34 protein-coding genes are annotated in these 45,198 nt (G+C 36.8%); 14 read left to right on the forward strand and 20 right to left on the reverse strand.

Annotation, left to right across the window (positions count from 1 at the left end; translation table 11 throughout):
* A partial coding sequence (gene tyrS / locus PLA12_06435; GenBank protein ID HOQ32130.1) for a tyrosine--tRNA ligase occupies window positions 1-1,228 on the reverse strand: 1,228 nt, incomplete at its 3' end.
* 355 nt (window positions 1,229-1,583) lie between these two features.
* Here tyrS and PLA12_06440 point away from each other — a divergent pair.
* A complete protein-coding gene (locus PLA12_06440) occupies window positions 1,584-6,464 on the forward strand; it encodes a PhoPQ-activated protein PqaA family protein (GenBank protein ID HOQ32131.1) in 4,881 nt (1,626 codons plus the stop codon).
* Between the two features lie 135 nt (window positions 6,465-6,599).
* Here PLA12_06440 and PLA12_06445 read toward each other — a convergent pair whose 3' ends face one another.
* Genes PLA12_06445 through PLA12_06465 form a run of 5 tightly spaced genes read right to left on the reverse strand, consistent with a single transcriptional unit; the run spans window position 6,600 to window position 10,567 of the window.
* On the reverse strand, window positions 6,600-6,794 hold the full coding sequence (locus tag PLA12_06445) for a hypothetical protein (protein HOQ32132.1): 195 nt from the start codon (window positions 6,792-6,794) through the stop codon (window positions 6,600-6,602).
* 52 nt (window positions 6,795-6,846) lie between these two features.
* Entirely contained in the window at window positions 6,847-7,617 is a 771-nt protein-coding gene (locus tag PLA12_06450; GenBank protein ID HOQ32133.1) for an NAD-dependent deacylase, read from the reverse strand.
* The gene (serS, locus tag PLA12_06455) at window positions 7,617-8,885 is read right to left on the reverse strand and encodes a serine--tRNA ligase (protein ID HOQ32134.1); all 1,269 of its coding nucleotides are present in this window, start codon (window positions 8,883-8,885) and stop codon (window positions 7,617-7,619) included. The genes PLA12_06450 and serS overlap by 1 nt, the downstream gene beginning before the upstream one ends.
* A 22-nt stretch (window positions 8,886-8,907) precedes the next feature.
* Window positions 8,908-9,816 (reverse strand): ParB/RepB/Spo0J family partition protein, encoded by a 909-nt coding sequence (locus tag PLA12_06460; protein ID HOQ32135.1) that lies wholly within the window; start codon window positions 9,814-9,816, stop codon window positions 8,908-8,910.
* Window positions 9,803-10,567 carry an AAA family ATPase gene (locus PLA12_06465; GenBank protein ID HOQ32136.1) on the reverse strand — a complete coding sequence of 255 codons (765 nt, stop codon included), beginning with the start codon at window positions 10,565-10,567 and terminating at the stop codon, window positions 9,803-9,805. Before PLA12_06465 ends, PLA12_06460 begins: the two co-directional genes overlap by 14 nt.
* 115 nt (window positions 10,568-10,682) lie before the next feature.
* On the opposite strand from PLA12_06465, the gene PLA12_06470 reads away from it, so the two are divergent.
* The 4 genes from PLA12_06470 to PLA12_06485 all read left to right on the forward strand — a co-directional run bounded on the left by PLA12_06470 (window position 10,683) and on the right by PLA12_06485 (window position 15,900).
* The gene (locus PLA12_06470; protein ID HOQ32137.1) at window positions 10,683-11,402 is read left to right on the forward strand and encodes an RNA methyltransferase; all 720 of its coding nucleotides are present in this window, start codon (window positions 10,683-10,685) and stop codon (window positions 11,400-11,402) included.
* 79 nt (window positions 11,403-11,481) lie between these two features.
* Window positions 11,482-12,507 (forward strand): sugar-binding protein, encoded by a 1,026-nt coding sequence (locus tag PLA12_06475; protein HOQ32138.1) that lies wholly within the window; start codon window positions 11,482-11,484, stop codon window positions 12,505-12,507.
* Window positions 12,508-12,529: 22 nt separating this feature from the next.
* Complete coding sequence (locus tag PLA12_06480) at window positions 12,530-13,603, forward strand: ABC transporter permease (GenBank protein HOQ32139.1); 1,074 nt, start codon at window positions 12,530-12,532, stop codon at window positions 13,601-13,603.
* 2 nt (window positions 13,604-13,605) lie between these two features.
* The gene (locus PLA12_06485; protein HOQ32140.1) at window positions 13,606-15,900 is read left to right on the forward strand and encodes a hypothetical protein; all 2,295 of its coding nucleotides are present in this window, start codon (window positions 13,606-13,608) and stop codon (window positions 15,898-15,900) included.
* 23 nt (window positions 15,901-15,923) lie between these two features.
* Here PLA12_06485 and xylB read toward each other — a convergent pair whose 3' ends face one another.
* The 5 genes from xylB to PLA12_06510 form a co-directional block, all read right to left on the reverse strand.
* On the reverse strand, window positions 15,924-17,450 hold the full coding sequence (gene xylB, locus PLA12_06490) for a xylulokinase (GenBank protein ID HOQ32141.1): 1,527 nt from the start codon (window positions 17,448-17,450) through the stop codon (window positions 15,924-15,926).
* A gap of 129 nt (window positions 17,451-17,579) precedes the next feature.
* Window positions 17,580-18,632, reverse strand: a complete 1,053-nt coding sequence (locus tag PLA12_06495) for a glycosyltransferase (protein ID HOQ32142.1) — start codon at window positions 18,630-18,632, stop codon at window positions 17,580-17,582.
* Window positions 18,633-18,674: 42 nt separating this feature from the next.
* The gene (gene sat, locus PLA12_06500) at window positions 18,675-19,826 is read right to left on the reverse strand and encodes a sulfate adenylyltransferase (GenBank protein HOQ32143.1); all 1,152 of its coding nucleotides are present in this window, start codon (window positions 19,824-19,826) and stop codon (window positions 18,675-18,677) included.
* Window positions 19,827-20,069: 243 nt separating this feature from the next.
* Window positions 20,070-21,305 (reverse strand): metallophosphoesterase family protein, encoded by a 1,236-nt coding sequence (locus PLA12_06505; protein ID HOQ32144.1) that lies wholly within the window; start codon window positions 21,303-21,305, stop codon window positions 20,070-20,072.
* 119 nt (window positions 21,306-21,424) lie between these two features.
* Window positions 21,425-23,086: a nitroreductase family protein gene (locus PLA12_06510; GenBank protein ID HOQ32145.1), complete on the reverse strand. Its 1,662-nt coding sequence runs from the start codon at window positions 23,084-23,086 to the stop codon at window positions 21,425-21,427.
* Window positions 23,087-23,165: 79 nt separating this feature from the next.
* On the opposite strand from PLA12_06510, the gene PLA12_06515 reads away from it, so the two are divergent.
* The 3 genes from PLA12_06515 to PLA12_06525 are packed head-to-tail and all read left to right on the forward strand — an operon-like array spanning window position 23,166 to window position 28,088.
* Window positions 23,166-24,539: a glycoside hydrolase family 30 beta sandwich domain-containing protein gene (locus PLA12_06515; protein ID HOQ32146.1), complete on the forward strand. Its 1,374-nt coding sequence runs from the start codon at window positions 23,166-23,168 to the stop codon at window positions 24,537-24,539.
* A 13-nt stretch (window positions 24,540-24,552) separates the two neighbouring features.
* Window positions 24,553-27,237 (forward strand): ankyrin repeat domain-containing protein, encoded by a 2,685-nt coding sequence (locus PLA12_06520; GenBank protein HOQ32147.1) that lies wholly within the window; start codon window positions 24,553-24,555, stop codon window positions 27,235-27,237.
* 26 nt (window positions 27,238-27,263) lie between these two features.
* Window positions 27,264-28,088 carry a sugar phosphate isomerase/epimerase family protein gene (locus PLA12_06525; GenBank protein HOQ32148.1) on the forward strand — a complete coding sequence of 275 codons (825 nt, stop codon included), beginning with the start codon at window positions 27,264-27,266 and terminating at the stop codon, window positions 28,086-28,088.
* Window position 28,089: 1 nt separating this feature from the next.
* Here the strand turns inward: PLA12_06525 and PLA12_06530 are convergent, their stop codons facing one another.
* The 6 genes from PLA12_06530 to PLA12_06555 form a co-directional block, all read right to left on the reverse strand.
* The gene (locus PLA12_06530; protein HOQ32149.1) at window positions 28,090-28,233 is read right to left on the reverse strand and encodes a hypothetical protein; all 144 of its coding nucleotides are present in this window, start codon (window positions 28,231-28,233) and stop codon (window positions 28,090-28,092) included.
* Window positions 28,234-28,322: 89 nt separating this feature from the next.
* Complete coding sequence (locus PLA12_06535) at window positions 28,323-28,451, reverse strand: hypothetical protein (protein ID HOQ32150.1); 129 nt, start codon at window positions 28,449-28,451, stop codon at window positions 28,323-28,325.
* Window positions 28,452-28,543: 92 nt separating this feature from the next.
* Complete coding sequence (gene rlmD, locus PLA12_06540; protein ID HOQ32151.1) at window positions 28,544-29,761, reverse strand: 23S rRNA (uracil(1939)-C(5))-methyltransferase RlmD; 1,218 nt, start codon at window positions 29,759-29,761, stop codon at window positions 28,544-28,546.
* A 7-nt stretch (window positions 29,762-29,768) separates the two neighbouring features.
* Complete coding sequence (locus PLA12_06545) at window positions 29,769-30,524, reverse strand: class I SAM-dependent methyltransferase (protein HOQ32152.1); 756 nt, start codon at window positions 30,522-30,524, stop codon at window positions 29,769-29,771.
* 25 nt (window positions 30,525-30,549) lie between these two features.
* Window positions 30,550-32,364, reverse strand: coding sequence for a threonine--tRNA ligase (thrS, locus tag PLA12_06550; protein ID HOQ32153.1), 1,815 nt, complete (start codon window positions 32,362-32,364; stop codon window positions 30,550-30,552).
* 89 nt (window positions 32,365-32,453) lie between these two features.
* Entirely contained in the window at window positions 32,454-33,281 is an 828-nt protein-coding gene (locus PLA12_06555; GenBank protein ID HOQ32154.1) for a glycosyltransferase family 9 protein, read from the reverse strand.
* A 100-nt stretch (window positions 33,282-33,381) separates the two neighbouring features.
* On the opposite strand from PLA12_06555, the gene PLA12_06560 reads away from it, so the two are divergent.
* Window positions 33,382-33,840 (forward strand): hypothetical protein, encoded by a 459-nt coding sequence (locus tag PLA12_06560; GenBank protein HOQ32155.1) that lies wholly within the window; start codon window positions 33,382-33,384, stop codon window positions 33,838-33,840.
* A 31-nt stretch (window positions 33,841-33,871) separates the two neighbouring features.
* Window positions 33,872-34,453 (forward strand): HD family hydrolase, encoded by a 582-nt coding sequence (locus tag PLA12_06565; protein HOQ32156.1) that lies wholly within the window; start codon window positions 33,872-33,874, stop codon window positions 34,451-34,453.
* Between the two features lie 21 nt (window positions 34,454-34,474).
* On the opposite strand, the gene PLA12_06570 is transcribed toward PLA12_06565, so the two are convergent.
* Together PLA12_06570 and murB are read right to left on the reverse strand one after the other, a co-directional pair.
* A complete protein-coding gene (locus PLA12_06570; GenBank protein HOQ32157.1) occupies window positions 34,475-35,518 on the reverse strand; it encodes a GHMP kinase in 1,044 nt (347 codons plus the stop codon).
* Window positions 35,519-35,523: 5 nt separating this feature from the next.
* Window positions 35,524-36,471, reverse strand: a complete 948-nt coding sequence (gene murB, locus PLA12_06575; GenBank protein HOQ32158.1) for a UDP-N-acetylmuramate dehydrogenase — start codon at window positions 36,469-36,471, stop codon at window positions 35,524-35,526.
* 95 nt (window positions 36,472-36,566) lie between these two features.
* Between murB and PLA12_06580 the strand changes: the two genes are divergently transcribed.
* Complete coding sequence (locus PLA12_06580) at window positions 36,567-37,646, forward strand: TIM barrel protein (protein HOQ32159.1); 1,080 nt, start codon at window positions 36,567-36,569, stop codon at window positions 37,644-37,646.
* 192 nt (window positions 37,647-37,838) lie between these two features.
* A complete protein-coding gene (locus PLA12_06585; protein HOQ32160.1) occupies window positions 37,839-40,328 on the forward strand; it encodes a PAS domain-containing protein in 2,490 nt (829 codons plus the stop codon).
* 1 nt (window position 40,329) lies between these two features.
* On the opposite strand, the gene PLA12_06590 is transcribed toward PLA12_06585, so the two are convergent.
* Complete coding sequence (locus PLA12_06590; GenBank protein HOQ32161.1) at window positions 40,330-40,797, reverse strand: M23 family metallopeptidase; 468 nt, start codon at window positions 40,795-40,797, stop codon at window positions 40,330-40,332.
* A gap of 378 nt (window positions 40,798-41,175) precedes the next feature.
* Between PLA12_06590 and PLA12_06595 the strand changes: the two genes are divergently transcribed.
* Together PLA12_06595 and dnaG are read left to right on the forward strand one after the other, a co-directional pair.
* Complete coding sequence (locus PLA12_06595) at window positions 41,176-43,368, forward strand: right-handed parallel beta-helix repeat-containing protein (protein ID HOQ32162.1); 2,193 nt, start codon at window positions 41,176-41,178, stop codon at window positions 43,366-43,368.
* A gap of 163 nt (window positions 43,369-43,531) precedes the next feature.
* Window positions 43,532-45,198 (forward strand): DNA primase (gene dnaG, locus PLA12_06600; protein HOQ32163.1); only part of this gene is annotated, 1,667 nt, incomplete at its 3' end.

Genomic DNA, 45,198 nt, shown 5'->3' on the forward strand with positions numbered 1-45,198 from the left:
ACGAACCACCAAGAAGATAATTTTCATTTAATCGTAAGGTATCTTCTGTTACTCGTTCATTATTTATATATAGACCTCCGTTTTTAATAAGTCGTTTCCCTTCTCCTTTGCTTTCCAATATCCCTGTATGGATTAGTAAATCCAATAAAAACTGATTTTCTGTTATATAATTTATTGGAGCCTCTGCATGAGGAACATCACTGAAAACATCTTCCAATACCGAAAGTTCTAACTGATGCAAATCACCTCCAAACATTGCTTCACTGGCACGAATAGCACTCTGGAGAGCCGTTTCCCCATGTACCATTCTTGTTATTTCCCGTGCTAAAGCCTTTTGTCCTGCCCTTTTGTGAGGTTCTGTTTGAACCTGTTTTTCCAGTGCCTCTATTTCTTCCGCAGATAGTAATGTGAAATACCGTAGATATTTTGGAGTGTCGGCATCTGCTTGATTAATCCAGAATTGATAAAAGCGATAGGGTGTTGTTTTGTTCGCATCGAGCCAGATATTCCCGGACTCCGTTTTTCCAAATTTTGTGCCGTCTGCTTTTGTAACCAGAGGAAGCGTTAGTCCATAGGTCTCTTTTCCTAACAATCGGCGAGTTAATTCCATACCGGAAACAATGTTGCCCCATTGGTCAGACCCGCCTATTTGAAGTCGGCAATCAAAATTCTTACACAGATGCAGATAGTCATAAGATTGTAAAAGACAATAAGTAAACTCCGTGTAAGAAATTCCATGTTCACGGTCTTCCAATCGTTGCCGTATAGCGTCTTTTGTCAGCATTACATTCACACTAAAATGTTTCCCGATGTCCCTTAAAAAATCCAATAGATGTAATTCACAGAGCCAATCCGCATTATTAACCATGATAGCCGAACTATTCCCTTCAAAGGAGATAAAGTGAGAAAGTTGTTTTTTTATACCTTGAGCATTCTTTTCTATATCCTCTTTACTTTGGAGTTGCCGTTCATCCTTCTTTCCACTGGGGTCGCCTATAAGTCCCGTGCCTCCACCTATAAGGACAATGGGCTTATGTCCCCATCGTTGAAAATGAACCAATCCCATAATAGGTAATAAACTTCCAATATGTAAACTATCTGATGTGGGGTCAAAACCGCAATACAATGTAAACTTTTCTTGATGCAGTTTTTCTGCAAGTTCCGGATGTGTTGTCTGATGTATCATTCCACGCCATTGAAGTTCTTCAAATAAAGTTTTAAATGCCATAACTACTTATCCTTTAATAAATCAAAAAAGAATTGTTAAAGACCGATTATAGTATAATATGAGAAAAGAACCGATGAATGTTAGAAATTATAACAATTTTATATTATAATTTTACATTAGAAAGGTTATTTTTAAAATAACGAGATTTACAAAAATATAAGGAAATGAGACATTTTTCACAGGAAAAATGTTGACAAAAGACATTAAAAAATTATACTATTTTAGTATGTTGTAAAATAAAAAGATTGACGAAAAAACTTGACAAAAAACGAAAAAAATAGTTTTAATAGAACTTTTCATATTCACAATTCAATAACTGTGTTTTATGGAATTAAAGAAGATAGGATTTAAGTTTATGGAAAGAAAAAATATCTCATATCCCGTGGTAGTATTTTTACTATTGGCACTTGTTATAGGGGGAGTGAGTTGTAAAAAGCCTCCTGCAAACAAAGAACCAATTGCACAATTTTCTGCTTCACCTAAAGAAGGAAATGAACCTTTAATAGTCCAGTTTAATGACCTTTCTGTATCGGAAGACTCTCCTATAGTGTCTTGGTATTGGGATTTTGGAGATGGAGAGACCAGTAACCTGCCCAATCCAAGAAAAACTTATTATCACAATCCGAAAGATGGCAATAACCCCAGTCTATATACAGTGCGATTAATTATCTCTACGGGCAGAGGTCTTACAGAACGAAAAGAAGTTAATTATATCCGAGTAAATCCGGGCACAACCTTCTCTGTTATTGACCCACAGCAATCTGTGTATAATGGTGTGGCTTCCGGTTATGGCGTAAATGTCAGAATTCCCCAAGGTGCTCTTACCGCAAAAACTACATTTAGCATCTACGAAACGAAAGAGACCAAACAATTTAGTTTTACAGAACCGATGGAATTGGTATCTTCTTTCTATCGTATTGCTCACAATGCAAAAACAGAAAATCTTTTTGCAAAAAGTAGCGATAATAAAATAGTTTCCACTACATTAGAAATTCCTTTGTTCCCCGGTGAAGAAAGTAGAACTGACCGCCCTGCCAATAGATATTTAATATTGGCTCTTTTAGATGACGGCTCAATAGTTCCTATTTTAGGGGAAAAACAAGGAACTTATGCTATTGCTCGAATAACAGGATTACCCTATCAAGCAACTTATGTTGTAGGTTTTTTCCCCACGGCATCAATTATTGATGTCCCCGTAACAGTTCCTGAAGATGCAAAATTAAATTATCCGTGGAATCTCAAATGGCGTATTTTTGGTTCAATGCCTGTAATTAAACAACTGGTTGCCTTAGAAAAAGGAAGCATGGAAAATCCTAATTCCTTTTATAATGAAAACTTTTCAGATGCGGTAATATCCGATAGCCTGACGAAACTTGCCACTAAAATAGCAGGAGTTTATGTCGAATATATCGCTTCGGGAATGAGAAATCCCATTTTAGTAGACCAGGATGGAGCCTATGGCGTTGTATTCTTTAATATGAATTCCAACTATACATCAGAATATGAGGATTTTAATCAACTTGCAATTGCCAACCGCAAATTTGGAAATATTGTTATTGACCCAAAACAACTTTTAATGGTATCTATTCATAATGCCTTAACTGCCTTAAACGATACTACCAATACCGATATAAAACAAAAATTTACCCCTTATAACATTTTCGCACAATATCTTTTCTATTCTTGTTTTGATAACTATCAATTCCCTGACCTTACAATTCCTGACCCATCGAATATTGATATATATGGAAAACCACAAATGGTCTCATACTTTAAAGGGATTCGTGAGTCCATTGCGATTTATTTAGGTCAACGAGCAGACCGTGTCGTCGAAGAGATTGAAGCAAAATCAACAAAAGCCGATACTGCCCGAACATGGGCTCGTTCTTTTGAAGAAAATGAATATCTTGATTTATCGCAGGCTCTTTTCCAGCCTGTTTCGATGAAAACTAAAAATTATTACAATGCGGGACATGAATTTTGGGTATATCTTGAACGAAAACTTACAGATATCCCAATACTTGCTTTAATTGGTGCTTCAGGTGACCCTTATGGTGGTTTTCTCCAAGAATTAGAAAAAGTATTCAAAGAAAGTGTTAAGCCTCAACAGGTGGTAAATTATGAATTAGCAACTACACTTACTTATGCTACTTTAGACGCTGTAATTCATGCAGCAACAGATGAAAAAGAAAGACTATCGGATTTGTATTGGTATTATGTTCGCGGTAGGTCTGCAGAAAAATTTGAAGAAACTGTGTTGCGTAATTCGGATAATAACAGCAAACCCTTTGTATTTAATGAAAAACGCTTTAATTCCGTTGGTGTTCCTTCTCGGGAAAATCCTGCACCCACAGACAAAGTAACTATCAATGCGTCAACTATTCCTGAACTGGCTTCGGTGCTACCATTTTCATCCCGTGCCGTAAAGGTAAACATAAATCCTCTTGCTGATACGGCTCAGGTTGTATTTAATCCAACCGAATGGACTGCAGATGATAATGGCTACAGTCTGAAATTTGCTGTATATCACCCGTTGAGGAAGAAAGTATTTACTTTAGATGAAAATGGAGAAGATACAAATGGTGATGGAGTGCTTGATACAATAACCATACAAAAATTTATACCTACGGAAGACGAATGTTTTGATTATGTGTATTTGTTAGTGAGTAATGTTAGTTTAAAGACAGTCAGTCCAATCAATGTTGCTTTACAAACAAAAGCCCCCAGTTCGGTTCCTGAAAATCAAATACTGAAAAAATTTGTTCAAATTTGTGACCCCTATTATGATTATGAATTACTACGAACCGCTTCATTCCCTGCTTTTGGTATCTCCTCATATCTGCTTGAAATGACCTCCGGAATGTGGCGTGGGTCTCAAGAATTATACAATGCTCAACCCTGGAAACATTATCTTACTATCATCGAGCCTTCTATTGTTTTACATGACAAAGCCATATTACTGATTACGGGGGGCTCTACAGGCAGTGAACCTGATATTACAGACCAGGCAGAAATGGTCCTGCCATTTGTTTCTGCTACCGGAACAGTAGCTGTTCTCCTGAAAGCCGTTCCCAATCAACCCTTACAATTTATTGACGAAACAAAAAAGAGAGTTGAAGATGGGATTATAGCATACAGTTACGATAAATATATGGACGGATATAAGGCAAGACAAGCAGATATTACCTGGCCTGTTCTTTTGCCTATGGTCCGTTCTGCAGTCCGTGCTATGGATACAGTCCAAAAATTTGTAAAAGAAGAAAAACCGGGACGCCGATATGACATTAATAATTTTGTTGTAACAGGTGCGTCCAAACGCGGTTGGACTACCTGGTTAACCTCTGCTGTTGACCCACGAGTTTGTGCTGCAATGCCTATCGTAATAGATGTGTTAAACATGCCCTCTCAGATTGAGCATCATTATTATTCGTATGGCGAAAAATATTCTCCTGCTTTGATTGATTATGTGTCGTTGGGTATCTTTGACCGATTAGGGACACCAGAAGGCAATTCTTTATGGAAAATTGTTGACCCCATTAATTATCTGGACTCTTTGACCATGCCCAAGTTTATGTTGAATTCAACCGGGGACCAATTTTTCCTACCCGATTCAGCAAAGTTTTATTTTAATATGTTAAAACCTAACATTACCCTTACAAATGGCGTTGTATATCCTGATAATGCTTACTTATATTATGCCCCGAACACAGACCACGGATTGGTATCTTCCAATGCTCTCGACTTAGATGAAAATTCATATAGAGCGTTATTAGCCTTTTACCTTTCCGTAATTAATAATCGGGAGAGACCTAAATTTTTCTGGTGGGTTGAACAGGATACTACGGAGACAGATATAAAGAAAAGGGCTTTCCGCATTCGTTTGGATACAATTACCAAACCAAAAGAAGTTTTATTATGGCAAGCAACAAATAAAAACACAAGAGATTTCCGTTTAAGTACTATAGGACTTGGGTGGTCAAGTAGTAAATTGAAGCCATTCTGCGAAGAATGTGGAGGCGACCCTGGCTTTGACCCAGAAGCAATTATTGATAATACTACCAACAATGAAAAGTCGTATAATACAAGTTTAGAAACAATGAATGGGGCAAAGTCCATTCTCGGTAAACTTCAAAATAGTGATAGTCAAAAAGTTCTTTACTTAGAAGGTACTCCTTATCAAATGGGATACCAATATGGTTCCTTGCTTAAGGATGAAATTACCAAATTGGTTCGAAATGAAAACTACTCTGTTTTTACATCGGAAGATGAAAAGTTAGCGGGACAGTTGCAAAAGGATATGCCTTCTCTTTGGAATGAGATTACGCAAGGTATCGCCGATGGCTCTGGTTTACACTACGAACAATTATTAATGGCTCATATTGTATGGTGGAAATCGAGAGCCATAAACAATGAAATAGATAAAACATCTATTGTTTCAATCAATAGTAGTAAAGAGAATAAAGAATTACTACTAACCTTATGGAAACCAAATAATCAAGATGCGTTTATGACTATAGACCCCATAGGGTTACTTACCATGAACATGGTTATCAAAAACACAGGAGAATCAATCTCTATTGTTAATAACACGGCGGAACCATTAGCAAATAATATCAACAAAATTCAATTTGTTATGGATTGGTTAAATACATCCATTCCTACAACAGTTGTTGAATCGAATAATTCAGAGCTTGATTTATTATATGCTAACAAAGATGCTTTCTATGCAATAGATTTGAGTGGCTCAAAAATAAAATCTGTGAGTATTGCGAATCCCACTATAGCTGAAGATAAGAATTGGATGGCAAAATACACACCATCTACCCAAACAATTTCGCTACCATCGGAATATGGCGACTGCAATTCTCTGACAATGGCATCTCTTGTTGATACTATGGCTAATTTCACCATAGGCAAAGACAATACAATGCCGATAAATCAACAAAATGCTTCCGTTCAAATACTGAAAACGAATATTGTAGATAGTGCCAAATCTTATATCTCTGCCGAAGGAGAGGGGGAAGGAGAAGGTGAACCTCCATGTATTTGTGAGTTTGGAGAAAATGAAATTATCCCGTATGTAGGCACTGTTGAAGTACCCAATCAGGGATGGACAGCATTCTTTATTCAAATTCGATTCCCCGGTCCGGAGCCTTATGTGCCAGAACTTAAAGACTTAGATTATGTGTTTAGCACTCGTGTTGTTGTCGTCCCCGATACATATCCCAAACAATAAAATATAAAGAAAATTAATATAAAAAACACGATACAAGATGGATGATATCGTTTACCATTTGATTAAATAGGGGAAACAAAGCATATCCCTTCGGACATATATAAAGGTAAAGAGAAAGGGGGTATATTTGCGATATTATCGTATATCTGCGTCAAACCATTTCAATACAGCCATAATTCCACGGGCTCTGCGGAGCATTGTGGCTTTCAATCCTTTCTGACGCAGTTTTACTTTTGCTTCCTGGCGATTTTTAGCAATAACAACTCCGCCGATAAATGATTTCTCAAAATCACCTTCTGCCCGTATGGCATGATATTCATAAATCGCCATACTATTTGCTCCTTATATTGGGAGTTTTATTTATTCTTTGATTATAGCACAATTATTCTTTTTTGTCTACTTGTTTTTGCTTATCTATTTCCTCTACCCGTTTTAATATTTCTGGTAGTGTTTGCCCAACAGGTCCTTCGATAAATATGTCCGTTACAGACTCCGTAAATGGTGTTCCATGAACATTAAACTCGATAATTGTTGCACCCCATTGTTTCGCAGTATAGGGAAGAGATGCTGCAGGATAAACCTGAGCCGATGTCCCGACAACTAACATAATTTCACAACTTTTGGCTAATGTTTCGCCCATAAATAATGCTTGAGATGGAATAGGCTCGCCAAATAAAACTACATCAGGCTTCATATATCCCCCACACTCACAACGAGGCGCCCCATGATTCCGATGGGATAAACTCATAGGTCTTTTTCGCCAGCAGGCTGTACAGGAAAGCATCTGAGCATTACCATGATATTCAACTACTGTTTTGCTCCCTGCGGAATAATGTAAATTATCAATGTTTTGTGTGATTACTGCTACCAGATGTCCTAATTCCTCTAACCTTGCAAGGGCAATATGGGCAGGATTCGGTTTTGCCTTTGCAATTGTATCTCCAATTTCATAAAACAACTCCCATACCTTATCCGGATTATCCAGAAATGCTTCGTATGTAGCATATTCCTCCGGTGGAAAACGAGACCAAAGGCCACCTTCGCTTCGAAAATCAGGAATTCCACTTTCTACGGAAATTCCGGCACCTGTTACGGCTACTACATTCTTGGAATTAGCAATTAACTCTGCCGATTTTTCAATAAGTTCATTCATTACGGTTCAATCCTTTCTAAACCATGCATATAAGGTCTTAAAACTTCAGGAATGACAACAGAATGGTCGGGTTGTTGATAGTTTTCCAGGATAGCAACAGCAGTTCGCCCAACAGCAAGACCCGAACCATTGAGAGTATGCACAAATTCTGGCTTTTTATCTCGCTTAAAACGAATATTTGCCCTTCGCGCCTGAAAATCTGTGAAATTCGAGCAGGAACTAATTTCACGATAACAATTTTGTCCCGGTAGCCATACTTCCAAATCATAAGTTTTGGAAGCGGAGAAACCTAAATCTCCCGTGCACAGAGTTACTACTTGATAGGGGAGACCTAATAATTGCAAAATATGTTCCGCATCCTTTGTCAATTTTTCTAATTCGTCCCAGGATTCTTCGGGTCGGGTAAATTTAACAAGTTCCACTTTGTTGAACTGGTGCTGTCTTATCATACCCCGCGTATCTTTTCCATACGAACCCGCCTCACTGCGGAAACATGGAGTATATGCTACATATTTTATGGGGAGCATTTCATCAGATAGTATTTCATCACGATGGATATTTGTTACGGGGACCTCCGCCGTCGGAATAAGCCACAAATCAAAGTTTTCTACGCGAAACAAATCCTCTGCGAATTTAGGTAATTGCCCTGTTCCTTGCATGGTAGCGGAATTTACGAGAAATGGTGGCAAAACTTCCTTATAACCATGTTGCGAAGTGTGTACATCTAACATAAAATTAATTAATGCCCGTTCCAGTAATGCCCCGGCACCTGTCGAAAGAGCGAATCTTGTTTTCGCAATTTTTACAGCACGGTCAAAGTCAATTATTTTTAAATATTCTCCCAACTGAACATGGTCCCACGGTTCAAAATCAAATTTTTTAGGTTCTCCCCATTTTCGCTCTATACGATTGTCCGAAGAATCTTTCCCAATAGGAATACTCTCATGGGGTAGGTTAGGAAGTGTTAATAATATCTGTTCCAGTTGCTCATCATACGATTTTAATTCTTCTTCTAATTGGGCAATATTCTGTTTAATTTGGCTCATAGAATTTAACAGTTCATCTACATTCTCTTTTTGCCTCTTTTTTTGAGCAATAGTTTCACCTGTTCGGTTTTGTTCTGCCCGCAATTGTTCGCATTGATATAATTTTTCCCTGCGGATGCGGTCTATTTCCAATAGTTCTTCCAATCGAATTTCTTTACCTCGTTTACCTAAGGATTCCCTAACCTTGTCTGGGTCAGAACGAATAAGTTTGATGTCTATCATAAACAATCCTTTTTGTTCGTTATTATTCTATATCAATTCCTAAAACTCTTAATATTCTTGAGAATTCTTCATTATTAAAATAAGAAACTTCAATTTTCCCTTTTCCAGAATTCCCATGTTTAATATTAACTTTGGTTCCTAATCGTCGGCATAATTGTTGTTCAATTTCTAAAATCTGTATATTTTTTGTCTTTTTAGATGTAAGCGGTTTCTTCTTAGTATCCTCCTTTAAGCGGTTTACCCATTGTTCTGTCTGACGAACGGATAGCCCCCTTTCTATAACCTGTTGAGCAACTTGAACTATAAGTTCCGAATTGGGCAACCCTAATAATGCCCGTGCATGTCCCATTGTCAATGTTCCCTCGATAACCCTATTTTGCACCGCTACCGGAAGTGATAGAAGTCTTAACGCATTGGATATTGTAGAACGGTCTTTACCTATTGTTTCTGACAATTGCTCCTGAGACCAGTTAAATCGTTTCAAAATGGATTGATAGGCTTCGGCTTCTTCAATAGGATTTAAATCTTCCCGCTGTATATTTTCAATCAATCCTAATAAAATGGATTCATCATCAGATATATTCCGACATATCGCCGGGATTTCTTTCAGTCCAGCCAAAATACATGCCCGTAATCTTCGTTCCCCACAAACCAACTCGTACTTATCTTCCGTCTTACGAACAATTACAGGTTCCTGCAATCCATGTTGTTTTATGGAATCGGCTAATTTCTGTAAAGACTCCTCATTAAAAGTTTTCCGTGTCTGAACCTTACTGGGTATAACCTCAGTAGGATTTAATAGAAGTATTTGTTTGTCGGATATTTTTTCCTGTGAGGAGGCAGGATGACCTTCTACCGTTTCCTCTGTTCGTATCGGACCTAATATTGCATCCAAACCTTTTCCTAATGCTTTCTTTTTATTGGGATTCACGGGATATTATCTCCTTTGTTAATGCAATATATGCCTGAGCACCGATAGATTTTCCATCATAATAAATTACAGGTTTCCCAAAACTGGGTGCTTCACTTAAAGTGACATTTCTTGGGACTATCGTCTGAAAAACCTTATTTCCCAGATATTGTTGCACTTCACTAACAACCTGTCGCGAAAGATTGGTATGCTGAAACATAGTTAACAATATTCCCAAAATTTCTAAATTGGGATTAAAATTTTCTCGAATTCGTTTTACCGTTTGCAATAATTCCCCCAATCCTTCCAGTGCGTAATACTCACATTGTAAAGGAACAATTACCTTTTGAGCGGATACCAATCCATTAATGGTTAATAATCCCAGAGCGGGTGGACAGTCTATAATAATATAATCAAACTCTGAAATTATAGGTGCTATGGTCGTCTTTAATCTATATTCCCTATTATCCATCTCAATTAATTCCACTTCTGCCCCTGCTAAGGCACTATTAGAAGGGATTAAATATACATTCCTATATTCTGTATTTTTTATAGCATTCTGTATAGGTAAATCTAAAAGCAAAGCAGAATAAGTTGTATGTTCTAATGTATGTTTGTTAAAACCAAGTCCCTGTGTTGCGTTGCCTTGAGGGTCAAGGTCAATAAGAAGCGTCTTATAACCTTCATTCCCAAGACAAGCAGATATATTCACAGCGCTTGTCGTTTTTCCTACACCGCCTTTTTGATTGGCAAAAGCAATAATGACACCCATAGCCTTATCTTTATAAAAAGGTAAAATCTCGCATTTATTAGATATAATATCAGTTATGGAAATCCTATGACAAAGAAAAACATTTTATCAAACCTTGATAACGAATAGAAAAAGTATGCTTCATCCCTATTTCCCTTATAGAGAACCGTTAAATTTAGGAGGAATCTCCTGTTTCTCCGAACAGATTACTCAGGCGTTAAAAGTGTGGCTAACACCTGAACGAATAGATAAAATTAATCGTGTATTACAAAATAGAACTTATACCATCTTACCTGTTTTAGATGGTTTGTATGACATTGGGAATATGAATGCTGTTCTAAGGACTTCAGAATCCTTTGGCTTTCAAGCAGTGCATATCATCGAAACCAGTGCAAAATACCGTGAAGCAAATCGGGTTGCTCAGGGTGCCGAAAAATGGCTGGATATCTTTCGCTGGAAAAATCCATTGGATTGTATCTCTTATTTGAAAGAAAAAGGATATAAGATTTGTGTTACTTCGCTAGATTCTCAGAAAACAATTAACGAAGTGGATTTTTTAATACCAACAGCTATTATCTTTGGAAATGAACACGAAGGGGTTTCAAAAGAAATTATCCATCAGGCAGACGAAAGTATTATTATCCCGATGTATGGATTTACTCAGAGTTTCAATATATCCGTAGCTGCTTCCATTGCCCTTTATCATGCTTTCCAGAAACGAACGGAACTATTACAATCCAATGGCGATTTATTTGAAGACGAAAAACGAATATTAAAGGCAATTTTCTACTGGAAATCTCTTTCCCGAGCAAAAGAAATTGTATCCCATGCATTAAAAAAAGATTTTATCAAATAATTAGGGTTGAATATTTAGGCTATAAATACGATAAACTATAAGTTTGAAACATAAAATAAATACTGATGGAGGAAAAAATATGTGCCGTTCTTTACTGAATTTGGTTTGTGTACTGTCCCTTGTCCTTATCCTTACCCTTGTTTCAGGTTGTGGAAGTAAACCACAAGGCCCCTCAAATCCTCCTTCCACTACCTCCCAACAAAAACAAGCAGCATCCCCATCTGCTAAAAAAATTAAAGTGGCTTTTATTACCAACAATGCATCGGATTTCTGGAAGATTGCAGAAGCAGGCACAAAAAAAGCCTCTCAGGATTTTGGTGTAGATGTAATTTTCAGAATTCCTTCCGCTGGAACCGCAGAACAGCAGCAACAAATACTACAAGACCTGATTACCTTAGGTGTCGCAGGTATTGCAATTAGCCCCAAAGACCCCGAAAATCAAACAGAGATGCTAAATGAAGCAGCCCAAAAAACAAATCTTATAACCCAGGATAGCGATGCTCCAAATAGTTTAAGGAAATGTTATATTGGAACGAATAATTTTGATGCAGGAGTTGAAGCAGGAAAACTTATACAGGCATGTACACCGCCAGGCTCCAAAATTATTATTTGTGTAGGCACATTAGATGCTCAAAATGCACGAGACCGATTGGAAGGGTTGAAAAAACAAATTGAATCTACAGGGCAACAGATTATAGATATACGCACGGATGAAACAGACCGAGCCAAAGCGATAGCCAATGTTCAGGACGCTTTAGTGCGTTATCCCGATGTTGCGTGTTTTGTCGGACTATGGAGTTATAATGGCCCTGCCATTTTGAATGGTGTTCGTGATTCAGGCAAATTGGGGCAGGTTAAAATTGTTTGTTTTGATGAAGAAGATGAAACACTACAGGGCGTAAAAGATGGATATATTTATGGCACCGTTGTGCAAAGACCCTTTGAATTCGGATACCAATCTGTCCGTATTTTGAAAGAATTGGCAGAAGGAAATACATCCAGTATACCGGAAAATAAACAAATTTTTATTCCAACCTTGTCCGTTACCAAAGAGAATGTGGATTCGTTCTGGTCCGAACTAAAACAAATTTTAGGTAAATCGTAAATGTAATGCAGGATTAAAAAGAATGAGAAAAGCATTAGGTTTAGTTGGTCTTATTATTGTCTTATGTATATTGGCTTATTCGTGGGAATGGTTTCAGTGGTATCGCCATGGTAAAGAGTTAGGAATTTCTTTTTCCAGTAATTTTTTATCTCTTACAAACTTTAAAAATCTATTACCATGGATAGGGTTGTTCGGAATATTAGCATTGGCTCAATCTATAGTTATCATTACGGGTGGAATAGACCTATCCATTGGAAGTGTCGTATGTTTGGTTTCTGTTATTTCCTGTATCCTGATTGATAAAGGGCAGGGCTGGTCCCCATTCCTGATTTTCCCCTTTGCCTTATTTATTTCTGTCCTTATCGGTATATGGCATGGAACACTCATTTCCTACTTTAATATTCAGCCTTTTGTTGTAACCCTTTGTGGTTTGTTTGCATACCGAAGTTTTGCCCGTTTCTTTGCCGGGGATACAACTCAAGGATTTGGAAATGCCTTGCCCAATTGGAAATGGTTGGGGAAAGGGACACTTTTAGATTGGTTTCCTTCTCTTCAACCTTCTGCGGGTGCTCCTTCCTCTACAGCTGCTTTACTCATGGATTTAATTGCCGCTCCTCTGGTTATCATGATAGTTTTTACTATTATCGTGGGTCTTTTTTTACACCTTTCACCTATGGGCAGACATCTTTTTGCTTTAGGTGCTAACGAAGAATCGGCTCGTTTTAGTGGTATTCAGACCCATCGGTTAAAATTATTGGCGTATGTTATTTGCAGTCTGATTGCAGGTATTGGAGGGCTTTTATTTGCTTTTAAGGTAAATTCCGTTCAGCCTTCTGATTTTGGTAGTTTCTACGAATTATATGCAGTTGCAGGAGCCGTTTTAGGAGGATGTAGCCTTCGCGGTGGAACAGGAAATGTAATCGGTGTTATTTTAGGTATTGCTCTTATTATGGTTCTACGCAATCTCGTGAATATTTTAGGTATCCGCAGCGAATTGGAATATGTCGTTATTGGTGGTGCTATTCTGGCAGGTGTTTGTGCGGATGAATTCTTTATGCGACGGTCACAGAAAAAACGGACTATAGAAGCAAAATGAATATGGAAAAAGAATACTATATCTACAAAGGACTTTTAAACAAAATCAAAGAACCACCAACATTAGAAGAACGCGAAAAATGTTCCAGTATTACATTTTACGCAGAAGATTTAATGAAATGGTCTTTAGAGGATGACCCGGGAGAAGAAGAATGGAAAGGTATTCCTGCTAAAAGGGCGATAGAGGAAATAGATGGGGAAAAAATCTTTAGATGGACCGGTGATTTTAGTGGGCTTCGAAGATTAAATTTTTTAGAGGATATAGAAAGACCCAGCTTTTGGGTTCCGTTAAGCACACGAACAAGCTCCGTTCCTCATTTCCCGATTACTCAAAATAGACATCCCATTGTTGAAATATCCTATCGTATGCAATACGGTAAGTGTCTTCCAGCGTGGACATGGCATTATACGACAGGTCAATTTTTTGAATTCCTGGATATGGATTTTAAGTGGGTTACAGTAGCAAGGGCATGGTGTTTTAATAGTTTCCCTAGAAAAATAGAAAACTTTGCTCTTCGTTTATATTCCTTTACAAGAACAAAAGAGACAATGTATATACGCAGTATCCGCTTTCGGGAACCTACGGAAAAAGAAAAAAATTGGCTCAACAAAAAGGATATCTTACAGTTAGGTAATGAAAAACCTATCCATTATCCTGTATTAGATAACTTTTTCCCGATAGGAGCCTATATTAACGCAAATACAGCAAAAAATATGTCCCATCTTTTAAAAATAGACATGGCTTCTTATCTGGATTTATTATTCGAAGATATGTCTTTGCATTACCACAATGTTGCCTTTGTAGAAAAATTTTATGATTTCCTACCGGGTGACCAGGAAGTGCTGTTTGAGACATCCCGAAAACACAATATAAAATTAATCATTTCTTTAGAAGAAGAAACCTTATTCCTTGAACCTACAAAAATAACATCATTTATTAAAGAAAAAGAACACTCCATTAAGAGATATGCCGCCGAAGAAAATTTGTTCGGATGGGTAATTAAAGAGAATCCCTCCGATGCCGAAGTTGATGCTTATATACAAATCAAAAAGAAAATTGAACAAATAGATGAAAAGCACCCTGTTATTTACCTTACCAGAGAAGCCAATGCCTTCCCCTTATATAGCCAATTTTCTTCAATCGCCGGAATAAGCCATTGGAAATCAAAAAATCCGTGGGAATTGGGACAGGTCTTAAAAACACATATAAAATTTATTAATGGACAACATTTATGGGCCATTGGTCCCGCTTTTGTTTTTGGCTCTGGAGCCCCTAAATGGAATTCTGCGCCGGAAATAAGACTTATGATTAATCTGGCAATATCCAGCGGTGCCCGTGGATGGCTGAGTTATACATACCATAATATACCGTTATGGTCAGGAGGTGAATGTCAGCGTTCTTTAACGGGACCATTCCTGACTTTTAGCGATGTATGGCAGGAGTTAGGAGGTAGGTTAGGACGATTTTATTCCCTTGCTTCTTTGGTTATGTCGGCAAAACCTGCAAATCCACCAGATTTCTCTCCTGATATTCAATCACGAAAACATCCCCGTTCCCGATGTCCCGATAATGTTGATATTTTAATCCATACATGGATGAAGGGAGAAAATTTCTGGCTATTTTATCTTGTAAATCAAGACACATCAGAAGTGACAGGAGTAAATATTACTTTTCGTTCTGCTTTGCCTGAACAATATCGTATTTATGATGCCACTCAATTTGTCCGTTCCTATCAATGGGAAGAATTACCCTTGTCTTTCCATCGGGAAATGTTCCCCGGACAGGGACAAATTATGCTAATAGCTACCCCTGAAGAATGTCAGCATTGGGGAAAAATAATTATGCAGCGAATTTTCGATTATATCGAACAGCAGATTGCCATCAATGTAGAATTGCTGAAACCTTATTTGTCTTCTGTGGAAAAAATATCCGACAAGGTAAGGGAACTCAAAGAAAAACAGTCTATGGATAGCTTGCGAAAAATGGTAGAAATAAAAAATCAAGTAATAAATACCATATATTCGACAGAAGATATATACCAGGTACGAGGGAAACTATTTGAGGTGGGCTCTATTTTATGTGCATGTGATGGCGTTTTGTGTCGTTTGTTGAGTGAAGGGAAAAGCACCGTCGTAGAAAAATATAAAGAGGATGTATTAAAGTTAGCAAGCGAGTTTATAGAATATCGCGTAGGCGTTCGTGAAGGAAAAGGGAAAAAATTCATTCCTTATATCGAAAAAACATCAGGACGGCTCTCCACAATCTTACAGGAATTGCGGCAGAATGTAAGTTCTTAGGGATATAAGGCAACGAAAGTTTGTTACCCCTCTAAGTGTTTCCCAATTCTTCTAAAAGCAGGAGCCATGGATAAATAAGCCGACTTATATTCCTGATACCAGAATTCATATTCCTCACTATTTTGTGGATTAGGTTCTACTCGATGTAACTCTTTGATGATGCTTTCACATGCTTCAGAAAGAGATGTAAACATTCCCGCTGAAATACTCGCTAACAAACCAGCACCAAAGGCAGGGCCTTCATCTACATTAATAACCACCATAGGAACTTTACATATATCTGCCATTATTTGTCTCCACAAACTACTTCGTGCTCCTCCTCCCGATATACGAACCTCATTGATGGGTATGCCCATTCCCTTCATAATTTCAACACTATCCCGCATACCCAAGGAAACCCCTTCCAGTACAGCCCTTGCCATTTCTGCTTTTCCATGCATCAAAGACAACCCTATAAAAGCACCTCTTGCATACGGGTCTTTATGAGGAGTGCGTTCCCCCGTTAAATAGGGAAGAAAAATTAGTCCATTCGAGCCAACAGGAACTTTTTTCGCAGCTTCTGTTATGTATTCATAAGCATCAATGCCCGTTTCTTTCGATTTTTCAATCTCTTCTTTACAAAGTTTGTTTCGGAACCATTGCAAAGAACCTCCCGCACTTAACATTACACCCATCACATGCCACGCACCCGGAACAGAATGGCAGAAAGTATGCACCCGCCCTTCCGGGTCTGTATGAACATGTTCCGCAAATGCAAAAACAACACCACTTGTCCCGAGAGAAGCAGAAACAATTCCTGAACGAACAACACCACAACCTACTCCCCCTGCAGCCTGGTCTCCTCCTCCCGCTACAACCACTACATCCGAAGATAAATGAAGTTGCTCAGCAACAGAAGATTTTATTTTACCTGTGACCTCTGTCCCTTCATAAACTTTTGGCAACCACGCAACGGGGATATCCAATTTGTTTAATAATTCTTCATGCCAGCACCGTTTATTTACATTAAAAAGCAATGTTCCCGAAGCATCTGCTACATCCGAAGCAAATTCCCCGGTAAGTTCATAACGGATGTAATCCTTAGGTAACAGAACATGTTTTACTTTTTTATATACCTCAGGAACTTCATCTCGTAACCACAAAATTTTGGGTGCGGTAAATCCTGTCAAAGCAGGATTGGACACCATTTCAAGAAGTTTCTTTTCTCCAACAATTTCAGTAATCTTTTCACACTGCTTTGCTGTTCGCTGGTCACACCACAAAATCGCAGGATATAAAACCTCCCCCTTTTCATCTAAGAAAACAGAACCGTGCATTTGTCCGGTTAAACCAATCGCACGAACTTCCTGCCCATTAATTTTTTGGCAGATTTCGGAAAGCCCATCAAACACAGCCTTCTTCCAGTCCTGAGGATATTGTTCTGCCCAGCCCGGTTTAGGACTATGCAAATCATAAGTTTTTGTAACAGATGCAACTACTTTTCCCTCTTCGTTAATAGCAACCATCTTTGTTCCACTGGTTCCTACATCAATACCAATTACATAACTCATAATCCAATCCCTTTATGTTTTGACTTTTAATTAAGTCTGACTTATCTGATTTGTTAGACAACCAATATATCTGATTGATAACCTATTTATCATAACCAATTACTAAATTTCATGCAAAAAATGAAGATATTAAATACGCTTTAATGCAGTGATAAGTTTCCATGTTGTTTGTTCCCATGTATATTCCACAACTCTCAATTTCCCCAATCGTATCCGCTCTTTTCGTTCCTCAGAAGGAAGATTTATGATACGATGGAGAACCACATTCAAAGAGGATGGATTTTCTGCATGGTAATAAAATGGCAACTCACCGCACCGTTCTTCCATTACAGGAGTTAAAGGCGTTACAACACAAGTCCCTGCTTGCATGGCTTCTATGGGTCTTAAAGCACTACCATCATGAAGGGCTGGATAAACAAATGCAGTTGCATTCTGAAATAAACCTGATAGCGTGCGGTCTGGACATTCCTCTATTCGAAAAACATTATCTCCCCAGTTTGTAGGTTCTTTTGCATGTTTTTTCCCGAGGAGGACTATTGTGTGAGGAATTTCTTTACAAAAATATTGCAACACCTCCAATGTCTCTGGCAGATGATGAATAGTTGCATCATCTATAACAGAAACCAGATAAGGTGGGGCTATCAAGGAGGGTGCTGATTGAGAAAGTATCGGCTCTACACCGGCAGATAAGGCGACGATTTTGTTCAAAGGGATTTTCCACACATCCAGACAACTTCGCCGTGTATATTCGGATGCAGTTAACCATAAGGGACTTTCATGAAATATCCTTTTTACATCACGCTTGCGGAAAAAATCTTCTTTCAATATTCCCCGATACCAGTTTTCTGTGTGAACAATCAAGGGGATACAGGGTGCACATGTAATAAAATGGGCTGTTTCCAGAGGTGTAATGACAACATCCATTTTAAATTTTCGAATAAGTGGGTCTAATATCGAACCCCGAATTGAAAAGGAAGAAAAAAAACCTTCTTGTTTGCTGGTTTCTGTAATAACAGGCCAACCTGCCCACTTTTCATATCCAAACTCTTTATTAAAAAAAACAAAAAAATCTGTTGTTTCTTGTAATTGTCGGGCATGGGAGAGCGATTTATATAAGAACCGACAAAAGAGGTCATCGGGCTCAAACTCTTCAGAAGCAAATAAATTAATCCCTATTTTCATGAAGTCCCTCTTTTATTTTACCTTGATGTAAAAGAATTCCATTTATCCATTCTGTGCCCATCTCATTAGAACAGAAGCGACCTCTGTTCTTGTAAACTCTTGTGGCAGAATTTCTCCTTTCTTCAACATTTCGCGAACCTTTGTCCCGCTTAATACCACATGATTGCTGGTATCATGCGGGCAGGTCTTGATAGATGCCATATTACCACAAGCCCGACAGTAAAATGTATGGTCGAAAAATAGAGGTGTAATTTTTAACTCTTCAGGATTAAAATTATCAAAAATCTTTTGCGCATCGTAAGTACCGTAATAATTACCAACTCCTGCATGGTCTCTTCCCACAATAAAATGTGTGCAACCATAATTCTTACGGACAATAGCGTGCATAATCGCTTCTTTGGGTCCTGCATATCTCATATTCACAGGCATAATACTCAATAAGATATGGTCTTTGGGATAATAATTCTCAATCAATGCTTTATAACATTCCATTCGGACACTTCCCGGTATGTCATCACTTTTTGTAGTTCCCATTAGAGGATGAATAAGGAGACCATCGCATATTTCCAGGGCACATTTTGTAAGGTATTCATGGGCTCTATGTATAGGATTTCTTGTCTGAAAAGCAACAATTCGTTTCCATCCCCGTTTTTCAAAAATAGCACGCGTTTGTTGAGGAGGTAAGTTATATTCTTCAAATTCATTCACCTTTTTATCAAAAACCTCTACAGGACCTGCAATAAATACATCCCCTAAACTATAAGTCCTTTTCACACCAGGATGTTGTTCGTCTGTAGTACTGTATACTTTTTCCGCGAGATATTTTTTATCCAATTGAAATTTTTCTTGAACTGTTATAGTCCCAACCAATCCATTTTCGGAACTATACAAGCCAACAACTTCACCTATTTCAATAGTTTCTGCTTTATCAGACGGCACATCTAAAAGAATAGGAATAGTCCATGGGATTGTCTTGCGAATATGCATGGTTTCCAAACTCGACAATGCTTCCTCTTCACCCATAAAACCTTCCAGAGGACTAAATATCCCTTTGGCAATACAGTCTAAGTCAAAAGATAAATATTCGTCCAATATTATTTGCTTTAATTTTTTTGCCTCATCTATCTTTTTTTGCTTTTCATCTGCGGGAACAAAACGATTAACTAACTTCCCACCATGTGGTTCAATAGCCATAATAAATCCTTTTTGTTGTGAAAGAAAATTGAGAATTTGCTTGCTAAATTATACTTTAACTATACACAGATTTTCGAAAATATGATTTTAAAACTACAAAATAAAAAAGAAATACAAATACTCTTGCTTGCACAGAAAATAAAGACAAAAAATCAAGATAGGACTTGACTATTATTAAGTTTTTTATGAAAAATATCTTAATTTAAAATAGGTTTTATTCAAAAAATAATTTTGCCTAAAATTTTATTTGCCGGTCTTTCTGGGAAGTATAGTTACTTCATCGAAGAGGTTGCCGTTGTCATCAATAGCCTGTGCTTTCAGTTCGTTTGCATTTATTTCAACATACCAGAAATGCCGTTTACTATCGGCTTTTTCGAGATAGCCCAGCGAAAAGTTTTCTATAGTTCTCGGGTTTACTCCAAAACAACCATCGCCTAAATATACAGTTCCACCTTCGACCACCTGTCCATTTCGCATAGGTTTTGTGCGTTTGAATGTGTGGTCATGATTTTCAAAGCATACATTGACTTTATATTCATCAAAAAGAGGTAGCCAGAGTTTCCTTTCTTCCACAGATACTTCTCCATCAAAAGAACGATGACTGGGATAAAGAGGCACATGGTATACTAGGATTATATAGGGATAATTTATTGAAGACTGTAAAGTAGATTTTAGCCATTCAACCTGTTCAGATATAGGTGTAATATGACTTGAATCTAAAACGATGAGGGAAAGATAGGGACTGAAAGCCCTTGAAAAGAAGGTTTTTCCTCCCTGAGCAAAATAACCAAAATAGAAAGGTGCACGTTCTTCTTGAGGTAATGAAGCGTCTTTTTTGTTTACCTCATGATTCCCAATACCTGCCACCACAGGGATAAGACATCCTTCACTGGTTTCCATATTCTTTTCCCAGTTATTAAACCATATATCCCAAATCCAATCATTTTTAGGGTCTCCATTAGCATAGGCTATATCTCCACCAATAACCAAAAACTGAGGGTCTTTTCTCGCGGCATAGGAAAGGAGGCGAGGTGCAGCTGGAAGTATTCCCATATCCCCTCCAATAACAAACCGAAGCGTTGAGCCATCATTAGGTATTGTACGGAATTTGTATTCTTTCGAGTATTTCCCTTGAAATGTTTTAAGAGTGAAATAATATAAAGCCCCAGGAGTTAAATTCGTTAACTCAAAAGTATGGACATTCCGTTGAGGTTCTACCTCCGGTATCGTTTTAGAGACACCATTTACCTGATATTGATACGATTGTGGATTTTTTGCACAACTTTTGTCTCCGTAAAGCACCTCTACAGGGTAATCTTTGCCTATAGATTGAACATTGATGGTCATTGTAGTATGGGGGTCTCCCTGCCATGTTAAATAAACATGTGTCGAATGAAGAGCACATCCTTCTAAGAAGTAAAATAAAGATATTAGGACTATCGGAAAAACAATAAACTTGACGGATAGAATTCGTTTCATAAAGGTATTTCCTTCTATTGATTGTTTTTTATTTGTAATAAAAATAATTTGATTTATCCCTGTTAGCAATAACAATTTTATAATATAATTTATTTACAGAGAAAATTTGGGTTAGTGATTTATGTTTTTGGATAAGGAGGATATGTTTTAATTCTTTCATCACAAATAGGTTTCCCCATAGTAAAAAAATACAATGGATTTACTAAAACCTTCTCTCTTTGGTTCCCTTCCATTATTCTAATAATTTCATCATCAAAAAAACAACCAATACCTGTTCCTCTTAAATTAAAAATTTCAGATTCAAGATAAAGCCATTGTCCCCAGAAACCTGCTTCCCAATGAAGTGGAGCATAGGGAAACCCATTGTAATTTTTTAGTTCCTCCTCTAAATCTGTAAATATACATGTGCACAATACCCCATCATGGGCTATTTCCTGTCCGCAACAGAGGTGCCCTGCTATCCGACGCATATCCCCTTCCTGACATAAGAAAAGCGGTAAATTATCCTCATTTTCTACCTTACTTACTTCTTTAAAGTATGAAGGAATTAATTTTTCAAAATGTCCTTGGCATAGCGGATATAGGTAAATTCCCGGTGTAAGATGTTCTACATGGTGAACAAAAAATAATAAAGAAGTTCGTGGAGCCAGAGGAATAATTTTTCTCAGTAATTGATGAGAGATATAGTTTATCCCCTTTAATATCTGGAAGAAGTCCTTTTGTTTTAACATAGCATTTATATCCAAAGCATGAGCACTCCTTCTTTGTTTGAACAAATCAAAACTTGGAGGAGAAGGAGTAAAAGTAGATATATGCGGCAAGTATTTATCTTTATATTCAGACAAAGTAGGGGCTTTTATGAAGGATGAATAAAATTCTTCGGAACTTTCTATTATGGCGGAAGAGACTTCTTCGATAATATCCCAATCTGTTGTTTGAGGACTTATCTTTTCAGGAATTCCAAACCATTCATCAAAAAGAATAGGATTTTTTATTGCAAATGATAGTTGCTTTTCCTGTTTTATATTGTTAGGTGAAACCATGAGAAGGATTTGAGGAAATTCTTTTTCTACATGGGTATACTCAGGGCGATTTAATCCAAGGGAGATAGACAGGTTTTGCAGGCTTATTCCTATATAATGGATATTCCATCCAAGGGATAGAGCAGAGAAAGTAAGGCATGCAATGGCATGGCCTGTGTCTAATAGACAATACCGAAAGGCTCGTTCCCCATATTTCCATGCTTCACGCCAGATAATTGAAGTAAGAGCAACAAAAAAACAAGGATACTCCGCAAAAGATGTTAGCCCTTGTTTTTCCCAGTTATTTTGGGTCATTATGGCTCTCTTCTCTAACTTATGTTCTGACGGGTCATAATGTAGAAGAAGAGAGTGGTTGTTATTAAGTAATTGAAGGGGAAAAATAAGGTATGCCTCTGTGGGATGTAGATTTCCACTTGAAGGATTACATCGAACTGCCCAACGAGAATCACGATATTCTTTCCATGCGGATATTCCTAAAGAGTGCAGTAAAAAATGAGATATAGTTTCTATATGAATAGACTGTGGAATAATATGTTCGGATTGAAATAAGGCTTCATGAAAGGGTGGAGAGAATTTTACAGGTAAAATGGGAAGATGAATTGGTTCTGCCCCTTGAAATTTTCGAAAAGGGTTGGGTTCATTATCCCAATCTAAATAACCTAACGAACGAGCATAACGGTAGGGTCTATGTTTCGTTTGCTTGTGGTAATTGTATATAATTTCCTTACTTGATTTCATTGATTTGTCTACCCAATCATTTTTACTTTTTATTATACAATAGGGAGATAAAAATAAATTTAAAAGAAAGAGAAATGATATGAAAAACATTCTAATGATTAGTAGTTGTGTATTACTTGTGTTGGCAAATGCATTTTCTGCCGAAAGAGAAACTGTTCAGGTATGGATGAGCTCTGAAGATGGAAAATATTTATTAACGGAACAGACAGTTCAAACAGAAAAACCTAAAAAGACGAAAGATTTTTTGATTGAGATAAACCCGGAGGAAAGGTATCAAACCGTATTAGGTATGGGAGGCTCATTAGAACATGCTACTTGCTCCAATTTGATGAAATTAGCACCTGATAAAAGAAAAGAAGTTATTACAAAACTGGTTGACCCGGAAAAAGGTATAGGGATGAATCTTATGCGCCTATGTATAGGCACATCAGATTTTGTCGAAGAGCCTTATTATTCCTATAACGATTGCCCCGACGGAGAAACAGACCCGGAACTAATCCGCTTTTCGATTGATAAAGACCGTGCGTATGTAATCCCGATAATAAAAATGGTGCAGGAAAAAAATCCTGATATGCTTTTCTTCGCTTCACCGTGGAGCCCACCAGGATGGATGAAAGATACAAAAACGATGAATGGAGGTATTTTATTAAAAGAATACTATCCTGCTTATGCCAATTATCTTAAAAAATTTATTGAATCTTATACGGCGGAAGGAATTCCTATCTACGCTATTACGGTGCAAAATGAACCACAAATGAATGATAAAGATTATCCGACCTGTCTCTGGACTGCTGAACAGCAAAGGGATTTTATTCGTGATTTCTTAGGTCCTTGTTTTGAAAAGACAGGGATTACAACAAAAATATGGTGTTGGGACCATAATTGGAATTATTTAGATTTCCCTCGTGCTATTTTTACAGATGTTAATGCCTCTAAATATGTAGAGGGAACGGGTTTCCATTTATATGAAGGCAGAGTAGATGCTCAAAGTGTTTTGCATGACGAATTTCCCGATAAACATATTTATTTTACAGAAGGTTCTACATTTTTATCCCGTGGTGCCGTTAAAATCATTGAAATATTCCGAAATTGGTCGCGCTCATATAATTTATGGGTTATATGTTTGGATTGGCAAAGAAAACCCAATCGCGGTCCTCATCATGCCAGCCCCACAATGATTGTATTAAAGGAAGATAATACGATTGAGTACCGATATGATTATTATATGTATGGACAATTTATGAAGTTTGTAAAGCGGGGTGCTTATCGTATTTCTTCTACTTCCGGTGACCGTTATTTTAACAATGTAGCGTTTCTTAATCCAGATGGAAGTATTGTTTTAGTGATAGCCAACGCAGAAACGCAAGAAAAAAAGGTTGCAGTTCGTTGCAAGGATAAATACTTTCGTTTGGAAATTCCATCAAAGACGGTTATTACATGTTTAATAAAATAGGTGAAAGATTTATATGTTAACGGAAAAAACTGTGAAATCACTTTTTGTCGTTATGCTTTTGATAAGTATATTTTTTGTGATTTCGTTTTCGAGGGCACATATACACATTTTGATGGCAGTTCAAAATTTTGTATATGCAGATGAAAAACAAACAAATTCTATCCCGTCAATAGTTCAAAAATGGGGATATGCTTCGCTGGACGAATTGATAAAAGCAGGAGATATTTACGCTCTGTTATATTGTTCTTCAGAGAAAAATGTAATTTCTCCGGAAGAAAAAAATAAATATTATTTAATGTCTGCTGGGTTGGGTTTCCCATATATGTCAGATATCTGGATTTCATGGGGTAGTGATATTTTTACTACCGACGAAAAAGGGAATAGCGCACTTCATCTGGCTTCATCTGCACAAAGTGTATATTTAGTAGAACATCTTATTAATCTTGGGTTGAACCCTAATTCACGGAACAAAGAAAATTACTCACCCTTCCATATTTGTGCAGAATACGGAACTGCAGATGTTGCGCGGATGTTAATCATGAAAGGAGCAAATCCTATTTTACCCTTAGTCCCGGATGGAAGTGTTTATAGTAGCCCTTGTTTGTTAGCAGGAAAGAAGAAAAACTTTGGAGTAATTCGTGTATTGAGAGCCTTTGATGCTCATTACTCATTATCACACGCTATTAGTTTTGGAGATATTGAAACCATAGATGTATATTTGAAAGAACATCCTGAATGGCTCGTTTCTGCCCCAACTCGCTATTCGACCCCTCCTGTAATTGATGCAGTAGCCTCGAATCAAAAAGAGGTATTGCTGTATCTACTCCAACGAGGAGCAAGTTTGGAAGCATCAACAATTGAGGGAATCAAACCTTTAGGTGTCGCAATATTACATAAGAATAAAGATATGATACGGCTTTTGATAGATTTAGGAATAAATGTTAATGGTTTAGGCACTGTCGGGAAAGATACTTATCCTATTGAATATGCAATAGAAAAATCGGATGTGGACATAGTTAAGTTCTTACTGGATTTGGGAGCAGATGTAAACTGTGTAAATGTCATGTGTAATTCCGAGTCGCCCTTACATTTTGCTGTTGAACTAAAAAAGAAAGAAATTGTCCAACTTTTGGTAGAAAGGGGAGCCAATCTTAATTTGCGAAATAAAGATGGAAAATCGCCTCTTTTTATAGCTGTGGAAATAGGCGAAAGGGAAATAGCAGAATATTTGATACAACAAGGGGCTGACCTTGAAATCACAGACCGTTCAAGATATACCCCGTTGTTTATTGCGGTTGAAAAGAAAAATGAAGAAATGGCGAAATGGCTTGTTGAAAAAGGAGCCAATATTCAAGCGCGGAACAAAGATGGTAAGACAGTTTTACATCTTGCTTCATCATTGGGATTAATTCCTTTAATGGAATTATTCCTGATGAAAGGAATGGGTATAAATGAAACAGACCGTTTTGGAAATACTCCTTTATATTCAGCAATAGAAGCAAAGCAGCAGAAAGCTGTGGAATTTCTGGTTCAACAGGGAGCTGATATGAATTTTGTAAATACAGTCGGGAAAACGCCTTTGTTCGTTGCTGTGGAAGTGGATAGTCTTACTATGGCGAAATACCTTGTTGAACATGGAGCCAAAACAGATGTGATTGACCGTGAACAACGAACGCTCATTCATGTTGGAGCATGCTCCGAAAATTCAGAAATGATTCGTTGGCTGGAAGGATTTGGACTGGATTTATTCGCAATAGATAATAAAGGTAATTCTGCCCTTCATTATGCTTGTCAAAGTGGTGCTGTGGATACAGTAATATGGCTCGTGGGTAAAAAATTACCTATGAATGAACTGAATAAAGACGGTTATGCCCCCATTCATCTGGCTTGCCAGAGAGGACACATAATGATAGTAAAAGAGCTAATTGATTTAGGAGTTGATTATAAAAAACTTTCCCAAACAGGACAGTCTGCAATTCATCTTTGCGCTGCCAGAGGGCATTGGGGTCCTGCTCAAATCTTAATTTTAAAAGGCGTTGACCCCAATCTACCAGATAATTCTGGTAATACACCTCTTCATCATGCATGTATGAATGGACAAGAGCGTTTTGTGCAACTTATCCTTACGAAACGAGCAGAAATATGTGTCCGTAATAATTCGGGAAAAACTCCTCTGGATGAAGCCCGAGAACGACTGGATAAAACAGTCCCGATTGCAGGGGCAACGATGTCTCAAATTCGTTTATTTGAAGGATTGCAAGGGGTTGTTCGTTTATTCTATGCGGTTATCTGTGAAGAATATTTGCGAAGAATTGAGCAAAATGATATAGAAGGACTTAAAAAACTTGTTGAATATTATCCCGATTTTAAAGAAGTTTTTTATTTCGGCAAAGCACCAATTCATAGAGCCATAATGAAACATTCCCTCGAAATGGTATCCACTCTGACCCATTGTAAAGTTGACCTGAATGTAAAAGAGTTGGGAATTGATGGCTTTACTCCACTTCATCGTGCCGTTCAAGAAAGACAGATTAACATTGTAGATATTCTACTTAAAGCAGGTGCTGATATGGACGCCAGAGATACTAAGGGTAGAACGCCTCAGGAACTTGCAGAAGCCTTAAATTACCCTGAAATTGCAGAATATATTAAGTCGTATCGCTCAAAATTGGGAGAGAAATCTGAAGAAAAACAGTAACTGTATAAGTTTAGGAAGGTATTTAGATGGTTGAGCGTTTGACAGATTATAGCCGTCTTGCTATTCATACAATGACATTTAAGCCATTAAAACTGTCCCAAATTGTAAAATTATTTCAAAACGAAGGAGTTCCCGGAATAACCGTTTGGCGGGAGCATATTCACGATACGGGATTAAAAGAGAGTAAAGAAATTTTAAAAGATAGCGGATTAAAAATAGTCAGTTTATGCCGCGGAGGTTTTTTCCCGAGTTCCAGTGCTCAAGAACGAGAACGGGCATGTCTGGAGAATATGAAAGCGATAGACGAAGCTCATGAAATAGGTGCCCCATTGGTGGTGTTGGTGTGCGGAGCAGAACCTCGTTTGCCCCTACAAGAAGCCAGACAGCATATTCTGGATGGAATACAAAAAATATTGCCTCATGCAAAATCAGCACAGGTTTGTTTAGGAATAGAACCGCTACATCCTATGTATGCAGATAATCGTTCAGCCATAAATACGATGGAACAAGCAAATAATGCTGTGAGTGCATTACACTCAGAATGGGTCGGTATCGTTCTGGATGTCTATCATATATGGTGGGAAGCCTGTTTACAATCGGAAATTATGCGAGCAGGTCGGAAAATTATGGCATTTCATGTGTCTGATTGGAAAACACCCACTAACCATATATTAACTGACCGTGGATTAATGGGTGAAGGATGTATCAACATTCGGCAAATTCGGGCGTGGGCTGAACAGGCAGGTTTTCGAGGTTTTATTGAGGTGGAAATTTTTTCGGAGCGATATTGGAAAGAAGAGCCAAAACAATATATCCAGCAGATAAAAGATGCTTATTTAAGATATGTTTAAGTTATTCCCACGGTATAATGCGTAAATCGCAACTCAATTTCTCAAATATTTCATTAAAAATAGAAACAAAGCTGTTTACTATAGCGTAGAGCAAATAACCTAAATCTTCAATATATTTCAATGGTATAGGTTGGTAAGTGCGCACTTACTTTTCTCCATTACTTTACATTGTTTTCTGTTTTTAATATAGTAAAACAATGTAAAAAATGTCAATTTGCCTTTCGACTTGAATTGCTATTCATTCCCACCAATGTCAATTTGTCCTAAATCAACATTGATACCAAGAACACCCAGAAAATCCTGAACCGCTTTAAGAATAGCATTTACAAAAGTCTCGATACCTTCTAACAGAATGTTCAGCATACTATTCACCTCCTTTCAATTGTGTTGCTTAATCATCTAAATAGTTATTACAAGCAAGACAATGGTTTTGTTACAGGTTGGATAACCAGAAGTTATTTTTTTATTAGCCAGAGTAGCGTCTCGATATGTGGCGTGTGGGGAAAAAAATCGTAGGCTTTACTACGAATGCAGGTATAGTGTTCTAACAAAAAAGGTAATTCTTTAGTAAGTGCATTGGGATTACAGGACACATAAAAGAGATGAGAAGGTCCCCACTGGATAAGTTTTTTTATAACATTTTCGGTTAATCCTTCACGAGGAGGGTCAACAATAACAAGGGTATCCTGTGTAAGAGCTTTGTCTAAAAACTTTATTTTTTCTGAGAGGAATTTGCGGACAGTATTAAGTTCAAAACGCACATTTTTAATGTTGTTTAATTGTAAATTCTTTTTTCCATCTTCAAGGGAAGATGGAATACAATCCACCGAATGAATTTCCTGAACAAGTCGGGATAAAAGAATTGAAAAGGTTCCCATTCCTCCGTAGAGGTCATATACATAAGAAGGAGAAATCTCTTTTGTCCAATTATATACCTGAGAAAACATATTTTCTGCGGAAAGTGTATTTGCCTGGAAAAAACTGGAAGGAGAAATCTGGAAGGTATGTTCCTGCTTATTCCCTTCCGAATGTAAAATAATTTTTTCGTGAATGTGAGGTTCACCGTCTATTAAATGCCATTTATCTGCTTGCGAAACCTCCGCAGTTCGCGTATAAAGCCCTACATATAAACTTTTATAAGGGAAATATTGGCAGAGCCAATCAATCAAAGAATTCCAGTTTAAATCTATATCTCGGCTCAAAATACCAATCATTCTTTCCCCGGTTCTTTTTCCCTGACGCAATAAAAGAGCATGTAAAATACCGTTCCCTGTTCGTCGGTCATAAGCCTCATAATGATTTTCTTTTCTCCATTGCGTAATAGCGTATATGAGATTTGGCAATTCGGAAGGTCCAATAAGGCAATCCTCTAATGGAAAAGTATCATACCATCGTTTATACCTTTTAAAGCCCAATACGGTATCTCTCTTTATATCTTTTGGGGGTGGTTTTTCAAAATATTCCGGTGAAAATACAGGGTCTATTTTATTACGATAATGCCAGATTTCAGGTGAAGGTTGAATAAGAATGGGAGATGAAATAAATCCTTTCAGGAGTTCTGAAATATTCTCTTCTTTCTTTTTTAATTGATTTTCATAATCAACATTTTGATATTCACATCCACCACATATTCCAAAGTGAGGGCAGATGTTTGTAATTGCTTGTTCTGTCATAGTTCCTTTACTCTGTTTTTTCAAGAATACAAATAAGGGATAAGCCTATAGGTAAGGAAAATTTGCGGACCCATCTATTTTCCACAGAAACAAACCATTTTAAGGGTATTTCAATGAAAGTAGGAACAGGTGGGAAGCCTTCATAATTTTGTGATGGATTAAACAAGTCTTTTATTTTACGCAGTATGGCAAAAGGAATACCCGGAGTATTCCAATAAGTCAATTTTTTTATCTTGAAATGAGAAGTTTCGGCAAGATATTTAAGTTGTTTTTTAGTATATCGGCGAAAATGTTTGTTCCATCGGTCCCACGAAGAAAAAAGGCAAGGATAAGCAGGAACGGTAATTACAATATATCCCCCTTTTTTTAATACACGAGAACACTCCCGAATTGTTAAACTATGGTCCTTGATATGTTCCAGAACATCGGTCATAACGATAAGGTCAATAACTTCATCTCTAATGGGTATCCCTTCTCCGCTATTACTAACAAAAGAATCTATTATCCCAGATTCCTTTGTATAATAAACGGCAGAAGGTTCAAAGTCCGTACTGATTATTTTATATCCGAGTTGTTGAAGTTCACAGGATAATCGTCCTCCCCCACAACCAATTTCTAAAACAGAATCATTTTTTCTAATAAGGGACTGTATAAAATAGGTGATGAGTTCTCTTTTTAAGATAAACCACCAGTAGTTTTTTTCTGTTTCATGATGGATAGTAATCCATTTATTACTTTTTTCTTTGTCGGTGGTTGGGTTCACAAAATAGCCTTATATTAGCCCTATATTATAAAGGCAGTGAAGTATCGGGGAAATTATCCATAATCCGTTTTTCACGCATTTGTTTAAGTGCCTCTATGGCATGCGTTAACGGAACAGTAAGTTGCTCTTTTACAGCGTATCTTCTCCATGTAATCGTTTGGTCTTGCTTTTCGCGTTCTCCTAATACCCAGATATTCGGAATTTTACGCACAACCGCATTGCGTATTTTCTTATTAAATGTCTCAGAACTATCATCAATCTCAATACGGAATAATTGCTTGTGTAATTCTTCTTTAATTGTGGAAGCATATTCCAACAAAGCCGGGTTTACTGGAACTAACATAATCTGGGTTGGGGATAGCCATGTCGGGAAAGCACCTCCATAGAATTCAATCAGGAATGAAATAATGCGTTCATGAGTGCTAAGGGGGGCTCTATGAACAATAAAGGGGCGTTTGGGCTGTCCATCTCGGTCTATAAAAGTTAAATCAAATCGTTCCGCCATTACAAAGTCAAGTTGACATGTAGATACTGTTTCTTCTCGACCCATAAGATTTTTTACCTGAACATCTACCTTAGGACCATAGAAAGCCGCTTCCCCTTTTTCTTCTTCATATTGTATTCCCAAATTGTTTAATACCTGACGAACCATATCCTCACTACGGTTCCACAATTCTTCATCCGAAACAAATTTATCACTATTAGGGTCATGCAGAGACAATCGGACACGGAAATTGCCCAATCTAAGGTGTTGATAGTAATTATTATACATTTGCATTACAGCCACAAATTCGCTTTCCACCTGTTCAGGGGCACAATAAATATGAGCATCGTTCATACACATGGCTCGCACACGAAGCAGACCAGAAAGAGACCCATGTTTTTCATATCGAAATACATTTCCGTATTCCGCTAATCGAAGGGGCAAATCACGATAACTGCGTATTCGGGAAGCATAAATTTTATGATGATGAGGACAATTCATGGGACGAAGATAATATTGGTCGTTTTCGTCTAATGTCATAGGTGGATACATGCTTTCTGCATAATAAGGAAGGTGACCAGAACGGTAATACAAATCTGCTCGTGTTATACAGGGAGTAGAAACCCTTAAAAAACCTGCTTTAAATTCCTCTTCTTTTGCCCACTTTTCCAACTCTTCACGAATAACGGTTCCATTAGGTGTCCATAAAGGAAGTCCAACTCCTACTTCGTTATCCTGAATGAATAAATCCAATTCTTCGCCTAATTTCCGATGGTCCCGTTCCATAGCCAACTGACGGCGATGAAGAAAATCCTCTAATTCTTCTTGGGTAGGAAATGCAAACCCATAAATACGGGTTAACATAGGATTTTTCTCATCTCCACGCCAATAACTACCCGAGATACGGTCTAATTTAAAACCATCTTTCGGAAGTTCTCCTGTGTTATTGACATGAGGTCCTTCACACATATCGGTAAAGGGCCCATGTTGATAAAAAGAAAGTCCGCGAGGGTCTATTTCCCCTTTTTCCGCTAATTCTTTTGCATATTCTACTTTATAGTTTTGACCCCTTTGTTCCAGAAATTTAATGGCATCTTCTATTTTCAAAAACTTTTGTTCAAAAGTATATTTATCTTTAATAATTTTTCGCATTCTTTTTTCAAGTTCAGGCAAATCTGATTCGCCAATAGGATTGCCATTAAAATCAAAATCATAATAAAAACCATTTTCCACAGGAGGACCAAACGCCAATTTTGCATCCGGTCTGATTTCTAAAACAGCATGTGCCAATACATGTGCTAACGAATGCCGTATTTTATATAAATATTCCTGTTGTTCAACCTCTTCTTTATTCATGATAAAAAACCTTCATTTAAGTTAAATTTTGTGGAAATTTGTATATATTTTAATTCATATCCTCTATAGTTGGCAACGATAGAAATTTTTTAAACGCCTTCACAGATAATTCTTAATATCTCTTCTAAACAAAAATTTCCCTGTGTAAATGTAAAAACACGAGGTCCGAGGGGAGACCATACCTTGGGGTCTGTGGAACAAAAAAGAACAATAGTTTTTACTCCCAATGCCCCGGCAAGATGAGAAATACCACTGTCATTGCCTATATAGGCACTTGCACCTGCAATATATTCTGCCAATTGGGTGAGTTGTTCTATTTGAAGTGTTGGAATTTTTCGAGATAGGGTTAATTTTTTTTCTGCAGGTCCTAAACACCAACGAACCTTAAAATGTTTATTAAGCAATTGTTCTGTAATCTCTATAAAGAAATCTATTGGGTAATTTTTCTCTTTGCTCCCACTACCCGGATGAATGATAACTTCGTTGTGTATCTTTTTAGGAGAAATAGGTAAAACAAAATCTTTTATAGATGGAAATCCAAAACATTGGAGATAGTAAGTTGAAGCGTGCTTTTTCCAGTTATTGGGAGGTTTACCCGAAAAATGATAGGAAGATGGGACACCAATAGATTTGGCTTTTTGCACTAAAGATTCCCCATCCTGAAAAAAGAAATAAACGGTATCAAATTGTATCAGAAAATCACATAGTTTGTTGGATGGTGTTGAAAAAATAGAAGTGAAATCAATGGTATCCGCATCATATATTTCTTCTATCCAGCCAGCCTGTTTTAATAAAGCCATCCGTTCCGGATAGCCTACCACATGGATAACTCCATTTTTTGATAATTTCTGAATTGCTGGAGCAAGTAATATTGTGTCACCAATGGCTCCAAAAAAGACGATTAATTTTTTCATCATACAGGTAATATAAATTTTACTGGTTTGTTAAATAGTTATAATATATTATATATATAAAGACTAAAAACAATAAGGGCAATGTTTCTAAAGGAGTATGGATATGGAAAAGAATTTTGCTATAGAGATTGAAGTCAATGAAGCAGAAAGGAAAAACTATATTGAGAAACTGCGGAATTTGTTCTTAGGCAAAGGCTTTATTGTTGAGCGTGAATGGGAAGATAATATTGAACTAATTCGTCCTGTATCTCGTGGACAAAAAGGCGAAGTATTCATATATCCCTGGATAGATAAAATCTATATCGAGGGGAAAAGTGGTAGCGTTATTGTTAATTGCTCTATAAAAAATTATGTATGGATTCGGAATCTTATCCTATTCGGTTCTCCAATTGTAGATGTTTTCTTTCTATTGTTTTTGTTCTATTCTATTCCTAATTACAAAATGATAATTATCATCGCATTTTTTTTAATTTTCTCAAATATCACCGCATATTTTGTTTTTGATAAACAATTTAAGAATATGATGTCCTCTTTATCGGAAGAAATACAAAATCTGAATTAATAAGAAGTATTATTGAAGGAAATAAAACAATATGGTAGATTTTTGTGAGAGAGTATTACATTTGTTTAGAGAAATACATCCTTTGGACCGTGTTCCGCGTGCAGGATTTTTATTACGAGGTGTATCTATCCCAGAATCCGTCTCTGCACATAGCCATTTTTTAAGTTTGCTGGCATTGTTAGTTATTGAAGAATACCCCGGACATTGGGATGGGGAGAAAGTTCTGACAATGGCTATAATTCATGATTTGGCGGAAGCAAAAATGATGGATATGCCCATGCCTATTACACAGAAATATTTCTCAAGGGAAAAGTTGCAAGCAGAGCAAGCAGTATTTGATAAGTTAATGGAAAGTTTTTCTTCAAAGTATTCAGAATTACATCGTGAGTTTCATGAGGTATCGTCTCCAGAAGCAAAATTAGTGAGGGGATTAGATAAAGTGCAAATGATGTTGAAGGTATTAAACTACGAGAGAGAACATCAGGGAGATTTAACAGAATTTTGGAACAATCCGAAAAATTTTAATGATTATGGCGTAGAAGTAACCCGACAACTTTTTAGAACAATATGTGAACATGCAGGTAAAAAATTGCCAACGGAGAATAGTTCATAACCTATGTAAGAGCAAACTTTTTTAGTGAAACCACCTTCTCAAGCCCATGCGAGAAAGATAAATAGGAATGATTTGTAATTGAGGATTAAATTCCGCTAATGCCTTTTTAAAATTCCTCTTATTTTTATTGTGTTCATCAAAGAGTAATGTCAAAGACCCTCCTTCTCCACCGGCCCCATTTACTTTCCAGCCTATAGCACCGTGTTGTTTGGCTAAATAAATAACTTCCTGGGCTGTATTCGATACTAATGCTGGATGTAGAGCCATCTGCCCTTCTGTATTTTGTATCATAGCCCTTGCAAAAGAATTGAAATCACCTTCTAATAAAGCGTCTTTACCTATATGAGCAGAGTTCCTTAATATATCCAGAACACTTTTATCACTGTTGGGTTGTTCCAATCGCGTTATAACCTGTTTATGAACATTACTGGAAGAATGGGTTTTACCAAGGTAAACCAACATGAGCCGACGCTCTAATTCCCACCATATAGAATTAGGTAACATAATAGGTGAAACAGAAGCATGTGGATACTGAAACATTTCAACAAAACAAATCCCCCCATAACTGGCACAAATCTGGTCTTGTATTCCACATTGCAACCCTAATTTTTCTGTTTCAACACGGTGTGCAAGACTTGCAATCTCATGGGCGGTGCGTTGTCCCGGTGTCAACATATCAAGAGCCCCCAACAAAGCAACACTGATAGATGCCGATGTGCCCGTTGAACATCCTGCAGGTGCCTCAGAAAAAAGGTTTACCTCGAAAGATAGATTCGAAGGTAAATTCATAATATCAATACATGCTTCCAGCAAAGGATGCTTATCATATTCCGTAAAGGTTGTATGAAGCGTATATCGTTCTCCAAAATTCTCAACATCCAGCACTATTTTAGGGCTTTCTTCCGCAGAGGTTTCATATACATAAATCTGCACCTCTGCATAGGGATAAACTCCTATGTTAAGAACCGCTCCATATTCAGCGAACCAGGTATCCGTCCAACCTCCTAAATCGCATATACGGATAGGGGCCGTAGCATTAATCACATAAAGAAGTTTTTTAGGCATGATATTTACCCTTCTTGATTTTTGTAGTGCTTACAGGTTTGGAGACAACCATCTTCAAAAAGAATACGAACTTCTTCCTCCAATTTTATATTAAATTTTTCATATACTTTTTCTCGGATAAGACGAATTAAAGATAAAACATCATCAAAAGTAGCGTTATTTTCATTGATAATAAAATTTGCATGAATGGGGCTTATAACGGCTCCCCCTTTTCGGATACCTTTCAATCCACATTCTTCAATTAATTTACCAGCATGATAACCCGCAGGATTTTTAAATACACTGCCACAACAATACCCCTGAGGTTGTTTTTCTTTCCTGCGATTCATATAGTGCTCATAAACCGATTGTTGGTTCTTGTCTGATTTTTGAAAATGAAAAATAGCACCGCATATTAACTCATACATGGAACAGAATCTCTGAGAACGATAACCATATAATTCCGGCTTTATTACCACCTCTTTTTTCCCTTCTGATGACAGTAGAAAAACTTTTTCTGTCCATTCACAAATACAACCATTTACAGTGCCTGCATTCATAAACAAAGCACCGCCTATAGTCCCGGGAATACCCGTTAAAGCACCAACCCCTTCATAATTATTTTTTAGTAATACCTCTCTTACTACCCAATCCAGTTCTACTCCTCCGCTGATAAAATAACGGTCATTTCCTAAAGGTTTAAATTCCTTATGATAAGATGTGATAAGAACCACCCCACGAAAGCCTTTATCCGAAATTAAAACATTCGTTCCTCCTCCTAAAATAAAATAGGGGAGGGAAATTTGTTGGAGAACTTGATAAGATTGTTCCAATTCCACTTCATTTTTAGGAATAAGTGCAAAATCTGCAGGACCTCCTATTTTATAATAGGTATGTGGAGCCAATATATATTCTGAATGGCAAAAAGAAAAGGACAATAACTTTGATTTGTAATCAGATTTTTTTTGTGTCATGATTTATATCTATTTGTCTTTTGTTGTTTAAAAGATTTATTCTACAAAAAAATAAGCCTTTTAATTATACAAAAATATGATAAGGAGATTAGGATATGGTTACAAAGAAAATTAATTCAGACAGCAACAAACTTAAAGCCGTATATCGTTTTTCTTTCGGTCCATGGAATATTGATGAAGGAGCAGACCCTTTTGGACCTACGGTTCGCGAGCCAGAGCCATTAGCGAAAAAAATGAAAGTAGCCAGGCAGTTGGGATTTGATGGAATGCAATTTCATGATGATGACGCTGTTCCTGATCTGGATGAAAAATCCAGTGCAGAAATAGAGAAAGAAGCAAAGAAAGTGAAGAAAATGTTAGATAATGAAGGACTGGTTGCTGAGTTTGTTGCACCGCGTTTATGGTTCTCACCGAAAACAATAGATGGTGCCTATACCAGTAATGACCCGACATGCCGTAAATACGCTATTGAAAGAACAAAAAAGGCTATTGATATTATGAATATTTTAGGCACACATAATATGGTATTATGGTTAGCAAGGGAAGGCACATATATTCGTGAGAGTAAAAATGTTCGCTTAGCTGTGCTTCAAATTCGTGATGCTATAAATGAAATATTAGCGTATGATAAAAATGTTATTATCCTTATTGAGCCCAAACCCAATGAACCTGTTGATAGTGCTATTATTCCAACTATTGGACATGCTATTGGTTTGTCTTATATCACAAATGACCCGGCTCGTGTTTGTTGTCTGGTAGAAACAGCACATTCTGTTCTCGCTGGATTAGACCCTGCCGATGATATGGCGTATGCACTGGCTCATAATAAACTAAAAAGTGTCCATCTGAACGACCAAGGTGGCTTAAAATTCGACCAAGATAAATCTTTTGGCTCTTACAATCTCCGAAGAGCCTTTAATCAGGTTCGGGTTTTAGAAGAATATGGCTACGGTAGAAATGGGGAATGGATAGGACTCGATGTAAAAACGATGAGAACACAAAAACAAGCAGTGAATACAAAGCACTTGAGAAATAGTCTGGCTACTTTTAAGTTATTAGTTGAAAAAGTTAGAGCCATGGATACTAAATTAGTATCAAAATTGATTGCGGAACGAGATTATGAAGAGTTAGACCGCTATATACTTTGCAACCTAATGGGTGTAAAATACAGTTAATTTTCAAGATAATTCATAATACATTGAAAATAATCAAAAGAATCTTTCTACTACAATAAATTATAATAATTAAGAAAAGATAATTATTATTTTTCTTGCTTTTATTCTATTTTATGGTATATTATTTTTATAGACAATATCTATAATTTAATATTTCGGGAATTATCAGGGGTATAAAGATATGGGTAAAACATGATGTTATCAAAAAATAACATAACTAAATTTCCTTCTTATTCCTGCCTAAATATATTGGTAATTGGGCAACACCAACAAGAGCGAGACCAAATTCTTTTGAACAAAACATTTTGGGGTCAGGAAGTAAAGATACATTATTGTGCCTCTCCTCAGACTTTAACTCGTTTGTTGGGTGGGGAAGTTAATTTTGAATTTATAGTTTTTGATTATATAGCAAATATATCAAAATGGGACTCTTATAAAAAGATTTTAGAAAAGTGTGACAACATTATTCTTTTTATAGTCAGTTCTAAAATTCCAGAAAATATCGAACCTCAATTAGCCAGAGATAATGTTTATTGTATTCCTTTAGGTTCAAAAAATACCCGTCATCTGAACTGTTCTTTGAGGACTATTAGAAATCATATTTTACGAAATCGTAAATTTTTGCTAAATCAATTTGACAAGTCAATAGATGAATTTTTAATAGGTCTAACAATTAATAATAATGTATATCGTCTGGAGGAGATAATCTCTCGATTGTTATCCGGTTTAAGTAGCCTGTTTGATTTTGAAATAGTGTATGCCTTGATGAAAGAAGGAGAAAATCAAATACAGATATTCAGTAATGATAAAGAAACAGATTTTTGTTCTTTACTTTCTTCTGATAAAAATATAAATAGGATATGCGAAGATGTTCTTCAAGGTCGTGCTACTTATATTCCATCCGAATTTATGTATAAAGATTTTTTACGATTTAATGCAACACCAGAAAGAGCCCGAATACTTGTTCGTTGTTTAAAAAATACAGAATATTGTGGACTGTGTCATTTATTAGGTTATCGTTCTTTAATTTTACTTCCATTAAGCACCGCAGGACAAAAGAAATGGCTTTTCCTTTTTGCAGATAAAAGAGCAGATAAACCTACCGAGGAGATTTGCCAATATTTTGAAGAGAAAATGCCTCTTTTAACAGGAATTATTTCCTATTTAGAACAATATTGTCAGGAAAAGACATTATTAAATCTTCACCAAATCTCACTGAAAACCGGGCGCATTGGTGTTTGGGAATATGAAGTAAATACGGGTAAGATAATGTCCTCCGGTTTAAAAGCGTTATTTCCCTATTTGAATGTCCCGGATGAGTTGACAGAATGGTGGAAATACATACATCCCACAGACCGTGTCAGTTTTTGGCATGCAGTCAAACCCTGTATTCGGGGGGCTACAAATAGTTTCGCTGTTGACCACCGTTTGCTTTTACCCGAAAATAGATTGGTTTGGGTTCGAACTATTGGGGAATGTATTTCAAGACAAGGAAAATATGCCAAAAAACTTGTAGGCATTGGGATGGATATAACTTCTTTTATGGAATCAGAAGAGGAATTGAAGAATATAAAAGAAAACCTACGAGTTGCCTCAGAATTAGGAAATATAGGTTTATGGTCATGGGATATTTTGAGAAATACTTATCATATAAACCAAGCTGCTTTAGAGATGTTTCGAATGAAACAAAGGGAAGGTTATACACTGGAAGATTGGGTTAATTCTATTGTTCCTGAGCATAGAGAAGTAGTTCGAAGAGAGCTAGGAGAAGCACTTACAAAAGAAGATGGAATTTTTAATGTTCAATACCAAATTATTTATAGAGGTATGTATAAAAAATGGATACATACTTATGGGCGAGTCTCTACAAGAGATTCCAAAGGAAATCCTATCCGAATTTCTGGAACCCATGTGGACATTACAGACAGAAAGAGATTAGAGAAACAATTAAATAATGAAGTTATCATCAGTTCTTTATATGCAGGGTTTGCTCGTTCTCTCTTGAATTTTAGAGATGAAGATGAACTGGCACGGATGGTATGCCGAACATCTGTAGATATACTATGTAGCGACTTTTGTTTTGCCGGGTATTTTGACCCTGAACAGGACAAATATTTCTTTCATGGTATAAACAGAAAAAAAACAGATAAATTCGCAATCTCTTTCGATACGAAAGAATTGGCGAAAAAAGAAGAATTCTTATATCTTTTTATTAAGGCAGGGACGCCTAAACTTATCAATGATATTCAGAATGAGGAACATTTACTCTTTGGAAAAATTCATGTTAATAGATTATTTTTTTATCCTTCTTTTACACCGTCTCAAGATTTGGTTTTTGTTATAGCGGTAAATGCAGAAGATAACCATACTCCTTCACATTGGGAATCTATTCAGTGGATAACTTCCTTATATGCACAGGCTCTGGAACGCGTGAGATTGGAAAAACAGAATCTACAAAAAACAAAAGAATTAGAAGAAACCGTAGAAAAATTGAAAGAGGCTTTGAACACTGTTAAAAAGCTACATGGATTATTGCCTATATGTGCCCGCTGCAAAAAGATTCGTGATGATGAAGGTTATTGGCATGAGGTAGAGGTTTATATTCGCCAACATACAGATGCGGAGTTTAGCCATGGAATTTGCCCTCAATGTGCAAAAGAATTATATGGAGACTATTTATAATTCATTTTTTTATTGAAAGTAGAGGTGCCGGATTTACGGGTATTCCATTTCTTCTTAACTCAAAATGCAAGTGAGGACCTGTCGCATTGCCAGTTGCACCGACTTTCCCAATGATTTGCCCTTTCTTAACTTTATTATTTTCTTTAACCTTAATACAGTCAAGATGAGCATATCTTGATTCCCATTGTCCCGGATGTTCAATACAAACCAATAAACCATAGCCCGTTGATTTCCCCGCAAATACAACAATACCTTTTTGCACTGCTAATACAGGGGTGCCCTTTTCCGCTTTTATATCAATTCCTTGATGCCTATAAGTTGAATTACCTTTTCTTCGTATTTCTCCAAAAGGTGAAGTAATCTGAAAAGATGCTTCTGGGAGAGGATAACCCCATGTTTCCTGCTTTCTATCTGAAAAAGGAGATTGAAAAACTACCTTATGCCTTTGTCGAGCACAAGAACTGAACAAAAGTATTAATATTAAAAAATAAATAAAAGATTTTACTCTTATCATGCTTTAAAAAATGGGTTAGATGTTGGATATGAATTATAAAGGAAGAAATTGATTTAAACAAAAAGAGAGGACGCCATAATTTTGGGTCTCTTATGGCGTCACTCAAGGAAGTATATAACTATGGAACTCAAATAAATTTATGAGGGTTGGGACGAACACTCATAACTCATGGAGGATTTACTACTTTATATTCAACTTTCTGTTCATATTATCGTCAATTACTCAAAAAACTTTAATGAAGAGTTGTTAAATCAGATAAGTGCGATGTTGACAAATATGGTATTCATTAAGATAGTATTATTGAAATTTAATAAAAGAAGAAGGAGATGAAAAATGAAAAATTGGTTGCTGCTTTGCTGCGTGATTTTATTAACATCCCTGATAAGTTTTGCACAAAATAGTAATGAACTAATGATATACATCTCACCCGAAGGAAACGATGCATGGTCAGGGAAACTTCCAGAAGCCAACGAAAATAAAACAGACGGTCCTTTAGCCAGTATCCATAAGGCACTGGAAAAAGTCAAGAATATTCGTAGTTCCGGTGCAGGAGAAAAAACAGTAAAAATTGTTTTAAGAGGAGGGACTTACTTAATAAATGCACCTATAGTTATAACTCCGGAACATTCGGGCAAGAAAGATAACCCTACAATATTTGAAAATTACCAAAATGAGAAACCTCTAATTTCAGGAGGTGTGAAAATTACATCGTGGAACAAGGAAGATAACAAGTATATTGCAGATATTCAAGCATTGAATAATGGAAAATTATCATTTAATTCCTTATGGGTGAATGGAGAACGAAGACAACCAGCCCGTATTCCGGATAATACGAACCCATTTGGGGATTATCCTTCCAAACAAGAATTTTTTACCGCAAAAAAATACGAATATATCCCTGAGGGTGAAAATCAACCCGGAACACTTAAAGTTTTCTATGATGAAAAAGACCCTATTCAAAATTGGGAATCACTAACAGGTAGTTATTGTGTGCTTTTTTGTAAATGGGCTGTTCCTTTATTGCCTATCCGTTCTGTGGATACAGATACAAAGTGCTTATATCTAAATGTCCCGAAGAATTTCTGGTTCGGTGTTATTTTTTCCGAAGGGCAACGGTTTTATATTGAACATCTTTTTGAAGGTCTGGATAAACCAGGGGAATGGTATCTTAACCGTAAAGAAGGAAAACTTTATTACATTCCTTTACCTGAGGAAGACATGACTGCTGCAGAAGTCATTGCTCCTGTTGCAGAACAATTGCTTTTATTGGAAGGAAACCCCACAGAAAACAAATTTGTTGAACATGTCGTTTTCAAAGGGATTGAGTTTGCCTTTACTAATTTTCCAATAGGAGAACGGGGACAATCAGACCCACAAGCAGAGGTTTCTGTTTCCGGTGCAATTCAAGGAACAGGTGCTCGCTATTGTATCCTCGAAAAATGCTCAATTCAACATGTTAGTAACTATGCGCTATGGTGGCGTTCCGGTTCACAAAACAATATTGTTCGTCAATGTCACCTATACGATTTGGGAGCGGGAGGAATTAAAATTGGTGAGACGGCAAATGCAGAAACAGATGATAGCCCGGGTCCTTCCACTGTAGAAGAGAAAAATCTGTATCTATATGAGGAGTTAGGAGCAACGGGTTGCGGACACAATACAGTTGAAAATTGTTTCATACATGAAGGTGGGCGATTTTTGCGCGCGGGCATTGGTGTATGGATAGGTCGCAGTTCATATAATCGTGTGGCTCATAATGAGATTTGCGATTTTCGCTATTCCGGTATGTCCGTAGGATGGTGTTGGGGGTATGACCCAAGTTCTGCACATCATAATATTGTTGAATACAATCATATCCATAATATAGGAAAGGCTCAATTAGCAGATATGGGGGGCATTTACACATTAGGCGTTTCACCCGGAACTGTGTTGAGAAACAATCACATTCACGATATTATGTGTGACCCAGAACAATATGGAGGATGGGGATTATACACAGATGAAGGAAGTTCTTATATTATTTTAGAAAATAACATTGTTCATCATACATTAACCGGTAACTTCCATCAACATTATGGCCGTGAAAATCGTGTCGTAAATAATATCTTTGCACTATCTGCAAGAGAACAAATTATCCGAAGTCGAGAAGAAGACCATATCTCATTTATATTTGAAAGAAACATTGTTTATTACGATAATGACCGATTATTAGGTAGCAACTGGACAAACAAAAAATGGCAGATGGATAAGAACTGTTACTGGAATGCGTCAGGGAAAGATGTAATGTTTAAGAACAAGACATTGAAACAATGGCAGGAAGATAGTTTTGATGTCAATAGCATCATTGCAGACCCCATGTTTGAAAATCCTGATAAATGTGATTTCCGTTTAAAAGAAAATTCTCCTGCTTTCCATTTAGGATTTCAGCCAATTGATGTTTCTAAGATAGGATTATACGGAGAAGAAGATTGGGTTAAACTTCCGGAAAAATACAAACGAATACCCTGTCCTATTTCATCAAAATAAAGTTATTCCTTAAATTCAATATTTTTCACGAAAATATTTTTTAAGCTCAAAATTTGCATTTTAAGTTTATTTGTGTTAAAATAATACTACTTGACAAAATTGGGGTAATACTGTCTTTACTAATAGAAATGACAGCCCTCAACATAAAAGGTTAGTTCTGCCCTTGTATCCTCGTCATATTATTGAACAAGTATTAAACGCAACAGATATAGTAAAACTCGTGTCCACTTACTGTGAATTAAAACCTACAGGTTCAGACCGTTATGTATCTCTCTGTCCTTTTCATACAGAGAAGACACCTTCTTTTACAGTCTCTAAATCCCGTCAGATTTATTACTGTTTTGGGTGCGGGAAGGGAGGAGATGCTATATCTTTCCTGAAAGATATTCAAAATATATCTTTTATGGATGCATTAGAAATACTTGCAGATGAGGCAGGTATTCATTTGCCTAAAACCAGTTATTCCTCAAAAGAGCGTTCTCCGGAACAAAACGATAAGAAAACACTCTTCCAGATTGTTGAATTATCTGTTGAATTTTATCGTAATCAATTAACAAAATCTTTGAACGGGAAAATAGCCCAGGAATATTTAAGGAAAAGAAATATATCCCCTGAAATCCAGGAAGAATTCAGACTTGGTTTTGCTCCTGCCGATGGTTATTCCCTATACCGCTTCTTAAAATCAAAAGGTTTCTCAGAACGATTATTATTAAGAAGTGGTTTAATTCGTTCTGGTGGAGAAGAGGGAAGATATTACGATTTTTTCAGAAATCGAATTCTTTTCCCAATACGCAATATTGAAGGTAAGGTAATATCATTCGGAGGTAGAGAAATAACGGGAGAAGGTCCCAAATATATAAATTTGCCCGAAACCGAAATATATCAAAAAAACAAAGTCCTTTATGGATTGTGGGAAGGTAAAGAAACGATTCGTTCCTATGAGAATGTAATTCTGGTAGAAGGTTATATAGATGTATTAAGATGTTTTCAATCCGGGATACGGAATGTTGTAGCTACCTGCGGGACGGCTTTGACTGCGGGTCAGGCAAATCTGATGAAAAGATTTGCTCCCAAAGTGATAATTGTATATGATGGCGATGAAGCAGGACTTTCAGCCTCTATCAGGGCAACATCAATTCTACTTCAGGCGGGTTTAACCGTTTCTGCTGTAACACTTCCGGATGGTAAAGACCCGGACGATTTTTTACAAAGTAATCCAGTTTCTGAATGGGAAAAAAGAATTTCTTCCGCCTCTACTTTTTTTACCTTTTATCTGCAACAAAAACAAAATCTTTTGTCCACTCCCCAGGGAAAAATAACCGTATTAAGCGAGCTGTTCCGTCTCATTTCCATTATGGAAGAAAATTCAATCAAAGAAGAGTTCCTGAAAGAAATTGCTTCTGCTTTGCGAATTAGTTTTTGGGCGGTTAAGAGTGATTATGAACAATACTTGAAAAATAACTATTCCCTTCGTAGTCAAACGAATAATTCTCATACAGAAAGTGTTCCTATAGATGATATAGATTTTCTGCATGGACTGATAAATGATGAACAGATAAAAAAACGAACAAAACAACTCTTTCAAGAAATCCCTATGCCCGCAACACCTCTGGGTGTGGCAATGAAATATATATTAGAAAACAAAGACCCCGACCCTCGTTTTATGGAAGAATGTGAAGGGAAAAAATTACTTCAGAAGGTATTGTTATCTGAACCTGTCAACAATGACCTGAAAACATTGGCTATGGAACGATTAAACCGATTTCATATTGAGTATATCAATCAGCGAATCGGTTTTATCCAACAACAAATTCAAGAAGCCGAAAAACG

Origin of the sequence: Candidatus Hydrogenedens sp. (assembly GCA_035378955.1) — a bacterium.
Taxonomy (GTDB): Bacteria; Hydrogenedentota; Hydrogenedentia; order Hydrogenedentales; family Hydrogenedentaceae; genus Hydrogenedens.

Excerpts from the sequence above, each read along its gene's own strand:
- xylB (HOQ32141.1), bottom strand. The coding sequence starts at position 17,450 with ATGAGTTATGTAATTGGTATTGATGTAGGAACCAGTGGAACAAAGATG.
- PLA12_06520 (HOQ32147.1), top strand. The coding sequence starts at position 24,553 with ATGTTAACGGAAAAAACTGTGAAATCACTTTTTGTCGTTATGCTTTTG.
- PLA12_06580 (HOQ32159.1), top strand. The coding sequence starts at position 36,567 with ATGGTTACAAAGAAAATTAATTCAGACAGCAACAAACTTAAAGCCGTA.
- PLA12_06535 (HOQ32150.1), bottom strand. The coding sequence starts at position 28,451 with ATGCTGAACATTCTGTTAGAAGGTATCGAGACTTTTGTAAATGCTATT.
- murB (HOQ32158.1), bottom strand. The coding sequence starts at position 36,471 with ATGACACAAAAAAAATCTGATTACAAATCAAAGTTATTGTCCTTTTCT.
- PLA12_06585 (HOQ32160.1), top strand. The coding sequence starts at position 37,839 with ATGATGTTATCAAAAAATAACATAACTAAATTTCCTTCTTATTCCTGC.
- PLA12_06595 (HOQ32162.1), top strand. The coding sequence starts at position 41,176 with ATGAAAAATTGGTTGCTGCTTTGCTGCGTGATTTTATTAACATCCCTG.
- PLA12_06565 (HOQ32156.1), top strand. The coding sequence starts at position 33,872 with ATGGTAGATTTTTGTGAGAGAGTATTACATTTGTTTAGAGAAATACAT.
- PLA12_06495 (HOQ32142.1), bottom strand. The coding sequence starts at position 18,632 with ATGAAAATAGGGATTAATTTATTTGCTTCTGAAGAGTTTGAGCCCGAT.
- sat (HOQ32143.1), bottom strand. The coding sequence starts at position 19,826 with ATGGCTATTGAACCACATGGTGGGAAGTTAGTTAATCGTTTTGTTCCC.
- serS (HOQ32134.1), bottom strand. The coding sequence starts at position 8,885 with ATGATAGACATCAAACTTATTCGTTCTGACCCAGACAAGGTTAGGGAA.
- PLA12_06555 (HOQ32154.1), bottom strand. The coding sequence starts at position 33,281 with ATGATGAAAAAATTAATCGTCTTTTTTGGAGCCATTGGTGACACAATA.
- rlmD (HOQ32151.1), bottom strand. The coding sequence starts at position 29,761 with ATGACAGAACAAGCAATTACAAACATCTGCCCTCACTTTGGAATATGT.
- PLA12_06505 (HOQ32144.1), bottom strand. The coding sequence starts at position 21,305 with ATGAAACGAATTCTATCCGTCAAGTTTATTGTTTTTCCGATAGTCCTA.
- PLA12_06480 (HOQ32139.1), top strand. The coding sequence starts at position 12,530 with ATGAGAAAAGCATTAGGTTTAGTTGGTCTTATTATTGTCTTATGTATA.
- PLA12_06510 (HOQ32145.1), bottom strand. The coding sequence starts at position 23,086 with ATGAAATCAAGTAAGGAAATTATATACAATTACCACAAGCAAACGAAA.
- PLA12_06445 (HOQ32132.1), bottom strand. The coding sequence starts at position 6,794 with ATGGCGATTTATGAATATCATGCCATACGGGCAGAAGGTGATTTTGAG.
- PLA12_06570 (HOQ32157.1), bottom strand. The coding sequence starts at position 35,518 with ATGCCTAAAAAACTTCTTTATGTGATTAATGCTACGGCCCCTATCCGT.
- PLA12_06475 (HOQ32138.1), top strand. The coding sequence starts at position 11,482 with ATGTGCCGTTCTTTACTGAATTTGGTTTGTGTACTGTCCCTTGTCCTT.
- PLA12_06515 (HOQ32146.1), top strand. The coding sequence starts at position 23,166 with ATGAAAAACATTCTAATGATTAGTAGTTGTGTATTACTTGTGTTGGCA.
- PLA12_06485 (HOQ32140.1), top strand. The coding sequence starts at position 13,606 with ATGGAAAAAGAATACTATATCTACAAAGGACTTTTAAACAAAATCAAA.
- PLA12_06560 (HOQ32155.1), top strand. The coding sequence starts at position 33,382 with ATGGAAAAGAATTTTGCTATAGAGATTGAAGTCAATGAAGCAGAAAGG.
- PLA12_06465 (HOQ32136.1), bottom strand. The coding sequence starts at position 10,567 with ATGGGTGTCATTATTGCTTTTGCCAATCAAAAAGGCGGTGTAGGAAAA.
- PLA12_06525 (HOQ32148.1), top strand. The coding sequence starts at position 27,264 with ATGGTTGAGCGTTTGACAGATTATAGCCGTCTTGCTATTCATACAATG.
- PLA12_06450 (HOQ32133.1), bottom strand. The coding sequence starts at position 7,617 with ATGAATGAACTTATTGAAAAATCGGCAGAGTTAATTGCTAATTCCAAG.
- PLA12_06440 (HOQ32131.1), top strand. The coding sequence starts at position 1,584 with ATGGAAAGAAAAAATATCTCATATCCCGTGGTAGTATTTTTACTATTG.
- thrS (HOQ32153.1), bottom strand. The coding sequence starts at position 32,364 with ATGAATAAAGAAGAGGTTGAACAACAGGAATATTTATATAAAATACGG.
- PLA12_06470 (HOQ32137.1), top strand. The coding sequence starts at position 10,683 with ATGCTTCATCCCTATTTCCCTTATAGAGAACCGTTAAATTTAGGAGGA.